Source organism: Bacillus sp. COPE52, assembly GCF_003355115.1.
GTDB lineage: Bacteria > Bacillota > Bacilli > Bacillales > Bacillaceae_G > Bacillus_A > Bacillus_A toyonensis.
This window is the reverse complement of the sequence record NZ_CP031292.1, coordinates 3,245,821-3,303,372: the sequence shown is the minus strand read 5'-3', so window position 1 is coordinate 3,303,372 and position 57,552 is coordinate 3,245,821. Positions and strand designations below refer to the sequence as shown.

The following is a 57,552-nucleotide window of genomic DNA, read 5'->3' as shown; positions in this document are numbered from 1 at the left end:
TTGCGCTATTGATTGCATGTTTTGCAGCTTTCTATTTTCTTGGATTTCGTCAAGGTATCGATAAAAAGGCTATTAAGAAGGTAACAGAAGATAGTTTATTACCAATCGGTTCTATTGTTGCGATTATTGGTGCTGGCGGCGGATTTAAGCAAATTCTTATCGATAGTGGCGTAGGTAATGCTATTGCTCAAATGTCTGAGCATTTAGCTCTATCTCCAATTGTATTAGCATTTATGGTAGCTGGATTAATTCGAATTGCGACAGGATCAGCGACAGTCGCATTAACAACAGCAGCGGGTATCGTTTCGCCAATCGTTGAAAATACGACAGGTGTGAATTTAGAATTACTCGTCATTGCAACAGGTGCAGGAGCACTTATGTTTTCACACGTAAACGATGCTGGTTTTTGGATGGTAAAAGAATACCTAGGGTTAACAGTGAAAGAAACATTTAAAACATGGACAGTATTAGAAACATTACTTTCATTTATTGCTTTTGGAGGAGTTTTATTACTCGATATGTTTGTTTAAAATAAGGATACTTTTATATGAATTTAGAAAGACAACTTTAGCACAAAACGTTATGAATAGATAAAATAAATGTATTTTTATGGTTTTTATATTATTAGGATACTATAGGGATTTTTGTTAGGAGGAAGAAATGGTGAGCACAAAATATATGATTGGTGTAGACATTGGGACGACTAGTACAAAATCGGTTCTATTTTCTACTGATGGGTCTGTTATTGCAAGTCATGGAATTGAATATCCTTTATATTCTCCTACACCTGAAATAGCAGAACAAGACCCAGAAGAAATTTTTCGTGCAGTAATAAATACGATTAAAGAAACTGTACAGTCAAGTAGTGTACAGCCGAATGATATTCTATGTGTCTCTTTTAGTTCGGCAATGCATAGTATCATTGTTGTAGATGAGAAGGGAAAACCGTTAACGAGATGTATCACTTGGGCAGATAATAGAAGTGCAAGCTGGGCAGAGAAAATAAAGAGTGATATGAATGGTCATGAAATTTATTTGCGTACTGGAACACCAATTCATCCGATGTCACCACTTTCGAAATTAGTTTGGTTACAGAATGAGCAGGCAGAATTGTTTGCAAAAAGTTATAAATTCATTTCTATTAAAGAATATGTGTTTTATAAGTTATATAAAGAATATGTAATTGATTATTCTATAGCATCAGCAACAGGAATGTTCAATTTGAAATCTTTAAAATGGGATGAGGAAGCTCTTCGTGTTGCAGGGATTTCAGATAAAAAGCTTTCTAAACTTGTTCCAACGACGCACAGCTTAATAGGATTAGATGAAGAACTTGCAAAAGAGATGAATGTACTTGATTCTACGCCCTTTGTAGTAGGAGCGAGTGATGGAGTGCTATCGAATTTAGGCGTAAATGCAATAGATCCTGGGGTTGTGGCTGTTACAATTGGTACAAGCGGTGCGATACGTGCTGTAACAAATTGTCCTGTGACAGATCCAAAAGGTAGAATTTTTTGTTATGCCTTAACTGAAGACCATTGGGTAATCGGTGGACCAGTTAATAACGGTGGTATGATTTTCAGATGGGCTCGTGATCAATTAGGCACTTCGGAGATTGAGCTTGCGAAGCGTTTAGGGAAAGATCCATATGAAGTGCTTACTGAAATAGCAGCAAAAGTAAATCCTGGATCTGACGGTTTATTATTTCATCCGTATTTAGCAGGGGAAAGAGCTCCTTTATGGAATGCGAATGCGCGAGGATCTTTTTTTGGACTCGGATTACATCATAAGAAAGAACATCTTATTCGTGCTGTATTAGAAGGAGTAATTTATAACTTATATACCGTTCTTCTCGCTTTAAAAGAGCTAATTGGCGAACCGAAAAAAATTCAAGCAACAGGCGGTTTTGCAAGGTCAGAACTTTGGAGACAGATGATGGCGGATATTTTTCATCAAGACGTATATGTTCCTGAAAGTTTCGAAAGCTCTTGCTTAGGAGCTGCAATCCTCGGTTTATATAGTTTAGGTGAAGTAGATACGTTACATGTAGTTTCTGAAATGGTAGGTGCGAATTTCCACCATGAACCAAACATTGAAAGTGTGGAAAAATATAAAGATTTAACACCAATCTATATTCGTCTGTCCCGTCACTTGGAAGAAGAATATGAAAGTATAGCAGCGTATCAAAAAAAGTGGGTTTAAAAGCTATTTACCAAGAAAATATGGTAACGTATAAAGAGGTACTCCGATTTTTTAGGATACTCTTTCAACATAAAATATTTTAAGAAGTATGATGAACGAAAAATATAGGGAGAGAGGGTTATGAAAATGAAGGATAACAAAGAGTTTATTGGATATGTTGGAACTTATACGAAAGAAAATAGTGAGGGAATATATAAGTTTACTTTAGACACAGAAGCAAAAAAAATTAGTAATGTAACACTTGCGGCTAAGCTGGATAACCCTACATATGTAACGATTAACCGAAATAATGAATATCTCTATTCCGTTGTTAAGGAAGGAGAATCTGGTGGTGTAGCTGCTTATTCAATTGATAGTAAAGCTGGAGAGTTAAAGGCAGAAAACAGACAAGTAGTAGAAGGGGCGTCTCCTTGTCATGTGAGCGTTGATAGTGGGAATCATACGGTAGTTACAGCAAATTACCATAAAGGAACGATTGAGTCTTTTGAAATAAATGAAGAAAATGGAACTGTAAATCCTGCTTCATCTATTATGGCGCATGAAGGTTCAGGTCCGAATAAAGAAAGACAAGAAAAACCACATGCACATTACGCGGGATATACTCCTGATGAAAAATATGTAGTGGGCGTTGATTTAGGGATAGATAAAATAATTACGTATGAAATAAAAGGTAGTGCATTAACAGAAGTGAATAGCTTATCTGTAAATCCAGGAAGTGGGCCGAGACATATTACTTTTCATCCGAATGGAAAGTATGCGTATGTGATGACTGAGCTGAGTTCAGAGGTTATCGTATTAACATATAATGCGGAAGAAGGGACCTTTACAGAATTACAGTATATTTCTACTATTCCAGCAGAGTTTGATGAAAATAGTCAAGGAAGTGCGATTCATATTTCTTCTGACGGCCGTTTTGTATATGCAGGTAATCGTGGACATAATAGTATCGCTGTTTATAGCGTAGATCAAAATTCAGGTGAGCTTACATTTATTGAACATACATCTACAGAAGGAAATTGGCCGAGAGACTTTGTATTAGATCCTACTGAAAAGTTTCTTGTTGCTACAAATGAAAAGTCACATAATCTTGTGCTATTTTCAAGAGATGAATCTACAGGAAAGTTAACACTTTTACAATCTGATGTTGCTGTGCCAGAGCCTGTTTGTGTTAAATTTTTAAATGTTTAAGTTGTGTTCGATATAATTTCATATACTCAGAAAACAGTAAAAAGCAAAGCGATATCGCTTTGCTTTTTACTGTTTCTTTTTCGGTCTACGTACTAATTCGCCGCCGCAGTTTGGACAAACGTTTTGTCTTTCTTCTGTACATGGTGCGCAAAATGTACATTCATATACACAAATGTAAGCTTCAGAATCTTGCTCGAGCGATTGATCGCAAATTTGACAGTTTGTTTTCATTTCTAGTGCCATACTAATTCTCCTTTTGTTTGAAAATTTATAATTTAATTATAATTCATTAGGTAGAATTAGTCTTTTTCAATTGAAAGGAAATCGAATGATAAAGTTGTGATTTGAAATGAAAGATGCCAATTTATTTTAAAATTGATTATTTTGTGCAGTTGGAATATTATGAAATAGTCAAAAGACAACAGGGGGTATACATTTTGACTAATCATAACGATCATTTAAAAGCAAACTGCGAAAAATGCTTCGGTCTATGTTGCGTGGCATTACCGTTCGCAGCATCGGTAGATTTTGCAGTGAATAAAGATGGTGGTAAACCATGTTCCAATTTACAATCAGATTTTAAATGTAGTATACATAAAAATCTTAGAGGAAAAGGTTATAAAGGTTGTACAGTATTTGAATGTTTCGGTGCTGGGCAGAAGATTTCTCAAGTTACGTTTAAAGGGATTGATTGGCGGAAAGATGCTAAGCATGCGAGAAAAATGTATGATGCTTTTCCGGTTATGCATCAGCTCCATGAAATGCTTTGGTATTTGAATGAGGCGATTCTATTAAAGGCGACGCAGCCAATTCATAAAGAACTAAGTAAAGCGATTGAAGAGACAGAGCGACTTTCGAATTTAAATGCGGACGAGTTAATGAAAGTAAATATTCCATTACACCGTGCAGAAGTAAATGTTTTACTTTTAGAAACGAGTGAGCTAGCTTGGAAGGAAATGAATGCGACGCGTAAGAAACGAATCATTCACCGCGGAGCAGATCTTATGGGAGCAAACCTGAAAAAGAAAAATTTACAAGGCGCGAATTTAAGGGGTGCTTATTTAATTGCAGCGAACTTAAATGGTGCAGACTTAAGAGGAGCAGATCTCATCGGAGCAGATTTAAGAGATGCAGATGTTCGCGGAGCAGACTTTACAAATAGTATTTTTCTTACGCAAGTTCAAATTAATGCGGCGAAAGGGGATAAACATACGAAATTGCCGGAATTGTTATCCCGTCCCGCGCATTGGAGTGCGTAAACAGTGAGTTTATACGAACAGGCAGAGACTAAGAATCTCTGCCTGTTTTTTTATTTCTTTTCAAAAGTAGTAATGAAAACGCTACATATAATAAGAATACCACCAATAAAAAAATTATTATTTAATGTCTCATTTAATAAGAGCCAGCCAAGTAATGATCCGACGATAGGTTGGAAGAAGAAAAATAAGGAACCGATGCTTGCATCCATTAGTTCTAATCCTTTATTCCAAAGGAAAAAGGCACCTGCCGTTGATATGACTCCTAAATATAATACGCCTAGTATTACGTACGTATTTACGGTTCCGATAGAGGCTGCTTGTAGTTCCCATATCATAAAAGGTGTAATAAAAAAGAGTGAAAAGAATATGGCGTACGTTGTAATAACTAAAGATGAAAACCGAGCTGAAGCAATTTTTACATAAATGGATAGTAAAGCCCACGTAATAGCGGCCCCCACTAATATGATGGTACCGATAAAATAGGAGCTAATTTCAATATCCCATCCGATTACGATAATGACACCGATTGTCGCTATTATAGTAGATAAAAGTCTACGAGCGGTTAGCTTTTCTTTTAAAATAATTGCTGCAAATATAACCATAAATGCAGGTGTTGCGGATGTTACTAAAGAGCCTGTATGGGCGTCGGATAATTTTGTTCCGATGAATTGACATGTGATTGAAATGAAATATCCGATAAATCCAATCCAAGCGAAGAGTAGCCAATCTTTTTTGCGAATGGTTACTTTTTTCTTTTGCTTTTTCTCTGCTATTTTCAAAATACCATACAAAACAACAAAAGCGATAATAAAGCGTAGCCAAACGAGTGTCAGTGGTGGAATAAAGTCGAGTACGTATTTGCTAACAACATACATACCGCCCCATATACTTGCTGCTAGTGATAAGCATATAGCACCTAAAATTGTTTGTTTCATTTGAAGTACCTCCGTCTATTTTTAGGGTATTATGAGTTCCCTAAGACGAGGCATAGTGTATTCGTTATATGAATGCCCGTCTTAGTTTATAGACGGCCTACAGGTTGATCGTTTTCGAATGAAGTGTTGTAGTACATGAGTGCATTCCTCCTTCATATTTTATAATGATATTATAACTTAATTTTCAGTTTATTTGGATGTTTATTGTTGTACGGAGTGGAATCTTTAGAGAATGGAAACGGTGGTTGTCTAAGAAAGCATAGTATATGGTAGAAAAACATATTTTTAAAATAAAAGAAACCAATTACATAACTGGTAAGTATATTAAGAGTAGGATGAAAAAGTAGATTAATAGAGAAAGTGGAGGAGATTGTTATAACTACAACTGTTATTTCTCATTTTTACAATGAAGAGTATTTATTACCATGGTGGCTTATGCATCATACGAAACTGTTTGATCATGGCATTTTAATTAATAAAGGTTCAACAGATCGTTCGGTTGAGATTTGTAAAAAATTCGCACCGCATTGGGAAGTGCGAGATTCTACAAATCCAGAGTTTGATGCATATGCGACAGATCATGAAGTGATGAGGGTAGAACAAGAAGTACAAGGTTGGAAAATCATTTTAAATACGACCGAGTTTCTTTGTGTGCAAGATAAAAACCAGTTTTGGAAATCACTAAATGAATTGGGAGGGAGGATGTATTGGCTGGAAGGGCTTATTATGGTTGATGATCCTAACTATAATTATCCGGACCTTAACTTTGGAATCCCTTTAATGAAACAGCGATTTCACGGTTATTTACCAGAAGATTGGCCGTTATGGAGAAGAGGTAGATTTATTCATAATCATGAACACGGAAGTTATACGGTTGGAAGACATTTATCAGCGCATGAATCTATGATCTATCCGCCTCTTGCTTGTATATTATGGTTTGGGTTTAGTCCGTGGAACGATGCGATGAGAAAGAGAAAGTTACAAATTGGTCCGACACTTTCTGAAGCTAGTAAGCATGGAGGAATGGGTACGCACCATATTATTACGCCGGAAAAATTAGAAGAATGGTATAAGGATTTAGCGAGAGGAGCGCAAGATTTACGTTTTAGTGCTGCATATCGGTATGTTTTTGTATAGATGATTCCCACCATAAAATTGTTTCTTCAATTCCTGTATTTAAATCGTATGTTGGTTTCCAGTTTACTTCAGTTGTTAAACGTTCCACATTCACGCCGACGAATAAAGGTTCATCTTTAGGAAAAGGGATAGCGCCTAGTTTAATTAAATTTTCTTTTCCTATTTTTTTAGCAATGATAGAAGCTAATTCTTTAATTTGTACAGAGTGACCAGAAGCGATATTGATTGTGCCTGTAACATTGCGTTCTAATACTGTTACGAGAGCATCAGCGACGTCGCTCACATGGAGGAAATCTCTTGATTGTTTTCCATGTGTACATAGTGCTTCCTCATTTTTTAATAAGGAAGTGATGATGTTAGAAACGAGCCGATTCCCTTGTTCGTGAGGTCCATACATATGAAAAATGCGGCCCCAACACATGCTGAGGCCTGTTTGCTCGGCGTACGTTTGTAGCCAGGAGTGTAGTGTGTTTTTACATAATGAATACGGGGTTTTATAGGAAAGTAAGGGTGAATCTTCAAATAGTACACCGTTAAACCATTCATATTCTGCGCCAGTACCTGCAACGACGACTCGCTTTCCACCGCATGTTGTGAAGTGTTGAATCAATGAGATGCTGGATGTAAGCCAATAGTAATTATTAATGGATACGTAGCATGCTGGCGGTACTGCTTCCCAAGCTAAATGAATGAGATAACTAGGTTTCATGTCGTAAATGAGTTTTTTTACCTCCTCATCGCAAAGTAAGTTTACTTTATGCCAATGGCAAGAAAGGTGAGAAGGCTTATTTGTATTGTAAGTGGCGTGCACTTCATAGCCCTTTTGAATAAGAGAATGTACAACGTATTTACCAATCCATCCACTACCGCCTGTTACAAGGATTTTTTTCATGGCTCAATTACCTCAACTTCTGGTATTGTTACTAAAAATTTGCCGCCCCATTCACGAATGAAAGAGCATTCTTTCATAATTTCATCTTTCAAATTCCAAGGAAGTATGAGAATGTAATCAGGTTTTGTACGTTTTATTTCTTCTGGAGATTTTATTGGAATGCGGGTTCCTGGTAAAAGGAGATTTTGTTTGTGAGGATTTTTATCTACTGTATACGCTAGAAATTCTTTACCTATCCCGCAATAATTCAAAAGGGTGTTTCCTTTAGCTGGAGCGCCGTAGCCGATAATTTGTTTGTTTAAAGCTTTCGCTTCAATAAAAAACTTTAAAATATTTATTTTCAATTGTTCCACTCGTTTAGAAAAAAGGAGATAGCAATCTAATGTATCTAGCCCGTGATCTACTTCTTTTTGGATTAAATTTGTAACATTGGAATGGATAGTTGATTGGGCGCTTAGATGTTTTATGAAAATACGCAATGAACCACCGTGCGTTGAGAGTTCTTCTACATCGACAATTTGTAAATGATGATGAGCTAAAATTTTTTGAAGGCTTATAAGTGAGAAATAGGAGAAGTGCTCATGGTAGATGGTATCAAACTGCTTAAAGGAGATGAGGTTTAATAAATGCGGGAATTCAATTGTTATCGTCCCATCTTGTTTTAATAACGTTTTTAAACCGGCGACAAAATCATGCAAGTTCGGAACGTGTGCTAATACGTTATTTGCGATAATTAAATCAGCTTGTGGTAATTTTTTTGCTAAGTCGTTACTGAAAAAGTTCACATTTGTAGGAATTCCTTTTTGAATTGCGATTGCTGCTACATTTTTTGCTGGCTCAATTCCTAACGTATTGATGTTTTCTTTAAGAAAGTATTGCAATAAATACCCATCGTTACTTGCGATTTCAATTACCTGCGAATTTTTCGTTAAATGGAATCGCTCAATTGCCATTTCTACGTATTGTTTGGCATGCTGTAGCCAACTTGAGGAATAAGAACTGAAGTATAAATAATCATGGAAAATATTATTAGGCGATTCAAATTCATCTAATTGCACAAGTAAACAAGAATTACAAACAAATGTGTGCAGCGGATAAAAAGGTTCCATTTTATATGAGTTTTTTGGGGCTATAAATGAGTTGGCGAGAGGGGAGACGCCTAAATCTAAAAACGTATTTGTTAGTAATGAGTGGCAAAAACGGCATTTTTTCTGTTCCATTTTATAGCCCCCTTATAAATTTTTGAATGCTTCGATTTGTTGTCGTGTGAACGATTCTATATTTTCACCGGATGCATGTTTTTCGTACCATTCAACGGTCCAAGCGATAGCAGTTTCTGTTGATAGCTTAGGAGTCCAGCCTAGTTTATTTACTGCTTTTGTACTATCGAGTGTTAAAATAGGTGATTCATAAGGAGTATTTATAGTGGGAGAAAGTATTGTTAATGGTTTATTCCATAATTTTATTACAGATTGAATGACATCATGGACGGTTCTGTTAGCCTCGTTAATTGGTCCGAAATTCCATGCTTCTGCATACTCTTTATGCTTCCAAAGTTTCTCAGCTAAAAGGATATATCCATGTAAAGGATCCAAAACGTGTTGCCACGGTCGGATAGCATTTTTGTTTCGAATACTTAAAGGATGGTCTTGTAAATATGCACGAATGATATCTGGGAATAAGCGATTTTCTGCCCAATCACCACCACCGATGACATTGCCTGCCCTTACTGAGGCGAGTGAAAGGGTGTTCGTGTGAAAAAAAGATTTTTGATACGATGTTGCAACTAATTCAGCACAAGCTTTACTAGCGCTGTATGGATCATAGCCCCCTAAACGGTCGGATTCTACAAATGCTCGATTACCGCTCCCATCATTCTCATAACATTTATCGCTTGTCACATTAATAATGAGACGTACGCTTTCGACGTACTTTGCTACTTCTAGTACGTGAACAGTACCTAAAACATTCGTTTTAAATGTTTCAATAGGATCTTTGTATGAAGTGGTGACGATTGGTTGAGCTGCTAAATGAAATATAATGTCGGGTTTATGTTGCCCAATGGCATGTAATAAAGAATCGTAATCTGTAATATCTCCTTTCATTGTTGTGCACTCTTTCGCTACGTTACATTGTTCAAAAAGGTTAGGGATGGATGGAGGATGAGAAGAATAGCCGATTACTTCTGCGCCTAAAGAAGTTAAAAAAAGGGTGAGCCAGGAGCCTTTAAAGCCAGTATGTCCTGTAATAAATACTTTTTTCTTATTCCAAAAAGATGATGAAGTCATATTACCAGACCTTCCATGGAGCGTTATTATTTTCCCATAACTCGACTAATTTATTCTTATCACGTAATGTATCCATTGGATGCCAAAAACCAGTATGTTGAAATGCTGCCAGTTCATTTTTGTTGACTAACTGAACTAAAGTTTCGGTTTCAAAAACAGACTTATCTCCACTAATGTAATTGAAAATATCATGATTTAAAATAAAAAATCCACCGTTAACCCATCCACCATCACCTAGTGGTTTCTCTTGAAAAGATGTTACAGACTGTTTATCTAATATGAGAGAACCAAATCTACCAGGAGGTTGTACGGCGGTAACAGTTGCCATTTTTCCATGTTTTTTATGAAATGCAATAAGTTCTTTTATATTTACGTTACTTAATCCATCGCCATAAGTGAGGCAGAAAGGTTCGTCTCCGACATAGTTTTGAATCTTTTTCACTCGTCCACCCGTTTCGGTATTAAGACCAGTATCGATTAATGTAACTTTCCATGGTTCTACACGATGAGAGTGGCTAGTAATTGTGTTATCGCTTAAATGTATTGTGAAATCGGACATGTGTAAGTTGTAATTTAGAAAGAACTCTTTAATTGCATATCCTTTATAGCCTAAGCAAATAATAAACTCAGTAATCCCGTAATGACTATACAAACTCATAATGTGCCATAGAATAGGTTTCGTTCCAATTTCAATCATAGGTTTTGGTTTTAAATGTGTTTCTTCCCCAATTCTTGTACCGTACCCACCAGCAAGAATAACAGCTTTCATTTTTTCCTCCTAAAATAAAAATTTATTATATATACAGTATTCATATTTTATGCAAATGAGATGGTTTTTGATTAAACGGATGAAATTGTGTGAGGTGATGGCAAGGCAGAAAACATTAAGGTTTGAACTTTGGAAATAATTCTTGATATTCAGGATTATTACGGAGGTCTTGTGTTACGTTACTAAGTTCTAAAAAACGGGTTTCCAATTCTTCAGGAGATTGACCGTAATGTGTTTGAAGTCCCATTTGAATACCCATTTTTGAAAGGGTAGGTGTAATTTGTAATTTTCTTGCCTTGGACTGTTCATTCCAAGGGCTAAAATAAAATTTTAAAATAAATGAAGGGTAGTCATAAACTATATTCCCGTGCCGTGAATAATGTCTACCAGGTAAATATGCACCATCTAGATGATTATGAATAAATCTCCAAGCACACCCGAGTTTAGGGTTATAAGGGAAGACACCGTGGTATCGTTGTTCTACTAATGGGATAGAATATCTTGGCTTTGAATAATTGTAAATATGACTATCTATCATTAAAATCATTCTAATCGCATACATATTTTGTCCTAGTGTATGAAGAGATGAGAAAAACTCTTCTTTATTATTACAACAAAAGAACTCTGTAGTATTTAAAACGATTTTCCAACCTGAAACTTCTCTTTCAATTTTCATCACTTCAATATCAGTATTAGTTGGATCAAACTCAAGAAATCTGGAGTCTCGCACTTCCCAGTGGGGTGCGAGTAGTTTACAAATCTCTACGGAACGATCAGTAGAACCTCTATTAATTAAAATACCGTGATCGAATATTTTTGTGTGATGCATAAGCCACCATGGGAGTAAATACTCTTCGTTATAAAAATGAGAAATGATAGTCCTTTTTATGTCAATCTCCTCCTATACAGGCAATCGTTATTAGTAGGATATGCTTTTAAATAAGAAAGGTTAAAAGGTGTGGGCTATATAGTGATTAGGTAATAGTTTAGTAATTTTATTGTATAGCCGTAAATTACGGGTGTAATAGTAGGTTGATCTTGTAAGTTTGTATAAATTGTGAACAACAAACCGTCACGTTTGACTGTACAGTTTATGTGTTGTATGATGGTAGTAATATAAACAAGGGGGGAAGATCGTTGGGAAGGTGTATCGAATCGGACAGTTGGCTCTCATGGCTCACGTGTCGAAACGAACGATTGATTATTATACGAATCTAGGTATCTTGAAAGCGGAGCGATCTCAATCTAATTATCGCTATTACGACGAAACAGCATTTGAGACATTACAATTTATTGAGAAGTGCAAAGAAATGCATATGCCGCTTTGTGAGATTAAAGAGAAAATCGAGGAGAATAAGAAGCTGCTCGGTATCAATGAACACGTTTCGAAACAAGTGAATGAAGTGACAGACCATATTCATCGATTAGAAGCAGAGTTAACAGAGTTAAAGCCGCTTTTAGATGGATTGACTGATTCACAACGTGAAAAAATATCGAAATCTTTATCATGTCAAACGACAGCTTTAATACAGACACTTGCTCTATTATTATAGAATAAGTGAAATCCGACCTCTTTAATTTTTGTATCGGGCTATGTTTTCTAACGAACAAATAAGAAAACATTATAGTATACAGGAGGTGGACACCTTAGTTTTTTAACTAAGGGGATTCATTGGAAATATTTAATTTAGTCATGGTTGCGATTTTAATCGCATTTACTGGATTTTTCGTAGCAGCAGAGTTTGCGATTGTAAAGATACGTTCAAGTCGTATTGATCAGCTTGTTGCGGAAGGAAAACGCGGTGCTTTAGCAGCGAAAAAAGTAACAACAAATTTAGATGAATATTTATCTGCTTGTCAATTAGGTATTACAGTTACAGCTATGGGATTAGGTTGGTTAGGTGAACCGACAATCGAAAAGTTATTACACCCGTTATTTGAGAAATGGAACTTAAATCCTTCTATTTCATCAGTATTAACATTTGGTCTTGCTTTTATGATTATGACGTATTTACACGTTGTAGTAGGGGAATTAGCTCCGAAAACGATGGCAATTCAAAAGGCTGAAAGGGTAACGTTATTATTGGCAGGTCCATTAATGATGTTCTATAAAGTAATGTATCCATTTATTTGGGTATTGAACGGTTCAGCTCGTATTATAACTGGTTTATTCGGTTTGAAACCAGCTTCTGAACATGAAGTAGCTCATACAGAAGAAGAATTGCGTCTTATTCTTTCAGATAGCTATGAAAGTGGCGAAATTAATCAAGCTGAATACAAGTATGTAAATAATATATTTGAATTTGATAATCGCATTGCAAAAGAGATTATGGTACCGCGAACAGAAATCATTGGTTTCTACCTGGAAGATTCAGTAGAAGAACACATGAAAGTAATCCAAAATGAGCGATACACACGTTATCCGATTTTTGGAGAAGATAAAGATGATATTATCGGTATGGTTAACGTAAAAGATTTCTTTATTCGATATATGACCGAAGATCAAAAAGATTTATCATCAATTCGCTCGTATATGCGTCCGATTATTGAAGTGATGGAAACGACTCCAATTCACGATTTATTACTCCAAATGCAGAAGAAGCGAATTCCGATGGCTGTTTTATATGATGAGTACGGAGGGACAGCTGGAATTGTAACGCTTGAAGACATCTTGGAGGAAATCGTCGGCGAAATTCGTGACGAATATGATGAAGATGAAGCGCCACCAATCCAACATGTGAATGAGCACCATAAAATTGTTGATGGAAAAGTGCTTATCTCAGAAGTGAAAGATTTATTTGGATTACACATCGAAGAAGATGATGTGGATACAATCGGTGGATGGATTATGATGCAAAATCATGAAATCGAAGAAGGACAACACGTTGAGGCAGAAGGTTATGAATTTAAAGTGTTAGAAAAAGACGCTTACCAAATTAAACGTGTTGAAATTCGTAAGATGGAACAAGAACAAGAAGAAGAGAAAGCAGCAACTGTGTAAGTTGCTGCTTTTCTTCTAAAGTACAAAAAAATGAGAACTTAGGAGCGGATATTTTGATTCAAGAAGCCTTACGTGTATATCGATTACAATTGTATGTGATCTTTAGTGGTTTACTACTTATGTGGACGATTACTCCGTTTGGAAAACAAGTGACAGGGTTTGGTATTGGATTAGCAGTAAGTGCCTATTGTCTTTGGTTATTAGCTCGCAGAGTGGAGAAGCTCGGAAAAAGTATCGTAATGAAGGAAAAGGCTCCTGGATTAGGAGTTTTAAACCGATTTGCAGCTGCTATTTTAGGAGCTATTATCATGTATGAAATTGAGCATGAAATGGAAATGTGGGCATTCGGTACAGGTATTTTAGGTGGTCACTTTTTAATGATTGCAAATTTAGCTTATGCAAATATTCAGTTAGTGAAAGAAGAAGAGAAGCAAAGGGAACATGCTTCGAAAAACATAGAGCTATGATGAAAGGGACCTAATTGGGTTCCTTTTTTAGTTTAGCGATATTATACAAGTAATCAAATTAACGACAAATATGATACGCTTCTTTTTTGCACTTTTCAATAGTATAAAAAATAATAAAAAATTTTTAAAAAACCCATCGATTTCTAAAGGTTATGTATGTTATTATGACAAAAGACTTTTTGAAAGAGGTGGATACCAATGTTACAAGCGTTACTTATTTTTGTGCTTCAAATTATATATGTTCCAGTATTAACAATCCGAACGATTTTGCTTGTAAAGAATCAAACAAGATCCGCTGCTGGTGTAGGATTGTTAGAAGGAGCTATTTACATTGTCAGTTTAGGGATTGTGTTTCAAGATTTATCAAATTGGATGAACATCGTTGCCTATGTCATCGGCTTTAGTGCGGGACTATTATTAGGCGGTTATATAGAGAATAAATTAGCAATTGGATATATTACGTATCAAGTTAGTTTACTAGACCGTTGTAATGAATTAGTAGATGAATTACGTCACTGTGGATTTGGCGTTACAGTATTTGAAGGTGAAGGAATTAATTCTATACGTTATCGCTTAGATATCGTTGCAAAGCGCTCTAGAGAGAAAGAACTTTTAGAAATTATTAATGAAATTGCACCGAAAGCGTTTATGTCTTCTTATGAAATCCGTTCGTTTAAAGGCGGATATTTAACGAAGGCGATGAAGAAGAGAGCGTTGTTGAAGAAGAAGAAAGACGATCATGCATCGTAAAAAGGGAATAGTGCGGCTTTAAAAGCATGGCATAATCACATATGTAAAAGAGAGGAATCGAATTAGATTCCTCTCTTTTTTATAAAAAGTATGTATCTGTTAATTTAAAAAACTAAATCGTATAATTGTTTTTTCTACTAACCCTCAAATTAATGATTAGCCATATAACTTGAATAAATATCGGTATGATAAACGCGATTAATAAAACAATAAGTGATATTGATTTAATTTCGGATGTTTGAGTAACACCAGCACCATCGACATCTCGTAGCCAAATAATAGCTGCCCACACTCCAAAAAGGATAATCCAAAATATGTTACCAATCCACCAAGAAATCCATCGTTTTTTCATGTTAGCACCCCTTACATTTACCCTCTGTTAAAAGTATATTTTCGTACGTTACATTTATAATGAAATAAATCTAAAATTAATTGTTTTTAACTGTATATCTAACTTGCTTAAAAGTTATCATCTCTCCATCTTTATTATCATCCTTAGTCTGCAAAAGTTGAACTTTTGGCTTGTAGTCTGTCCTATGAGCATCATTGATACCTGTAATATCAAGTTTGTAGGATTCACTATTCTTTATTTTTTGTTCCAATACTTTTTTATTAGCGACATAAATAAAAGTTACTTTATTTTCATCAATACCTTCCGTCTTAATTTCTAATTCATTATCTTTTGTTGTAATCGTTGGTGTTAATAATTTCATACTTCCGTTTCCGGTTTCTAAAGAATTTTCTGCTATAGTTGAACATCCTGATAATATGATTTCGATGAATAGAAGAACAATTAATTTCTTTTTCATAACATCCCCCAATTTCAAGTGATTTTTGATTTTGGCATTGCTAGACTGCTAGTGTGGAGCGTAAATGTTTAGCTAGTACTCATTTTAATTGTACCATAATATGTAAAATGTAACAGGGTGTACATCCAGTTTAAGAGAGATTGAAAAGTTTACTTATTGTTGTAAATCAGTATTTTTACAGTAGATATATATTTTCTTTCGAAAGCGGTGTTGTTAAAATCATTACGAATTGGATATCCAAATATATGATGAAATGTAGACAGGAGAAAGAACTTAATACGAAGTGAACTTATTTTTTATGGAAATTAAAATTGTTACATTTTAAAATAATAATATGGAATAGATGAATTGATTCACTTCGGAGGTAGTTACTTGAACATTAACGAGAAGGCAATTGAAATGTTTGAACAAAATGAATATGAGAAAGCAATGGAACTATTTCAACGAGCGGTACATGAATCTAGAGGTGTGCAATCTCTCAATAATCTTGCTTGGATGTACTTTTATGAGGAAGAGGATGATGCTAGAGCTCTTGAATTAATAAAAGAAGTTGTTAAGTTGAATCCTTCCTCATACTTTCCTTATAACATCTTAGGGGAAATTTACATAAAACAAAAAAAGTGGGAAGAAGCGAAAGAAGTATTACAAAAGTCTATTTCCATTCAACCATCCAATGAAGCATATCACAATGTAGCTGTAGCTCATTATAACCTTGGAGAGCTGGAAAAAGCTTCGGAATTTTTCTTGCGAGTTGCAGGGGATTCGGACTATATCATGTATAGCTATGTAAAATGTTTAATTGATTTAGGGAGAACGACAGAAGCGAAAGAGAAGTTAGATACTTTTAACAGGGAATCTGATGATCTTATAGGAGAAATTCATGTAGCAGATTTATATGTCGAGTTGAATTGCTATAAAGAAGCAATTGAATGGTTCGAAAGGGGATACAAGGAAGTTTGGAAAAGCCCCAATTGGATTGGTAGATTTGTTTATGCTCTATATAAAGCTAATAATTTCACGCGTATAAATGAAGTGATACGGGAATCTATCGAAGCGAAAACAGCAGAAATAGAAGATGTTCAGACTGAAGAAGTAGAAGAAAACTGGACAGAAAAAGATAAGAAAGAGTTAATTGAGGAATATACAGAAGAGAATAATTGTTATAAAAAAATGATAGAACGTATCAAATCTGGATATGTTCCAGGGTTAGAATTTGAAACTTATCATATAGGGGGTTGCTATTTATTTGGTTGTAAAAGACATAATCATCTTGAATATGAAGAATAAAAAGATTCGACTGTCAAACATGACGGTCGAATTTTTTTATTATAGGTCGCTTGTCTAAAGGTACCATCTCGACTGAAATTTGTTAAAGATGTTTCGTATCATTACATAGGTATATATCCTCCTTAGGTAATCCTTTTTTTATATTTAAAATATGTAGTGAAATAAAACCAATAAGTCCTATTCCGCCGAAAATAAGCCATGGTGTATACATTCCGTTTAAGTTGGATGTAAAAGATGTACCGGTATAATTACCGATGATAAAACCAAATGCGAGTGATAGTTGATAGAATCCGAAATAAGTAGCTGTATATGATTCGTTACTGTAATTTGCAATAGCAATATCAGCGTTAGGTAATACGAGTGTTTCACCAATTGTAAATAAAATTACACAAATAAATAACCAATATGGGTGCTGGAATAAAGGGATGAGTAAAAAGGAAATGCCCATTAATAAAATACCGTATTTAATAATCGACAGCGTGTTGTATTTGTGAAATAGTTTTCGAAATAACACCATAAATATAACGCCTGTTATTGCATTTATCGTAATAACGAGTGTAGCAAGCTGGTTGCTATTACTAATGTTTTTCATATGAAGTGGAAGTGCGACAGTAAGCTGAGTAAACATAATATAGAAGAAAATCATGATAAATGAAAACAGAAGAAAAGGCTTGTTTTGTAAGATAGCCTGTATTCCTAATGTAATAGTTGTGTTTTCAGTAGTGACTTGGAAGTGATTTTTAAGTAAGTAAAAGATAAAAGCGAATAACAGCATAAGTGATCCTGTTAGAAAGAAAGCATAGATGGGATCGAGTAAGAGTAAGAATCCTCCTGCAATTGGTCCAATTATTGCACCGCAATTAAAACTAAGGTTTAAATATGTAAATAAATTTTTTCTCATATGAGCTGGTTGTGAGCCGAATATGGCGCGAGCAGCAGGTTCGTAAAATGCGGTTCCGAAGCCAATAAGTGCAGAAGAAATAGAAATTGTATAGAAATCAGAGCATATTCCTAAAGCGATAAATCCGATTCCTCTTAAAAATAATCCGGCTATCATCATGATGATATAGCCTATTTTGTCAGCAATTAACCCTGAGAATAATGGGATAACTCGTGATGTGATTGTCATAACCGTCAATACTGTTCCTACTTGGACAGCAGAAAAATGAAGAAAGGTTAATAGATAAATAGCTAAAAATGCGTATACTGCAAAATACCCAAAAGACATAAAGAATGAAGAAATAAGCATGAAACGTATCGGTATTGAGAAACTTTTCATAGAACTCCTCCTAATATTGTAACCAGTAAAATTATTTAATGGTTAACTATTTTATATTATAATTATACATAAAGTCAGAAAAAAGTAAATTTTAAGAAGAAGGTGAATGGAATTGAATCAGAACGCACCACATGAATTAGAATATATTCGAGAATTTTTAAATACATGGAGAATACCAAACGATACGAGAGAAGCAATTGATTTGCTACAAACAGAAGAGGATATAATGCTCTTTATGAAAGAACATTTTCATGAAGAGGTTCCATTTCATACGATAGAGGAATTAAAAAGTTTTCGAGAAGATATTCGGGTGGCAATTGAAGGCGGAGAATCATTGCAAAAGTGGTTAGAGAAATACCCATTTCATGTACATGTAAAGGAAGATATGAAAAGTGTTACATATGAACCGGTGCAAGAAGAGAATGTGTATACAAAAGTATTGAGTATTGTGTTAACGGCGATTCAAGAAAAGTTGTGGGGAAAGTTAAAGGCCTGTCCAGATTGTCGTTGGGTATTTTATGATCATTCGCGAAATGGAAGTAAAAGATGGTGTGGTATGTATGCTGGAGAAGAAGGAGGAAGAGCATGCGGTACGATTGCAAAAGTGAAAAACTACCGGGCGAAGAGAAAAGGGCGATCTGGTTATGATATGTAATTAATATTAGAGAAAGCAAAATGGATGGGGAATGTAGAATATGAAAGGCACACAAATGCTAGCTATTAATAAAAAGTGTTGGGATACAGTTGCACCTTATTTTTTTCAAGTGGATTGTTTACCGAAATACGGACCGTATACGGCGTCTGAAGATGAGATTCATTTGTTCGATTCATTTAAAGATAAAAAGGTACTTAATATTGGATGTGGAAGTGGGCATTCGTTGTAATATATGGCGGAACAAGGGGCAGAGGAATTATGGGGGCTTGATCTTTCGAGTGCACAAATTGAAATAGCGAATAAGGCGTTAAAGGATTGGAATCCAAAGTTAATATGCGGAGCAATGGAAGAGGAAGGAAATATTCCGAAAGGGTATTTTGATATTGTATATTCCATTTATGCATTAGGTTGGACTTCGGATTTAAGAAAAACGTTGGAACTGATTTATTCATATGTAAAGCCAGGAGGAAGTTTTATTTTTAGTTGGGAGCACCCAGTATATTCAAACTTACAGTATGGTACAGAAGAAGTTGCTATAAAGTCTTCTTATCATGAGAAAATACCTATTACGTTTGAAACATTTAAAGGAGAAGAAGTACAAGAAACATTATATAAGAGGAAAATAAGCACATACATAAATGAGTTAAATAGAGCGGGATTTATAATTGAGAGAATAGAAGAGCCTGAACCGTCAAGTATATTAGATGAAGAAATAGCTGAACCTTCTACGAAATATTATTCTTTATATAAAGCTAGAATGGTGCCAACTACTTTATTGTGAAGGCAAGAAAATGTAAAATACAGCGCACACTTTTTTTAGTGTGCGCTGTATTTTGTTAAAGGTCAGTACTTATCTTTTTGGTTGAAAAATATGTTGGAAAAAGTATTTGTGATGTAAGTTATCTACAACTTTATTTGCTTGATATGTGCGGTGTTGTTCGAGTCGAAGTCTTTGCTCCATCATTTTTATTGCGTGATCAGATAAACGTAACATAATACATCTCTCCTTTTCTATAAATATAAGTCTCTAAAATGATATCGATTCCAGATTTTATAGTTAAGGAGGTATACTGTGTAACATAGGCAAAAAGCACCTTCCTCTCCCATTACGCTTACGAGGTTAGCTGTCGGACTCGGGAAGTGAGAGTATCCCTACTTAAAAAAGATTCGCCCCAAGTAGCATTGCTACAAAAATGGTTCCCCCGCTCCAAAATTTGGACTCAGCAAAAGGTATTATAAAGTAAAAGATAACATAAATAAACTAATGAGTCAAACTATTTTATGTTTTCTGTCTCTTTAGTTGTGTAAGAATCATACGATCGGTAATTGTTATATCGGTTACTTCAATGAAGCCGTGTTTTTTATATAATGCAATAGCAGGGGTATTCGCTTTACCTGTTTGTACAATATATGCCATGGAAGAAGGGGACATGTTAAATATATAACTTAAGAGTTTCGTTGCAATTCCTTTTTGAAAAAAATCAGGCGATACAACTAGTCGGTGAATATCAATTAGCTGTTCTTCTTGCATAAAAGAAATAAAGCCGACAAGTTTATTTTCAGAAAAATATCCATAGAATGTTTCACCGCAATTTTGAATATCGTTTACAGTATCATATAAACGGGGGATTGCAGTACTGTTTAAATAATCTGCTTCAACTTTATAAGATGGAATTTGAACTTGTAAAATGGATGATGCAACTTCAAAAGAAGTGGCATTTAACTTAAGAATCATAGATAGTGAAGCCTCCTTTGAATATGGTATATTAATATAATTAATTTTTGGGTAAGTTTGACAATGATTTTCTTTTTTGCATATAATATATGTATCTCCTTACATATATTACTCTTTCGTTTGTTTCTATAGTAGAATATGGTTAGTGTAAATGAATTTGTAATCTTATATAAGAGTTTTGCTACTCTTGTATTTGAGCATACAGACTATAATAGAAATGGAGGACTAAAGATGGGATGGATTATCACATTAATAGTTGGTGCTATTATAGGTGCAATTGCTAGTTCTATAACAGGTAAAAATTTCCCAGGCGGTATGTTCGGAAATATTATCGCAGGTTTATTAGGTGCTTCGTTAGGTGGTAGATTATTTGGATCTTTTGGGCCATCATTTGGTGGAATTCATGTCGTGCCAGCATTATTAGGAGCAATCGTATTAATTCTTATTGTATCATTTGTAGTGAAAGCTGCAAGGAAATAAAGATATAGATAATGATGAAAAGCCCTGAGTAAGGGCTTTTCATCATTCAAAGAGGTGGTTTCATTGGAAAAAGTAAATATAAGAAAAAGAGACAAGTTAAAAAAGTTTTTTAGGGAACAAAATTATTTAGCAGTGTTACTTGGATTTGCATTATTGTTCATTAACATATTATTGCTAACAAAAATTTCTTTCGTTTTTACTCCGTTTATCGTCTTTTTAAAAACAATATTCTTCCCGGTATTATTAGCCGGAGTGCTATTTTATATCTTGCACCCATTCGTTTCACTTTTAGAAAAGAAAGGTGTTTCAAGAATCGTATCGATAGCCTCGATATATTTAATAGTACTAGGATTATTTGTGTTTTTAGTTGTAACGGTTATCCCTATTATTAAAGATCAAATTGATGCATTAATAGATAACTTACCGTATTTCGGTCATGAAATCGAACGAGCAGCACGTAGATTTGGGGAAAGTAATTTACTTGGTAAAATTCAGGAGAATTTAAATATTGATGTAGCGAATATAGTAAAAGACTATACAGGTGATTTTACAAAGTCATTATCATCAGTGACTGGAAATGTAACTGGATTTTTAAGTACACTTACAGAAGTTGTTTTAACCTTTGTCATGGTTCCGTTTATATTGTTCTATCTATTAAAAGATGGTGAACAATTACCGAATCACTTTTTGAAGTTTATTTCAGAGCAAAGACAACCGGCAGCAATGAGAATACTAGATGATATGCATTATGCGATTAGTTCGTATATAAGAGGGCAAATTATCGTTAGCTTGTTTATCGGTATCATGCTATTAATTGGCTATCTTATTATTGGTATTAAATATGCGGTATTACTTGCTATTTTAGCGATGATTGTAAATATCGTTCCGTACGTAGGTCCAGTTATTGCAATAACTCCAGCGTTAATTATCGCATTTATTGACTCGCCAGGAATGGTTTTAAAGGTAATTATCGTTATGATGGTTGTGCAATTAGCAGAAGGTAAGTTTATCTCCCCGCAAGTAATGGGGAAAAAGCTAGATATCCATCCAATTACAATAATCTTTATCATTTTAACTGCCGGTAACTTATTCGGTATTATGGGGATAGTTTTAGCAATTCCAGGATATGCGATATTAAAAGTGTTAGTTACACATGGTTATAGATTTGTAAAATTGAATACGTAAAAAAAGAGCTAAAACAGAGAAAACTGTTTTAGCTCTTTTTTATTAATAATTGATTTGCGTATTGGCGTGCCCATTGATCAGCTTCTAATATAGCATCGAGTGAAGGATCTTTTACGTTATGATGAGCTTCAACTGTATTGTAAATTGTTTTTTCGATATCGAAAAATGCAATTTCATTTTTAAGAAATAGTGCATTTGCAATTTCGTTCGCTGCATTTAATACGGCTGGAGTTGTACCGCCAATTTTGCCACATTCAAATGCGTATTGTAGACAGGGGAACTTCTCTAAATTTGGTTTTTCAAAATGCAAACTACCAATTTCTAATAAATTTAATTTTTCATAGGATGAAGGTAGTCGAGTAGGGTAGTGAAACGCATATTGAATCGGCATTCTCATATCAGGAGCACCGAGTTGTGCCATGACTGATCCATCAATAAATTCCACTAAAGAGTGAATGATACTTTCTTTATGAATCATAACATCAATTTTTTCATAAGGAATATCGAACAGCCATTTAGCTTCCATCACTTCAAACCCTTTATTCATTAACGTGGCAGAATCTATCGTTAGTTTTGCTCCCATTAACCAGTTTGGGTGTTTTAAAGCATCCTTCGCTTGTAATGTTTTCATTTCTTCACGTGTTTTATCACGAAAAGCGCCGCCAGAAGCTGTGACAATTAACTTCTCAATCTCTTTATTATTTTCTCCGTTTAAACATTGGAAAATAGCTGAATGCTCACTATCGACTGGAATTAGGCGGCATCCGTTTTGTTTCGCTAGTCCAGTTACGATATGACCAGCGGCAACTAAAGTTTCTTTGTTAGCGATGGCGATATCTTTCTTCGCCTTTAATGCTTCAATTGTTGGGAGTAAACCTGAAACACCGACAACTGAACTTAATACAAGATTTGTATCAGGATGGGTAGATACTTCATTTAAACCATCAGTTCCATATGTAATTTTTGTATTTGTTGAAATACGAGAACGTAATGTGTCCGCTAATTCTTTTGTCGCTACGCTTACAATACGAGGCTGAAACGATTCCATTTGTTTTTCGAGAAGATCGATATTATAATTTGCGGTTAAACCGACGATTTTAAAATGTTCAGGATGAGCGGAAACGACATCTAATGCAGATGTGCCAATGGATCCTGTTGAACCTAAAATGGATATATATTTTACCATGAAAAAACCTCCAAAGTTGTTTCGATTACTTCTGCAAACCTATATATTATTAGACAATTAAGGTGGAAATTCCTGCTATATAAAACAGAAAATTAGGGTTTAATTGGAAAGGGAATGTGATAAACTGTAAAAAACGAAAAAGCAATGAAAGAGAAGAGTACATGTTCAAAACTTTTCAGAGAGCTGATATGTGGTGGAAATCAGTAAGGGATGAATATGGAATGGGCTCTGGAGCTTCTAACTGAAATGAGTAGGTAAAGACGGTTACTTCACGTTATCGAAGTATGAAGTGAGCTAATGATAGCTAATAAAGGTGGTACCGCGGGAGTCTCTCGTCCTTTTTAAGGATGAGAGACTCTTTTTGTTTTTTATTTTGAGAAAGGAGGAGTTAGTATGAGCGAAAAAATAATGTTAACAGGAATTAAACCAACGGGTTATCCGCATTTAGGAAATTATATTGGTGCAATTAAACCTGCATTGCAAATGTCAAAAAATAATGAAGGAAAAGCATTGTACTTTATAGCTGATTATCATGCGTTAAATGCAGTGCATGATCCAGAGAAGTTCAGTAGTTATACAAAAGAGGTAGCAGCTACATGGTTATCACTCGGACTTGGAGAAGATGTTATTTTCTATCGACAAACAGAAGTGCCAGAGATTTTGGAATTAGCTTGGATATTAGCTTGTCTAACTCCGAAAGGGCTTATGAATCGTGCCCATGCATATAAAGCGAAGGTAGAGCAAAATAAAGAAGCGGGATTAGAAATTGATGCAGGTGTGAATATGGGGTTATATACGTACCCGATTTTAATGGCGGCTGATATATTATTATTTCAAGCTACTCATGTACCTGTTGGAAAAGATCAAATTCAGCATATTGAAATCGCGCGTGATATTGCGACGTATTTTAATCATACATTTGGCATGACATTTACGCTTCCAGAGTATGTAGTGCAAGAAGAATGGGCAATTTTACCTGGTCTTGATGGAAGAAAAATGAGTAAAAGTTATGGGAATGTTATCCCGTTATTTGCAGAGCGAGAAAAACTACGAAAGCTTATTTTAAAAATAAAAACAGATTCTTCACTTCCAAATGAACCGAAAGAACTAGAAACGTTATTTACAATCTATAAAGAATTTGCGACAAAAGATGAAATTCAGTCAATGCGTGAAAAATATGAAACTGGAATCGGATGGGGTGATGTAAAAAAAGAGTTATTTCGCGTTGTAGATCGTGAGTTAGCAGGACCTCGGGAAAAATACGCAACGTATATGAATGAACCGCATTTACTATATGAAGCGTTAGAAAAAGGTGCTGAGAGGGCAGGGGCTATTGCGAAGGTGAATTTGGTGGAAATTAAAAAACGGATTGGATTTGAGAGGGAACGCTGAGCGTTCCCTTGTTTTTTCTATATGAATTTTAATTATTTATTCGTTATATCTACATGCAAAATGAGGAATTTGCATCGTCTTTCTAAATTTATTAATTGCACATTTTAAAAAGTATGTTAATATAGGGGTACTTATTAAAGGTGTTTAATAAGTGTGATTAAAGCCACTTATTAAAGAAGTTTAATAAGTGGGACTCATTTGATTACAAAGGAGATGATTCTATGAAAACGGAAAAAGAAAAGATGTTGGCGGGAGAAATGTATATTGCGGATGACGAAGAATTAGTGGCTGATAGGGTGGAGGCAAAACGTTTAACACGCCTTTATAACGAGGCAATGGAGACAGGAGATGAACAACGTTTTACGTTATTAAATCAGCTTTTAGGTTCTTCCGCTGATGGGAAAACCCACATTAATCCTGATTTTCGTTGTGATTACGGTTACAATATCCATGTTGGAAAGAGCTTTTTCGCAAATTTTAATTGTGTGATTTTAGATGTTTGTGAAGTTCGAATCGGTGATAATTGTATGTTTGCACCTGGTGTTCACATTTACACTGCTACGCATCCGTTGCATCCAGTAGAACGGAATTCTGGCAAAGAATATGGGAAACCTGTAAAGATTGGTAACAATGTTTGGGTTGGCGGGGGAGCTATAATTAACCCTGGTATTTCAATTGGAGACAATGCTGTAATTGCTTCAGGAGCAGTTGTGACAAAAGATGTACCTAGTAATGTAGTTGTTGGTGGTAACCCAGCCAAAGTTATGAAAATGATAGACTTATAGAAATCGTTTTTCACGGATGCTTGAATAAACTGGTGTCGTATCGTATAGACAATGTGAAAGGTGTTTCATATGAAGAAAAATAGTGCGGGCAATCATACAAAGACATTACTTGCCTATCGAAACGCTCTTTTTCTCTTATTTGCTTTGCCAGGTGTCGCGTTTGCTACATGGATTTCTAGAACAGCAGCGGCGCGAGATATTTTAGCAGTTTCAAATGCAGAAATGGGCTGGATTTTGTTCGGTTTATCTGTCGGTTCAATAATTGGTTTACTGAGTGCAAGTCATTTTATTGACTGTAAGGGAGCTAGAGACGTTATTATAGGCAGTATGTTTTTAATAATTGTTGGATTACTTTGTTTAGGTATTAATATTTATTTTGTTTCTAGCATAGGGACTTTTGGTAGCTTGCTAGTATTTGGAGTAGGATATGGGTTGGCAGAAGTCTCATTGAATGTAGAAGGCTCTTCAATAGAGCAGAAATTAGGAATGACACTTCTACCGAAATTCCACGGTTTTTTTAGCGTAGGAACTTTAGTAGGCGCGCTCAGTGGCACTGTCGCCGCCTCGCTTCACATCCCAATCCTGTATCAGTTTCTTGCGATTTCGGCCGTGTTTTTATTACTTGTATGTATGGTGTATCGTTATCTTCCGCACGGAACAGGAAAGAAAGAGAAATCGCAGAACAAAAAGCGAGCGAAGCGTACTTCCTTACGTATGGAAAAGAAGGTGCTTTTAATTGGTCTTTTTGTGTTTGGAATGGCATTTGCAGAAGGAAGTGCAAATGATTGGCTGCCTATCGTGATGGTAGATGGACATCAGCAAAGTGTAGTGACAGGTTCTATTATGTACACAATTTTTGTATTGGCAATGACGTTAGCTCGTATGTGTAGTAGTTATTTCCTTGATCGATTCGGTCGTGTCGCTGTCGTACGTGCTACTATTATGGTGGCGATTATAGGGATTTTAATCGTAATATTTGGGAGTAACTCGTATTTTCTAGCAGTTGGTGTAGTGCTGTGGGGGATTGGTGCGGCGTTAGGTTTCCCAATTGGTCTTTCTGCTGCTGGAGATGATCGTGAAAATGCGACTTCTAATGTTGCTGCAGTTTCTATCATCGGTTATACAGCTTTTTTAGTCGGACCGCCATTTTTAGGTATACTAGGGGAATCATTCGGAATACGTAATGCCTTGCTAGCTGTTTTATTATTTGTTCTCTTATCTGGAATTGTATCGTCTGTTACGAGAGAGAATAAATCGAGCTAAACAAGGAGTGCATGCAGTGGAAATATATCATCTCTATTGCTTTAGAAAATGATGTGTGATATATTGTCAACGCAACTTATTAAAAGTGTTTAATAAGTATGTTGATTAAGGTGGTGAGCGATTTGAGTGAACAATTTGTTACTCAAAAATCGATTAAAGAGACGATCCTTCGCGGCATTCGTACAGCTCTTCTAGAGCGAGGTAGTGCAACGAAAGTTGAACTTAGTAATACATTAGAAATCAGTTTTCCAACGATAAGTAAATTTATAGAAAATATGAAACAAGACGGTGAAGTCACTTTAGTCGGTTTAGATGATTCAAGTGGTGGAAGAAGAGCGAAACGATATGCTTATAATCCGGAATATATGTTAGGTTTAGCGATATTTTTAGAAAAAAATGAGACAAACTATACGATTTTTAACTGTTTAGGGGAAGTAAAAGAAAAAGGAAGTACTTCAAGTGTATTAATTGATACTGGCGTAAACCTATTATCTAAGCATATTGAAAGTCTTATCGCTACATTCCCGAAAATAAGCTCTATATCAATTGGTGTGCCCGGTTCGGTAGATAATGGTCGTATTTTTTATATACCTGGTTATGAAAAGTTCCAAAATTTTAATTTAAAAAGTCATTTGGAGAATCTGTTCTCTATACCTGTAGTAATAGAGAACGATATGAATGCCGCAGTGCTTGGTTATTATAAAAACACTGGAAACCATGACAATTCCTCTCTTGTATATTTGTATTCAGGTCAAAATGGTCCAGGTGCGGGTATTATGATAAATGGGGATGTAGTCCGAGGAAGTACATTTTTCTCGGGAGAGATATCTTTCGTTCCGCAGTATGATAATAAAAATTTCTTACAAGCTTTGAGAAGTGGAGATGAAGTGAGAGATTCGAATAATCCAGAGGAATATAATATAGATGCTATTACTCGATTAATTTCTACATGTATAGCTATTATTAATCCACATGCGTTTATTTTCTGTGATGATGAAGTGAATCAATTTGTAATAGATCAAATTGTAAAAAGTTGTCCACAGTACATTCCGGCGGAACATATTCCGAAAATAACAGTAAGCGATTGGAAAGAAGATTATTTATATGGATTAAAAAGCCTTGGACTTGATCTTATGATTACAAGAACAAGCAAAGAAAATTAAATATCAAATTGTTGGTTGAATACCATAAAAAGAAAAGGTGTCGATTATGAGAATTGAACATGTAGCAATTTGGGTGAATGATTTAGAAGGCATGCGTGATTTCTATAAACAGTACTTCAATGGTGAAGCGAATGTATTGTATCACAATCCGAAAAAAAAGTTTGAATCTCACTTTATAACTTTTGAAGGTGGTGCGCGTCTAGAACTTATGAGACAGGTAGGGATAGACGATGTAATAAAAAAACAAACAGTAGGATATGCGCATATGGCATTTTCTGTAGGTAGCAAAGAAAAAGTGGACCAATTAACGGATAGGTTAAGAGAAGCAGGATATACTCTGTTAAATGGCCCACGCACTACAGGAGATGGTTATTATGAAAGTGTAGTAAGTGATCCTGAAGGAAATCAGATCGAGATAACAATCTAACATTTTATTTACTAATAACGAATAAAAAATATAAAACTTTGTTGTTCCCCAAAATGTTTAAGAGAAAGCTATTATTTCTTCAGAAAGGGGGACATAACATTGAGTGAGTCAATTTTTATTTTCTGTATATATCCATTGCTTATTTGTATGTTTTCAATAGCTGTGACATATAAAATAGGTACATTTTACGTGATGCCAATGGTAACATTTCTTATTTTTCTTATGTTCAATGTTACATTGTACGATCCATCATTTTTCTTTTGGGTGGGCATGTATACTGTTTTTTCATTCATTATTTCTTATATAACTATTTTATTTGTAAAGGGATATAAAGCTGTAGAAAAAGAACGTTAAATCATCTAATTATTTTTTGGGGAAATAGGGATTTACGGTGAACGATAACAACCTCATTTCACGTTGTAATGACGAGAAATGAGGTTGTTATATTTTTATATAAAATATAAGGTACTTATTTTGTAATGTTTTTTAATTAGAGTGCTGAAACTCTTTAATAATCCGCTCAATGACTGGATGAAGAGTAATAGGCAACCTATCAAGCGGAAAAAAGCGTAATTCTTTTGACTCAGCTTGATCACATACAAGTTCACCGTGGAATTCTCGGCAAATATAAACAACGAGTACACCGTGTACTTGATCGCCGTTTGGATAGATTTGAAAAAAATCTGTTCCTGAGTATGTACGGAACAGTTCTGGATTTTTAATGATAAGCCCAGTTTCTTCAAATACTTCTCGTTTTAAAGCATCTTCTAACGTCTCATTATATTCTAAGGCACCACCAATAATACCCCAGCGGTTAAAGTCTGTTCGGAGCTGTAGTAATACTTCATTTTTCTCATTTAATATAATGGCGTGTGAGCCTATTAATATAAGTGGATGATTTCCTACTAGATTTCTTACGTCTTCAATATAACCCATAATTTTTCTCCTTGTATTTAATAATAGTTTGGGAGTTCTTTTAACATTTTTTCTGTTTTACGTGCTGTATAGGCTAAGTTATGATCATCTTTTGTTCTAAAAAATAATGTACGTAAAAAGGTTTTAATGTTGGCACATAAAATACAATACTCATTAAGCGAAAGGCGTTTTCTAATTTGAGGAAGCCTTTTTATTTTTTTATAAATAATTGAAATTAACTCATCTTGCTGGAAGTCATGATACAGCATGGATATTAATGGCGTAACAATACGCTCATCTTCGTTATTATGAAAAATATCAGATGGAATGAAGATTTTATTTAATAAACAATGAATGAGCTCTTCATACCACTCAAAAGTCGTATGTGAATTATGAACAATTTCAGTGAAAGCATCAGATACGTGGGCGATACAATGAGCCCATCCTTTATTTTCGATATATCCTCGAAAATCCATTTCTAAGTTTGTATATGTAATGAGTTTATTTTTTATCTCTTCAATATCCTCTTCTGTAAAAAAGTAGTGAGAGTTAGCGAATTGAAGTATTAACGCAATTAAAGAAACAGTGTAAGAACGTGTGAAAACCCCATCTGTATGTGGGGAGTAAATGTCACAATATAAATACTCATCACTTAAACATGTTTGCAACAGTAATTTCAGCTGATCGTCCATAAGGAATTCATGATGAATGAAATGCGCAAAACATTTATATATAAGTTGGTAACGAACGTAACTATCAGTCGTTCCGATGTACTGAAGCATGTTCAAAGTTAACTCATTTACATTTATATGATGCAGTTGCGTATAGTCATTTTGTTGTATAAGCTCTAACTGTTGTTGCAATGCTGTAATATCCAATGGAGAACCTCCTCCGCACTTTAAAGATGCGATCTTTTCTAGTATTCTATATATTCAAGGACAATCCTGCTCATGCAAGGAGAACCATTAGAAATTCGAGTATGACATAGATGAGGGAAGAATATGACGACAATAGAACAGTTAGAAAAACATTTTAAAATAAGAAGAAGTGCTTCTTCTATCATGATAAAAGAAAATAATGCAGAGGCTTTTACAGAAGAGCAATTAAAAGAGATCATGCAATATTGCGTTGCTGAGGCTGAAAAAGAGGGGGTAGAAAAATTACATTTTGAGATCTCTTCAAAAAGTCCAAATTATGATGTGTATAAGAAATGTTTTGAAACGTATTCATTTGAATATGTTACTGAAAACATGATTGTATTTAAGGATATATATGAAGTAGAAGATGTAGAAAGTGAAATTGATTTTAAGCTGATTGAAGAAGTAGGAGAGGATACTTTTTATTCTTTTTGGAACGAAATGACGGAAGAACAAGTCGACTATAATCAATTTGTACATATGATGGAACAAGAAATTGGTGAACAATGGAAAGAACATTGTTTAACAGCAGTTGCAAGCGAAGAGCCAATAGGAATTGTAATCCCGCATATTGAGAAAGGTACGTTAGAAGAAGGGAAACTTATGTATTTCGTAATGGCTCCAAATATGCGAAATAAAGGGTACGAAGCAGCATTCTTTACAGGTGCAATGTTTGTCTTAAAGGAAATAGGTGCATCTTATTATATTGGCGAGACAAATGTACAAAATGAGTGGATGAAGGATGTTTTTGGGAAGAATGGATGTCAGCTGCTTAGTTCTACTGAGCGATATGTGAGGAAGTTTTAGGAGGATGAAAGATGTAGTGATAGGGGGTTATGCAGAACAAGGTGTTGTACTTATAGAGCCTCAACAAAAAGTGAAAAAGGGGGACCGATTGGGATAAATAACTTTAAGTAGGGAATTTAAAAAATCCCCCTAGTGTAGTTTTGGAATAAAGTCATATTATTTATAAAAAAGTTGCAAGGTTGTTCCCCTTTGTATACAGGGGACAACTGATATACGTGAAAAACTAAATCGTAGTCATACATTGTTTACCAACTAATAATCTTTGAGGATAGTGGAAACATAAATGTTCGTTTTTGTTACATCGTAATCTGATAATGGGTGTTTTTTGACATATGAAAGATGAATTAAATTATAAAGTTTGTGAAGCATGTGAATTCCTTCAATTTGTCATAAAGGGATATATGGAAGGTTATAATCCTTATCAGTAGAAACTAAAAAAGATGGCTCTGGTAGAATACCAAAACCATCTCTTAAGTACTTAATTTTTTATGATTTTTATATTAAACTGTCTATCTTATAAAGTACAGTTCATAATTCATTAGCCGTTCCATTATTTACTTGTATATTTTTGAACAGATGCTAGTTCACTATCAATGAAAGTAAAAATACGTTCAATATTTTCTTTCGTTTCAAACATCACCGAACCATGAATAGCATTAGGGAAGATTTCAACCTTTGCATAATCTTTTCCTAATAAGTTATTGACTTTCAAAGCAAAATCAATTGATTGTTGCATCGGTATAATATCATCTCCACTCCCATGTTGTAACAGTATTTTTGGCATGTTTTTATGAATGTAACTAATAGGATTTGCTTGTTCAACTTGTTTTGTTAATTGATTGATTGGTCCACCAACAAATTGTGCTCCTGTACTACCTTCTGTATGATATGGAAATTCATTGCGCTTACTAATTGGAAAAGCGTCTTCATATTCATCGCTACGATCTACCACTTCATATAACCCGTTATCTCTGAGTATACTATTTACTTGTAGATCATACTCCAAACGAGAAAAATCAGAAACTGGATACCAAGCAACTACTGCTGAAACATCAGTTTGAATATCAATATTAGGGTCTTTTTCATTATCAAATAAATTTTCATTCTCAAAAACCGCTGTCATAAGGGCCATATATCCACCTGCTGAACCACCCCAAGTTATTATTCTATTCGAATCTAAATTAAATTTCGCAGCGTTCTTTTTAATAAAACGAATAGCCATTTTCACATCTTTTACTGGTTCTGGAAAAATCGCTTCGCCTATTAATCTATAATTAATAGAAACAACTGCATATCCTCTATTTAAACCTTCTAACATCGGATCAATCATATCTTGTTGTCTTTTATCACAAGCTACAAATCCTCCGCCATGTATAGAAAGAATTACAGGAAATGGACCATCTCCTTTTTCAGGTAACCAAATATCTAATTTTTGTGCTTCTGATTCAGCCCCATAAGAAATATCAAAATAACCGCTTCTATTTTCAGTACTTAGAATAGGACCATTTTTTCTCCACTGTCTATTTGTCATTTTTTATTCTTCTCCTTAGTCATTTTCTTTAAAAGAAAGAGTATTTTTATTTATATAATATAAACCTAATCCTATCGTGATTAGCACAACATAGATTAAAAGAATATTGCTATACAACGGTGCACTCGATGTTTCAAATCCAAATAAATTTGTTTTGTGTAAAAAACCTACCGATAATAATTTTCCAGTAATAGCAATCCAGATAGTAGAAGCGATCGATATGCTTAGATTAAAGAAACCTAACCCAGTTCCCACTTTTTCTATTGGAAGGGCACTAACAACAATTTTCATAAATGGTGTATATAATAGGCCCATCGCTCCCGAAAATAAACAAATCACAAGGGCTAGTACCGTTATATTAGTATCGATCAAAACTGCTCCAATTAATAAAGAGGCTCCCATTAGACCGATTGCAATCATTAGCGTTTTAGGTACTCCTAATTGAATCGTTATTTTTCCACTTATCCCCCCAATTATGGTCCCGACTACAAATGAAGGAAGCATAATTAATGAAACTGTACCAAGATTCACTTGATAAATACTTTGAGCTAAAAAACCAAATACAAAAGAAAAAGCTGCTTGGGAACCGAAAGTTAAGAATACAAGTAAAATTGCCAACAAATATTTTTTATTTTGAAAGAAATCAATTGTAATAAATGCATTCTTGTTTTTCATGATATAAAAAACAAACAATACTATACTAAACAGCGACAATAAAAGTAGTATTATATTTAAGTTATTAAAGTACAAGGTTAATAAAATTGTAATTAAACTTATTAAACTTATACCAGCTATATCTAATTTTCGTTCAGTTTTCTTTGAGTCCTCTGGTAAATTTTTAAGCAAAGACGGAACTAAAATCAAAGTTATGAGCGGTAATAGAAACAAAAACCTCCAACTAACATATGTCGAGAGAAAACCACCACATAAAACTCCTAGGGCCATTGATGCTTGTACACACGCTGTATTATAACCATAATATTTCACCTGAGTTTTCTCATCCAAGTATTTTGTAGCTATTATGATCAATAATGCTGAAGCACTAGTTCCACCAAAAGTTTGTAAAGCTCTTGAAATTACAACCATAATAAATGAATGACTAAAAGCAAACCCTAGTACACTACCAATACACAAGATAAGTACACCAAAAATAATTAACTTCCTAATACTAATAGGGTCTGACAAGGTTGCGTATATCATTGATGCAACCCCCATCACTAGCATAGCAATTGATACTTGGATGCTAATTGTAGATTCTGGTAAATTAAAATCTATTGCTAGTTGAGGCGAGATAATCATAAATGCTTGAATTAAAGTTGCTGAAGATAAAAAAATCACCATAATCATTGGCATTACTTTTTTTACGTTTCCACTATGTTGCATTATTCTTACCCCTTTCACAAATCAAAAAGTTTGTACGTTTTAAATTCCTGTCTTAAAATGTATCCGTTTTCAAAAAAGAGATAGAACTACTAGTTTTTCTAATTCTCTTAATCACCTTCTTTTGTAAGAGTTTTTATACCATTAAGTATAGTGGTATATGTTGTGGTATAATTTATTTTACTTGAATTATATTTTAATACAAAAAATTAATCAACAACAATTTTAAAACATTCACAACATTTTTCAGCTTGTTACGCTTTAAATACTCGATTTAAAACAATAGTAACCATATTTCACTATTCCAAGTTCAGACAAGAATTGCGATTAATTTATAACACGATATAATATTTATAGGGAGTGTTGTTAATGACAGGTGAAAATAAAAAAAAATTACCTCTTTATGTAGAGATTTATGATAAATTACTAAAACTAATTAATGAGGGAGTCTATCCGATTGGAAGTAAGCTGCCTACTGAAGCACAACTATCTAAGATGATGAATGTGAGTAGAATGACCTTAAGACAGGCACTGAGCTTATTACAAGAGGACGGTTATATCGAAACGATACATGGACAAGGAAATTTTATAAAACAAAATGTAGATATAAAAAGTATTGGATTAGAAAAAATAGATAATATTGTTTTTCAATGCTGTACAGAAGCTATTGATGATATCGATGCTTATTTTCAAGTTGATTTTGCAGATGATTATGATTATATTAAAAAAATTTTCAATCGCGATGTAGCAGTGATTATTGGATTTAACAGATGGTACAAATGTAAAAATAGAATAGTGGCACTTGCTTTTACCATATTTCCAAGTGAAACAGCTTCTAATTACCAAATGAATCTTAACGATCAACAAAGCCTACTAAAAATACTTGAAGAAGATATTTATAAGTTAGTACATTCATCAACAATAGAAATAAAATTCACAAAATTGGTTCCTTCTTCTTCGGACTATGAACTTCATTCAAATAATAATTTATTCGTGTTATTAGTTGAAAGTATGTATGACTTAATGGGAAATGTGGTAGTTCAAAATAAGTTTTATATTCCAACCGAATATAGTTCGATTAAAATTAATCGAATAAACAAATAAAATGCTTATGTGAGGTTGAAAATTTTATTATTCATCAGTCAGATGTATGTAATAAAATTTCAATTAAGTGATGAAACTACCGACGAAAGAGGAAGAGAAACTTAATATAAAACAAATAATGTTTTGTACAACATCCGATATTTAGGTTACAGCCGATAAATATGGATTTGGCGAAAACGATATTACATACACCATTTTACTTATTAAGTTTTTAAGCGAAAAGGTGAAATGGGCGATATAGGAAGATGTCGGGAGTGGAATGCTCCAGAAGACGTATCCTATGTAAATTTGCCAATTCATAAAAAGCTAAGTTGGACGCTTGAATCGGTTGGTTTCGGAAATTACGAAACGCAGTATGTATACTGGGACGAAGATAATCAACTATATGCACTTTGGGTTTGTAGACATAAAAACAAAGTGTACTATCCTGTTTCTTCATGGAAAATGAATTATTACCTTAAACAGATAATAAATGGGTTAGAGTTTTATTCGCATCCAGATCGCGGAACAGTTATATATATATGAAGGTTTAGGTAATGAACAAATCGCATACGTATTTCGAGGGAATCCGTGTATAAATTATGAACAAATAAAAGAACTTTTTGCGTGTTTGTAAGATAAAAAGAAAAATCGAAACGACAAAGTATGTTTTCCTATAATACAATAGAGAAGGATTAGACTATACGAAGAAAGCGTTGGTGAAAGAATGGAGCAGCAAGAAAATTGGCTACAAGCAACTGTAGAACGAAATGAAGATAATATGTTACATATAAAGTGGGAAAATAATATAGAAGAAGTACGCATTTATTGGAGTACTTCACCAGATTATATTGAAGAAAATGGAGAATTACTTGTAACTGTAAACGGGGAATCATCATGCACTATTGAAAACCCGAGTGAAAATGAACGCCCATATTTTAGACTAGTAGGAAATAATGGACAAGCAGTGACAGTAGCTGAGCGTAGATTGCCACTACAAGGAGCGTTTAACTTCCGTGATATGGGAGGATATGAAACGACTGAAGGCCGTAAAGTAAAATGGGGCAAATTGTACCGTTCTGAAGAATTAGCGGGACTAACAGAGTGGGATATTGCGTATTTACAGAAATCTGGATTAAAGTTAATCTGTGATTATCGTACAGACTTTGAAGTGAAGCATAAGCCAAATCCAGAGATTACAGGTGCTCGTCAAGTATGCTTACCAGTTATGCAAGACTTGGCGAAAGACTTAAATATAAATGAGTTTTTCCAAGTTGGTGACCTTTCTCTGTTGGGGAAACCAGGTGAATATCTTGTGAAAATGAACCAAGATTTTGTAAGTGGTAACGAGGCGTTCGTGAGCTTCTTACAACTTGCACAAAATCCGGAAAACTTACCATTAGTAAACCACTGTACAGCTGGAAAAGACCGTACTGGATTTGGATCAGCATTATTACTACTTCTATTAGGTGTGCCAGAAAAAACAGTAATGGAAGATTATTTACTAAGTAACGGTTTCCGTGAAAAATTAAATGAAAAAATGATGGCCTTTTTAGGTGCAAAACTACAAAACGATGAGAGTAGAGCGATATTAGGTGCAATGTTTGAAGCACGCGCCGAATATTTACAAGCTGCGATTGATGGAATCCATAAGCAATACGGATCAGTTGAAGTATACGCTGAAAAAGCTCTTGGCTTTACGAAAGAGTCGTTAGAGGAAATGAAAGTATTATTGTTAGAAGAAAAATAAGAAGAAGGGAGGCTGATTTGGATTAGCCTCCTTTTATTATTGTTGCTATAATTTTGTTTATGAGGATGTTGTGCACCGAGGAGAAAATGGATGAAAAGAACTTACGAATCGGGGGATAAAATGATCCATACACGTTTAAAAGCAGAGGAGTTAAGGGAAAGTTTAACAACAATATTAAGTCAAGAATATAAGGAATTAGCTGTGCAGGATTTAAAGGTGATTGGAACGGGAGTGCAAAATATTGTTTTTCGCGGAGATTCAGGAAAGGGACCTTTAGCATTTCGAGTGCCGTGGGAAAGAGAAGTAGAAAATATAAATGAAGATTTATTTAATAGTCGGATTTCGTTGCAAAAGGAAGCAGAGCTTTCTAAGTATTGTCATTCAAAAAGTATTCCAGTACCAAGTATACACAGATTGCATCTTTCTGCCGAACTTGATTTTTTAATATCGGATTATGTGGCTACGGATCATATGCCAATTTCGGCATACGAAATAGGGAAGTTAGTCAGCAAGCTTCATAGTATGCCAATTGAAGGTTTACATTACGAGCAGAATATTAAAGAGCCAATTAGTAAGTATATAGCGGAACGCATTGTGAAACGAGTAGAAGGTTTTAATACAATTACGAATTGTGGTATTAAACTTCCAGATGCACAAACAATTGAACATATTCTTAGTACAGCTAATCATGTAAAGTGTTTATTACATATGGACATTCGACCAGCCAATTTAATTGGGTATAATGGAGAAGTTAAAGCAATAGTTGATTGGGATAACGCTTTAATTGGTCATCCGTTATTGGAGCTTATGAGAATAGCTGAAACAAATGAGGTTAGTTGGGATGAATTTAAAGATGGATATAAGAATGATAGTATCTTTAATGCTACCCCTCATATTGTTAATTTATTTTATAGACTAGATACAGCGGTCATGCTAGCAAATTTATTTATAGCACATTTGAAAATAAAGGATAAAGGTGTATTCTATAAAGAGCGAGTCAAAGCACTTTATAATGAAATATATATAAGTTTATAATGAAGCTATGAAAATGAAGTTTTGAAAATAGGAATTGAGGAGAACATCATGAAATACAAAGTTATATTATTCGACGTAGACGATACATTATTAGATTTCCCTGAAACGGAAAGAAACGCATTACATAACGCGTTTGTACAGTTTGGCATGCCTACAGGGTATAATGATTATCTTGCAAGTTATAAAGAGATTAGTAATGGGTTATGGAGAGATTTAGAGAATAAAATGATTACGCTAAGTGAATTAGCGGTAGATCGATTTAGACAATTATTTGCGCTTCATCATATAGAAGTAGATGCGCAGCAATTTAGTGATGTATACCTTGAAAACTTAGGGAAAGAAGTACATCTTATTGAAGGTGCAGTGCAATTATGTGAAAATCTACAAGATTGCAAGCTAGGTATTATTACGAATGGATATACGAAGGTGCAACAATCGAGAATTGGAAATTCGCCTTTACGTAACTTCTTTGAACATATTATTATTTCTGAAGAAGTGGGGCATCAAAAACCAGCACGTGAGATTTTTGATTATGCGTTTGAAAAGTTTGGGATTACGGATAAATCAAGTGTACTAATGGTTGGAGATTCGCTAACTTCTGATATGAAAGGCGGAGAAGATTACGGCATTGATACGTGTTGGTATAATCCGAGTTTGAAAGAAAATATGACAGGTGTTAAGCCGACTTATGAAGTGGAGAGTCTGCTACAAATTTTAGAAATTGGGGAAGTGGCGGAAGAAAAGGTAGCTTCATTTTAATTGTGCTGATATTTGTCGAAAAATCGATATATTGAAAAAATCGTTGATATATTGTAAGTTACGATAGATATATTAGAAAAATCGCTCATATAAGTTCATATACTAAGATATAGAATAAAAAATAGCGCTACTATACAAGGTCATTCACGTGTTATAATGCGTGAATTAAATATACGTATATAAATAGTTTCTCAGAGTAATGCGATGTCATGTATGATTAGTGTAACAACTAGAGGTGAATAAAGGATGTTAACGTTTTTATTTGAGTTAGACAAAAGTCTCCCGCAGAAGGATGAGTCACGGTATGATGCTTATTCAAAGGGTTTTATCGAAGGAGATGTAACGATTTGCGCGAGTGAAAGAGTACTTTTTCAAAAGTCATGCATGAAGGTTGCAGAGCTCGGCATTTATTTAGGACAGTGGATGGAACAAGTTCAATACGGGCAGAACGTACATATGAATTATGAAACGGCTGACCGTGATGAGATAACTCTTGGTTTTTCCTATGAAGAGGAAAATCAGTGGAGAATTTATTCCAGTTGGCAACAATTTGAACTTCAGGAACGTATATCTACTACAGCATTAATAGAGAGCGTTGGGCGTTATTTATATGAGCTAAATAAAAAACTGCGTGCGATAGAATATCCTGTGACGTTTGATCAGTACTTAAGAGGAGAGCGAATGATGCAGCTTTCTTACAAACGACCGTGTGATAGTAAAGCGGATACGATATCAATAGAAGTTTATAATGAAAGCAAACAAGTAGGCGTAGTACGGGGCTACTATAAAAATAAGTTGATGAGAGTACTAGACTTCATTCCAAAAATCGGTAGTAATATCATTTATGAAATAAAGGATAGTAAGGATAATATTCGCGTCATTGCAAAGGATGTAAGTAGGCAGCGCCAAAGAAAGATTTTAGTAACGTACAAAGATAATAATGATGCAGAGCATGAAATACTTGTATGTGACGGAAAGTTATTAGACGCAAATTTCTTATTTACCTTTACATATAAGAGAGAAGAATATGTTGTTCACAAAACTTCAATTGGGCTTGGAAAGTTATTACGAAAGGGCTATGTAATCGCAGATTGGAATATTCGTCTTGAGGAAGATATGTATTACATCGAGATGAATGTGTATGATGATGATTATATAGAGGATCAATACTTACTGTTAGGCGTATTTCATGCAGTTTTATATGGATAATCAATGAGAAATACCGTCATTCTTTTTGGAAAGAATGATGGTATTTTTTTATGTGATTCTGGTGACAGGATGCCTTTAATCAATCCTCAAAAATAAAAATCTCATCAATCTTACTATGAAGTGCTCTCGCTATATCGTGAGCAAGTTGTAAGGAAGGATTGTACTTTCCTTTTTCAAGATGGCTAATTGTTTCACGGCGTACACCAACGCTCTTTGCTAAATCTTCTTGTGTCATATGTAGCTTGGCGCGGTATTCTTTTATTTTCGTTACGAACGCCATGGTACATCTTCCATTTCATCAACTGGTTTATCGTAAAAGAACATAGAGAAACCGAACGTAAGAATAAGTGTAGCGAAAATAACAGCAATATCAATCTCTTGTAAAGTAGGGTTTGGAAATAACATTTCAATAAACAGAATGATAGTGGTAGTTAGTAATGTAACGATAAATGCATTGCGGCACGATTTATTGACAATTTGTTCAAACAGTTCATCGTGTTGAACCGTTCTATACGATGTGAAGAAGGAGAAGAAACAGAACATAGTAAAAAATCCTTTTTCATAAAAAAATCCGAGAAAACCGAAGAAACCGAGAAATCCTAAATATTTAATCCAAGTTGTTTTCATAAATATATCCTCCTTATCATGTTAGAAATAAATCACATTATGTTATAAATATATCACGTATAGAAATGTATGGTAATAATAGTTTTCCAATTCTTTTCATAATAATAGTAAAAAGAGGAAATATACTGCGAAATAAAGAGGATAATATTGTAAAATGATTGTAAGGAAGGGGAGGAAGGAATGCTAACTTGGATCATGATTGTTGTATTACTTGTAGTGATTACTGTAATTGCGACGGTGTTAATTGGGAGAAATGGTGATGCGAATTATAGTAAAGCGACAAAAGGAAATATTAAACGTCTTACGATGATTTATATTATATTAGCCGTCGTTTTAATTGTTGGATTAGGGGTGTACATTTATTTTAAAGGTTAAATAAACTGAAAAATGTAAAAATCTCAAAATAGAAGTATGCTATAATATCAATATAGTTATTTGGTAATTAAGGAAAGGATTGGATGTAATGATTGAAATTACGAATGTGTCAAAAAGTTATAATGGGTCTACCTATGCAGTAAAAGATTTAAGTTTATCTGTGCCTAGCGGAGAAATCTTTGGGTTTTTAGGACCGAATGGTGCTGGTAAATCAACGACAATTAAGATGATTACTGGTATTCATGGGGTGGACAAAGGGACTATTACGATTAACGGCAAAAATATTATGGAAGAGCCGATGGAAGCGAAGAAGACGTTTGGTTATGTTCCTGATAGCCCAGATATGTTTTTACGATTAAAGGGAATTGAATATTTAAACTTTATGGCAGATATGTATGAAGTGCCGAAAGAAGTACGCCAAGAACGAATAGAGTCTTTAGCGAAGAAATTTGACCTTTATAATGCTTTATCTGATCAAATTCAAAGTTATTCACACGGTATGAGACAAAAGATTGTTATTATTGGTGTGCTCGTGCATGAGCCAGATGTATGGATTTTAGATGAACCGTTAACAGGGCTTGATCCGAAATCTGCCTATATTTTAAAAGAAATGATGAGAGAGCATGCGGATAAAGGAAAGATTGTATTTTTCTCTACACACGTATTAGAAGTAGCGGAAAAAATATGTGACCGGGTTGCTATTATTAATAAGGGGAATTTGCAGTTTAAAGGAAATTTAAATGAAATGAGAGATCATTTTAAATCCAATGAATCACTTGAAAAAATGTTCTTGGAGATGACGGGCAATGAGTAAAATTTGGACGTTAACGAAAGTATTATTGAAATTAAATTATGCAGATTTCATAACAGATAAGAAGAAGCGATGGGCATATGTATTTTCATTTGCAGCTATTTTATTTGTTGGTTTTTTAATATTTGGTTCGATGACGCACGGAATGTATGAAGGTATGAAACAATTAGGGCAAGACCCAGGAATGATTATCGCAATGGGACTTGCGATTGCGAGTATATGGGTATTTTTAATGAGTATTACGAACATTTTAACTGTATTTTACTACAGCAATGATATTGAAATGTTATTGCCGTTACCATTAAAACCAGCGCAAATTATTTCGGCAAAATTTTTAACGGTATTAATTACACAATACGTAATGAGTTCATTCATTTTATTACCCATCTTCATTACGTACGGTTTAAAAAGTGGCGCATTTATTACATATTACATATATATGATTTTTATTTACTTACTTTTCCCAATCGTGCCGTTAGTATTAGCTTCGTTACTGATGACAGTAATCATGAGGTATACAAATATAGCAAAAAATAAAGATCGAGGAAATATATTTATTGGAATCGTAAGTATACTATTTATTGTAGGAATTAACGTATTTATGCAGTGGAGAAATAAAAGTGCGTTTTCTGGAGACGGGGCTGCGGAATATCTTGTAAATAATCAATCTTCTCTTATAGTACAAATGACAAATTATTTTCCAACTACATATTTTGGAGCAGTGGCATTAGTAGAAAGTGCAAATTGGAAGGGACCTTTATATGTAATGATCTTTGCCCTTATTTCATTTGTCTTCTTTGTGTTGTTTTATTACATTGCAGAGCGTACATATTTAAAAGGGGTTATTGGACTTTCAACGAGTACAGCAAAAAAAGAGGTCATTTCAGCAGAAGGTTTACAGAAATCAACCGTACAAAGTTCACATTTGAAAGCGTATGTGAAAAAAGAATTTAAAACGTTATTCCGTACACCACAATTTTTCTTAAATTGTATCGTACAAACTTTCGTTATGCCGATTATGTTGTTCTTTATTTTATTTGTACAAGATGGGAATTTAGAGTTTATTACAGAGTATATTAACAATCCAGAGACAACGGGGTTTGCAATCGGTGTTGGTCTTTGTGCATCGTTATTTTTGATGGGTAGTAACGTCATTGCAACGACGTCATTTTCACGTGATGGAAGCTCATGGTTTGTGAATCGATATTTACCAGTAAAAGCTTCGGATATCTTTTTTGCGAAAGCGATCACTGCTTGGTTAATTAATGTGATTATTTTAGCAGTATTTGGTATTACGATGGCAGTTGTAGCTGGAATTTCTCCAGTCTTCATGATACTGTGGTTTTTACTAAGTGCGAACGGGTTGTTATTAATTCATTTAATTGGAACACGCTGGGACGCACAAACTGCAGATATTCATTGGGATACAGAGCAGAAATTATTTAAAAGTCGATATACAACTTTGTGGAATTTTTTAGCTAATATTTTAATAGCTTTAATTATTGTAGCCGGAGTAAGTGTATTATACTTCTTCCTTCAAGTCGGACTTTGGGTTATGTTTATCGTTTTATTTGCAATGTTTACGATTGTAAATTATATCTTTATTAAAATTTTAAAATTAGGTGCAGAACGTATATTGTCAAATATTAATTAAGAAGGTAGATCCTCTGTATTCGTGCAGGGGATTTATCCATAGATGGAGGAGAAAAGGTGAAGAAAATAGCAATTGTAACAGGGGCAACTCGTTTGAATGGAATTGGTGCAGCTGTATGCAAGGTGCTTGCTCAAAAAGGGATAGACATTTTTTTCACATACTGGTCTCAGTATGATAAAGCGATGCCATGGGGAATGAATGATCAAGAGCCCTTTTTGTTGAAGAAGGAGATTGAAAGTTACGGTGTTCGATGTGAAATGGCAGAAATCAATTTATCACAGTCTTATTCACCAAATCGTTTGTTTTATATGGTATCAGAACGATTAGGTGATCCATCTATTTTAATTAATAATGCAGCGTATGCTACTCATACAAGAATTGAGGAATTAAATGTAGAACAGTTAGATAAACATTATACAGTGAATGTTCGGGCAACTATGTTATTAAGTTCATTATTTATAAAACATTATGCATACAAGAAGAGTGGAAGTATTATTAATCTTACTTCAGGGCAGTCATTAGATCCAATGCCAGATGAACTAGCATATGTGGCAACGAAAGGAGCAATTGAAGCATTTACAAAATCAGTAGCACCAGTTGCGATGGAGAAGGGGATTACCGTTAATGCCGTTGATCCAGGACCGACGAATACGGGGTGGATTACAGAGGAATTAGAACATTATTTAGTATGGAAATTCCCGCAAGGTAGAGTTGGAGAATCATTGGATGCTGCGCGCCTAATATCTTTTTTAGTAAGTGAAGAAGCGAAATGGATTACTGGGCAAGTCATTCATTCGAATGGTGGTTTCTCATAAAAATATTATGTTAACAATCGTTGAGAAACAAAAAAATTAAGATATTTATATTTTTTTGTATAAATAAAATGTCAAGAAAGAGAAAAATTTGATAGGAGAGTATATTGTCATATGAGGATAGTAATTCTTGATGTGACAATATACTCTTTTTCTTTTACAGCAGAGAGGAAAAATGAAGTAGAAGAAACTCGAATATTCAAATCGGTTTATCAGTTTTTGTACGTATTATTATGAAGATTACTGTCGGAAAGATGGTGATTCGTATGAAAAGGGATTTTTTAAGGGGAAATAGAATCGTAAAGGGGAGGATAAATTAAGTAAACATAGGGGGATTTATATGAAAATGAAAAAGGTCGCTATCGCATCGATAACAATTGGTACAATGCTTACTATGGCAGCTTGTAGTCCATCAGCAGATAAAGAGGCAGAAAAGAAAGAGCAAGTAACAGCACAAAATGAAGGAGAAACAAAAACGACAAGTACAGATGAAGCGTCAAAAACAACGAAAGATACTGAAAAAGAAACAAATACTTCTTCAAATGAAAAAACAGATAAGGATGCAAAAAATACAAAAGAATCATCTGGAACAGAAAATAACGGCAAAACGACAAAAGAAAAAGAAACGACAGGAAAAACGAATGAGCAAACTACAAGTGGCAAAGCAACCGATCAAACTACTAGCGGGAAAACGACAGACCAAACGACAAGTGGAAAGACTACTAAAGATCCGAAGAAAAGTGTTGCTGTGAAAACGAACGTAAAAGAAGTCGTTACATTAATTGAAAGCTTAGACAAGCAATTAGCTACTAACCCTAAATTAGAAACAGTGAATAAACTTGGAAAACAAATTAATGAGAAGTGGGATGTCATTGAAAAAGAGTTAGAAGCATCACATCCGACGGATTCTAAAACAATCGGTCAAAGTATGTATCCGTTAATTGTAGGCGCGGAAAAAGAAAAGATCGATATTACGAAAATGAAGTCGTTAACGTCGAAAACGAAAAAAGATTTAAATCAGTTATTGACGAAGTTATCGTAGTATGAAAAAGCCTACTTGTGTGAGTAGGCTTTTTACGTTGTTGTAATTGTATAAAGTGGGAACATATTTATTTTTTATTTTCAATTACGATACGAAATGAACCGTATGCTTGTTGACTGACATAATGATCTTCACTAACTTTATAGGGAAATGGGAATGCGACTAGTTGAAAATTACTTTCCTGTTCCACTGTAGGTAGTGTGAAAGTAAAAGTTTGTCTCGTTTCTGGTGCCACTGTAGTATAAGCGACGTTTTTATTATGGAATAATTCAACTTGTTCCCAATCTTTAAAGGCCACGATTGCATAAGGTATTTCATCTTTTGTTTCATTTCCGTTAGATAGAGTTAATGTTTCACCTTCCTTTTCAGAAAATACCGTTTGTAATTTCTCTTCATTGCTCGTAACAAATAATGGCTCATAAAGACCATCTTTTAAAATAGTATTTGGCTGTATAGGGGTAGACTTTAATGTTTCACTTTCTTTATGAGGATGATGTATTGAATATCGCATACTTAAAATCTCTTCTAGTATAGACGCTTTATGTAAGTCATTATCTTTTAACTTATATTCAGGTTTTTTAATAATTAAAAAGGCTAATTCGCTTGCGTTAGGAGAAGTGTGTAAAGAGATTTTCGTAGTAATCGAACTATTTGGTTTCATATCGAAAGAGTAGTGTGATAGTTCATTTATAGTATTTTCTATTTTAAAAGGTTTTTGTACGTAATCTTCTAGAACAATTAATCCATACTTTCGGTCTTCGTCAATATTATGTATAAAGGATAACGATACGTTAATTGTATTATTCTCACTAGTAATTTCACTACCGTTGTTAATATGTTGGCCTTGATTATCCTTCAAGCCGTATGAAATAGTATTGGTTTGTTTCTCTCTCTTATTTTCTTTGGAAGGTGTATAAGGTTGTATAATTGAAGCATGGAACAAAACATACATTGTAAAGAAAGAAATAAGTAAAAAAACGATAATGATATATATATTTTTCATAAATAACACCTCAATATATTTAAAATATAAGAGAAAAAAGATATGCAAGATGCATATCTTTTTTCTCTTTCTTACCAGGAAGCTTTTGTTTCGTGATTCACATCATTATAACCATTTAATTTATAGGTATGATTACCAATAGCGTAATCATCTCCATAATAAACGCTTGTGTTGGTCGCTGTAGCACTTACATAAGATGATTTTTTTGCATTATTACTTTTCGTATTCACTAATGAGCCATCGCCATTGAAAGTCCTTGCTTTTGCATAAATATAGTCTTCGGTCGTAGTTGATTTCGATTTAGCAACTGCATATGGGTTACCAAAAAAGGGAGTATAGACGCTAATGTTAGAATCATTCTTAGGTGCAGCTGCAACAGTCAAACTAGAAACATTGGATGTTTTTGCTGATTGAATTGTATCAAAGTCAACTAAAACAAGCTGCTTGTCTGCAGCACCCACCTCTGAGGCACTTGCGTTATTAGTAAAACCAAAACCTAAAACCGCTAACCCTAAAGTTGTCACCGCTAAAGATTTTTTCATATTCACTAATTTTCCCACCTTTTTTAATTTTTGAGTTCGAACTCAACTCATACAATATACGAAAAATTCGAAACTCTCAACAACCTATCCGATACTTAACTTTTCTTTTACTTTTGATTTAACATATCTTCATTTTAATAATTTGAATATAGCTTTAACTGCTTAGCGAACATGGAAATAGGGTTACCAATATGAAATTCATGTAAATGTAGATTTACACTTATAGAAGAGCACATGAATGAAAAGTAGGGTGGTAATGAAAGAGAGTTAGAAGAATGTAATACAAAACAATCGGATTATGTATTCATTAATTGTAGCGGCGGAAAAAGAAAAGATAGTAAAGGAGAGTATTAACGGTAAAAACGAAACACGGTATAAATCAATCATGTACGAAGCAATTCTACGTTTGTATGTAGGATTACTTCGTTTGTAAAGTTTAAAGCTGTTATTGTATTCCCTATGTTATTTTTAAATTTTTGTGGGAAACCTATCTGAAAAAGGATGGTGGCAAGAATGACAATTGATCGAGTGTGTACAATAGGACCAGCAAGTAATAATAAAGAAACGTTAGTGCAGTTAATAAAGAATGGTATGAAAATTGTTCGGCTAAATTTATCACATGGCACGCATGAAAGTCATAAAGACATCATTCGTTTAGTGAAATCTTTAGATGACTCTATTAAAATTTTAGGTGATGTGCAAGGTCCTAAAATAAGATTAGGTGAAATGAAGGAAGATCAAATTACACTTAAGGCCGGGGATTCTTTTCTTTTACATACGCAACCAGTCATAGGGAGTAATACAGAAGCAAGTGTGGATTATGTAGGTATTGCGAATGATGTGAAAGTAGACAGTAGAATTTTGATTAATGATGGAGAGGTTGAATTAATTGTTGAAAAGGTAAGTAAGGAAAAAATAGAAACAAAGATCAAAACAGGTGGTAATATCTCATCTCATAAGGGGGTGAATTTACCAGGTGCGACAGTTAGTTTACCGGCTATTACAGAGAAAGATAAAAAAGACATTCAATTTCTTTTAGAAGAGGATGTTAATTTTATCGCGTGTTCTTTCGTACGAAAACCTAGTCATATAAAGGAAATACGAAATTTTATACAAGAGCATAAAGAAACGTCCCCAAGTTTAATTGCAAAAATAGAAACGATGGAAGCAATCGAGAATTTTCAAGATATATGTAAAGAAGCAGATGGAATTATGATTGCAAGGGGGGATTTAGGAGTGGAATTGCCGTATCAAATTATTCCGCTTTTACAAAAAATGATGATTCGTGAATGTAATCGAACGAATACATATGTTATTACAGCAACACAAATGCTTCAATCTATGGTAGATCATTCTATTCCTACAAGGGCAGAGGTCACCGATGTTTTTCAAGCTGTACTAGACGGGACGAATGCAGTGATGCTTTCTGCTGAAAGTGCATCAGGAGAGCATCCAATCGAAAGTGTGAGAACACTACGTCTCGTTTCGGAATTTGCGGAGCACGTTAAAAAAGATGGTCCTTTTGCGATGAAAGATGTACTGGAATGGCTGCATAAGTCTCTTTAATACATGTAGCTTGGTAAGTGATGAATAAAAAAAAGAGGGCGGATATGCATCCCCCTCGAGTTTTTAACGAATATTACTCTTGCTCTTCTTGCTCATCCAAAATCTTATCAAAAGCAGCCGATACTTTATCAAACTCTTCATCATTTTCAATGTATGAAAACTCATTATCTTCTTCTACTTTTAAAAAGAAGATATCAATGTCTTCCTCAGTTTCTGTTTGAATGTCTTCTACGAAGGCAACTGCAATATATTCTGCGCCTTCGACATCCATCGCTCCAAGTACTTCTACTTCCTGATCCTCGTTATTCTCATCACTAAGAGTAAACACTTCGCCAACTTCAATATCAGACATATTCATTCTCCTCCTGTTCGACTCTAAAAAATAGAGCGTTCAAACTGCATACATACTAACATATCTTTCCATGAAAAATCAATTTCATACATAAGAAAAATCAAATTCTACTTCTTTAGTATGAGTATCCAGCAATAAGGAGGAATATTTTTTGAGTGCTATATTACTAAATCCATTCAACAATTGTATCCATAGTCTGTCTTGTTTTATCACGCTTTGGCTCTTCTTTACGGTAACCAAAGGCAGCCATAACGGATACTTCAAAATTATCGTCTTTTACAATGCCTTCTTGACGAAGTAAAGAATCTACTTTCTCTTTATCAAATCCTTCTATTGGACAAGAGTCAATACCAATTTGAGCTGCACTCGTCATCATATTACCTAAAGCGATATAAGATTGTTTTGATGCCCAATCAAATACAGCACGGTCGGATTGTAATAAGTTAAAATCTGATTCCTGGAACTTTTTGAAGAATTCATATCTAATTTTTTGAGTGTCTTCAGGTAATCCAATAATATCGTTCATCATATATTTAATATAATCTGCATCATAATGCATATCTTTAATGTTTCTTGAAAGAACAATGACAAAGTGACTTGCTGTTGCAAGTTGCCCACCAGCACCCCATGAATATGGTTGTAGTTTTTCTCTTACTTCTTTATTTTGTACGATAACAAATTTCCAAGGTTCATATCCAAAAGAAGAAGGAGATAATCTGCCTGTTTCTAAAATGAAATTAAAATCCTCTTCTGAAATTTGTTGCATAGGATCGAACGCTTTACATGCATGTCTGAAATGAAAAGCCTCCATAATTTTTTCTTTTGTCATTTGGTTTGTATTTGTCATAAAAGTTCCTCTTTTCATTAATTTATTTTGTAAGTAAATTATATTTTTAAAGTAACATGGAAACAAGTACGCACATTTATGTGGTATAGTATCAAAAAAGATACTAATGTTAAGGGAAGGGATTTATTATGGATTGTTCAAACGAAAATAATATAAATTACCCATTTTTAAATAAATATTCTTGTCCAGTGGAAGCGATGGTTGAGGTCATTGGAGGGAAATGGAAAGGGGTTATTTTGTATCATTTATTAGATGGTACAAAGAGGTTTAATGAATTAAAAAAATTAAAACCTAATATCACACAAAGAATGTTAACACTGCAGCTTAGAGAACTTGAAGCAGATGGCATCATACATCGCGAAGTGTACCGCGAAGTACCTCCAAAAGTAGAATATTCGTTAACTGAGCTTGGTGAATCACTTCGTCCAATGATTCTATTAATGATGGAATGGGCAACTCATAATATGGAGAAAGTTTTGGAAAGTAGAAATACACAAAATAAAAGTTAAGAGTTGAAATGGATATAGGAGAGATATGTGAAATAGTTGTAGAAATAAAAGGTGTTTCCATATGTGGAAACACCTTTTATCCCGCATTAACGGGCAGTAAGCCCTCCACCTCAAAATTCAGTGGAAGCAAAGAAGTTAGGTGGGGATCGGGCTGCCCGTAAAAGCCCGATTGGTGAAGGCTAATAATCAGTGGGGGATGAACAAAACCCCCACTGATTAAAGTTTCACTTTATTTCTATGTTTTTTACTTTTTAACTTCAACTGCTGAAGTTGCAAAGTCACTCAAGTTTGCAGTTTTACCATACCAATCAGCGTGTCTAAAAAAAACACCTTTTCCATATCCTTCAGTTGAAGTACGTTCCCATAGCGTTGTTGAATAGCTAGCAGTAGGAGCTGCTGTACGTACAGAAACAATTTGATTTTGCCAACTAGCAGACAAGTTTTTATAACCGCTACTTAGAGAAAAATACTCGCTACCTGTACGTTTATAGAAGTCTGTACTACCAGGTCCGCTCCCTCCAACACCAAGGGGAGTGATTGTATGATTCAACCTTTGTTTATCTTTTTCAATAAAAGACTCTAAACTTTCTTTGTTCGAAAATCCATAAGATAACCAGTCTCCATTTTGATTTTGTTTCGGTAGAACTAAAGTTATTTTTACGTCTTCCTTTGATGGAGCACCCAATTTGTGAAACGAATCTACAGCCTTTTCATCTACAGTTACATATTCGAAAGAGGCAATCGTATAATCCTTTTCGGTACTAGCTAATACTGATCCCAATCCTACAGTTAATGATGAAGCAGCTAACATTGCACCTACTACCAACTTTTTAAGCATGAATCCATCTCCTTTAAACTTAGATTTTTTTGTGTAACTAAAATGTATGTTAATTTGAGTTTATTGTAAATATTTAGAATTTTATAAAAAAAAATCGGAATATTCTTTCATTAATCCAAAGTAAGGAATTCGCTTTTCTATTAAAAAAGGATCTACTTAAAAAGTAAATCCTTTTTGGATATTAGCAATAAGGCTAGAGTGTGCTACTGATTTTGCTCTTTGCCGATTCACCTCAAAACTTTACTGAAGCAAAGGAGTTAGCGGGAGGCGTGCTACTTGTGAAAAAGACTTTGGTGTGTGCTAATATAGACAACACCATCGGTAATAAAAATTTCGATTTATCCTACTATGAGTTAAAAACTTCATTTTTAGTAGTGGAAGTAGCGTCTAATAAAAGGAAGATTGCTGCTATAATATGTAGAATGATTGCTATATAAGGATGAAAGGCAACTAGAGTAGTGATAATACCGATATAATGAACGTACGTATCCATGCCTTCTTTTTTAGCTAATAAAAAAGTAGTGAAGTAGTAAAGGTATCTCATATTGGTTAACAAGACTTGGAAATAAATAATAACAAGGAAGTAATAAAAGGTGAGAGATTCCTGTAGTCCACTTTAGTGCTTGGATGTAGGTTTTCAAAGTAAATCCTCCTAAAACAATCTATATCTATATATTACTAAAAATAATAGGTAATTGGATATTATATATTTGTAGTTTTGAGTAGATTATAATCATTTTATGTAAACTAATTATAGGTTATCTATAAAATAGAAAAACCACCCAAACGAGGGTGGTTTTTATTATAAATAATTACTTAAAGAAGCAAGAGGAACCTTCACCTCACTACCTTCTTTCATATTTCTTAGCATAACGGTTTCTGCACTAAGTTCCTCTTCACCAATAATAAGTACATAAGGGATGTTCTCTTTATTGGCATAATTAAGGGCGCGTTTTAGTTTGCGTCCTGCTAGTTCAAGTTCAATTTTCAATGAAGTAGTGGATCGTAATTGCTGGGCAATTTGCAAGCATTGTAATTCTGTCCCGAGTGGGATAATAAATAAGTTCGCTGTAGAGGATTTTGTTTCTTTTTGTGAGAGTGCTGTATAAATAACGTCTAAACCGAATGAAATACCGACTGTTGGATAATTCATATTATCACCACGGAATGCTCCGATAATATTATCGTAACGACCACCACTACCGATGCTGGATGTAATCGAGCCGTCTTTTAGAAAGATTTCATATACGGTACCTGTGTACATTGTGAGTCCTCGTGCTAGAAACGGATTGAATATAGCATTCTCGTTTATTCCAAGAGCAATTAAATATTGCTGTAATTGTTGTAATTCGTTTATTCCATCGGTAACGAGTTGATTATTGAAAGCTTCTTTAAAGTCAGCAATTGTAAGCTTTAGACAAGATAATACGGTATTACATATCGTATCAGCCATTTCTTCAGTAATTCCGCGCCCCAATATATCTTTCCGTACACCATCAATCCCAATCTTTTCAATTTTGTCTAATGATAATATTACGTCACTCATTAATTCAGTAGGGATGTTAATCGCCTGAAGAATACCGTTTAATAATTTTCGGTTATTATATTGGATCGTTACTTCTAAGTTTAACGTTCGGAACAGTTCAAACGCCATGCTCATAAGTTCAGCTTCTGCCATGACAGACTCAACACCGACTATATCAACGTCGCATTGTATAAACTCACGAAATCTCCCTTGTTTAATCGGACCATCTCGAAATACTTTCCCAATTTCATACCGTTTAAAAGGTAGACGAATATTTGGATTCATCGCCACGACTTTTGCGAATGGAATTGTTAAATCGTAACGTAAAGCAAGCTCACGTTTTCCTTGATCTTGAAGTGTATATATTTCCTTTAAAATTTCATCACCACCGCCATACTTGTAAGACATAAGTTCATACATATTTAACGTAGGTGTCTCTAACGGTTTACAGCCATAACGTTCAAACGTATCTTCACACGCTCTTTTAATTTTATTTCGCAGCACTTGCTCCTCTGGTAAATAGTCCTTTGTTCCTTTTACATTTTTCATTTCCACTGTAATCACTCCTTTTTTAAATTAAAAAAAGCTATGCGGGTATAAAAATACCCACATAGCTTTATGAACGCTTCGTGGGTAAACAGGAAAAGCCCTGTACCCACGAAGAAAAAATTTTCTTCGGATACACGGCGTTACGTATGATGATGAAGTTGGAAAGAAGTATTAAAATTTCGCATTACAAATCTCTCCTTAACATAAGTTTTTCCAAATTATATCAGATGATTTTTGAAATATCAATATTTTCAGTTTTGAAAAATGCGTGAAGTTATGTAGGAGAAATGGAAAAGGGTGTATAATAAAAGAAAACTTAATAATATGAAATAACCTTTTAAGGAGAAGCACATGAAAAAAGATAAAACGAATGCGATGCGAATATTAGATAAAGAAAAAATTGAATATTCGATGATGTCATATGATCCAGACGATGGGAAAATTGATGGCGTGTCAGTAGCCGAGAAAATTGGACGAGAAGTAAGAGAAGTATATAAAACCTTAGTCGCTCAAGGGAATAGTAAAAATTATCATGTGTTTATCATTCCGGTAGATGAGGAACTGAATTTAAAAGCAGCGGCAAAAGCAGTTGGTGAAAAGAAAATTGAAATGATTCCAGTAAAAGATATTACGAAAGTGTCAGGGTATATTCGCGGCGGTTGTTCACCAGTCGGAATGAAGAAGTTATTTTCTACATGTATCGATGAAAGTGCTCAATCGCTTGAAACGATCATTGTAAGCGGCGGAAAAATTGGTATACAAATTGAGCTGAAAGTGGAAGATTTGGCGAAAGTAACGAGAGCGCAGTTTGGTGAGATAACGAAGTAAATATACATAGGGGAAGAAGTTCTAAATATTATGGAACTTCTTTTTATTTTAGATAGATGTTTCTTAACGGTTGTTGTAGGATGATCTAATTAATTATACGAATTATGTTTTTTACGGTATAAAACATCAAAAAAAAGATTTTTTAGTATAAAACACTTTAAAGGCGAACATTTTTATGATTAAATAAAATAATGTTCATATTTATATTGCGTCTACACTAATAGTTTGTTATATTATCCATATAATAATTTTGAATAACATCACTCGTATATACTCGGTAATATGGTCCGAGCGTTTCTACCTAGTTCCCAATGAAAGAACTGGACTACGGGTTAAAGTATTCGGTCGGTTTGTGTATGGAGCCGCTACCGTTCTATAATGTAGCATTGACCTCGTCTTTTGCTTCATTAACTTTGACTATCGTAGTTCTAGAAAGTAGAGATTCTTCTACAATTTCTAGAACTTTTTTCTTTGGGCGAAAACATCGAGTATATGAAACAACAAGAGAAAGAGGAGAGATTATTTATGAAGAACAATATGTTACAAAAATGTGCTGCCCTAGTAACTACTATTGCATTGTCATCCTCAATACTTGCGGGATGTAATGCGAGTCCAAAACAAGTTGTTGAGGCAAAAAGCAACGAAAAGCCTATCTTAATTCAAGGTCCAATGCCGATAGAAGCAGAAAAATTTGCGAAAAGGTTAAAAAATGTGAAAGAAGAAAAGTCTGGAACATTTGTATTTTATAAAGGAACTGTCGACAATTATCCTGTAATCGTTGCGAAAACAGGTAAAGGAATGGAAAATACAGCAGCCGCTACAGCAGTGGCTATTGAAAAATATAAGCCTATAGCGATTATTAACCAAGGAACATCGGGTGGCCATGATCCTAATTTAAACGTATTTGATATTGTGTTAGGAAAACAAGTTGCAAATATAGGTTCATTAAAAACCACAAATATGGATGAGAATCAAGGGATTGAGCCAACAAAATGGATATCTATGGATTTAATGGCTTCTGAAGGAAGTGCAGGAGAAGATCCAAATGCTGAGAAAATCCGATACTACGAGGGAGATAAGGATTTACTTGCAGCAGCTAATGCAGTGAAAGATACATATACAAAAGGTAAAGTGGTTGAGGGTACGATAGGTTCAGCAGACGTTTGGAATAATGAAGTTGATAGAATTAAGTGGTTCCATACAAAATACGGTACATCTGTAGAAGAAATGGAAGGCGCTGCTGCAGCGCAAATCGCAAAAGCTTATGACGTACCATTTTTAGGAATTAGAGTATTATCTAACAATAAAACAAACGGCGGAAAATACAATCCAAATACAGCAGCGGCAAATCAAGAATATGTATATGAAGTAGTTAAAAAGTATATAGCTTCGATGCCAAATAAATAGAAGTAGTTGTATGCTCAACATAAATGTCAATTAGCTCCAAAAGTTTCCGAGACAGATAGATTTACCTTAGGAATGATAGTTGAAAAAGAAAAGCTTGTTTCTTATTGAAAAATATAAGAAATGAGCTTTTTTATTTAGAAAAAATTGAGTAATTAGTTTATAGCGTTAATATATAACATTGAATATCGTAATAATATAATGGAGGTGAATGTAAAATGGCTTTTACTACAGGTCCTATTGAAAACTTGGGAAATCAACCTGCTAATGCAAATAGAGTTAGGGTGAAAATCCTTAACCGTACTGCTGGCCCGCTTACTGGAGTAGCTAGAGTTTTTAGACTTGACGGTTCAATAGTATTAATTGAACAGGTGAATTTCAATGTGAATTCTAATGCTTCTACTATTGAAACTCTAAGTTTAGTTCATCCTGCTTTTGGACAAGCATTAGAATATGAAGTTCAAATTGTTCCTAATCAACCTGGTGGACTATATAGTGTTTATGGAATAACAGCTGAAAGTGTTATCATTACTGCACAACGTGTTATCAATGCAGAATTAACACAGTTTCTTTAATAAAAATAGATTGGTGCCTACATGGTATCCAATCTATTTTTGTACTTATTTTTCAGAGAAAGAAGAGTTTTACACAAAAAATAAAGACAGTTATGGAAAAAGGAAGAGCCGAGCTATCATCTCGATTTGTACGATTGCTGTCCTAGACTCTATCTGTTTTATTGCACGGTTTTCTTTGAAAAATTTATTAAATATGCATAATTGCATAAAAAAATTGAAATTTATAAGTTAACATTAAACTACTTTTTAATTGTAAAGAATAGTTTAATAATCTTTACTAGGGAAGGATATTCCTTGTGAAAAGTGAATTTGTTTGAAAAGTAGATAAACCAAAAGTATGGAAATGATACAGACTGAATAGGGTTTTGTATTAAATAAAAAGAGAAGGGGAATGGAGTTTTAAACGTTTTCGTAGTTTTAGGGAGAACATTTTTAGTAAATGACTTCAAATTATATTTTAAAGGGGAAATGGGTATATGAAGTTTCGAAATACAAAGCTTGCTATGGTTACACTATCTTCATTCTTTATTTTAGGTTCTGCATCTCTATCATTCACAGATACTATACATGGTGAAGTAGCTTCTGTATCACCACAAGAGATGACTGTAAAAAGCTATGACGATACATATTATAATAATGCAATAGGAAAAACGGGTTTGGAACTAAAGAAGGAACTTCATAATATTATTGATGATCATACAAAGTTATCATACAGTGCGGTTTGGGAAGCGCTAAGAGATACGGATGAAGATCCAAATAATAAAAACAATGTAATACTCTTATATACTGGGCGTTCGCAAGGGAAACTTACGAATGGTTCAGGAGTTAATAACTGGAACCGAGAGCATGTTTGGGCAAAATCTCATGGTGATTTTGGAACGGCTGCAGGACCTGGAACAGATCTGCATCATTTAAGAGCGACGGATGTATCTGTAAATAGTTCACGTGGAAATCTGGATTTTGATAATGGTGGTGTGAATCATTTGGAAGCGACAGAATGTAAATATGATAGTGATTCTTGGGAACCTCGTGATAGCGTAAAAGGAGACATCGCTAGAATGCTGTTTTACATGGCTGTTCGTTACGAAGGGGATAGAGGTGAAATAGATTTGGAACTAAATGAAAAGGTGAATAACAATAAAGATCCGTACATGGGGAAACTCTCTGTATTACTAAAATGGAATGAACAAGATCCGGTCGATGATTTAGAGCGAAAGCGTAATGAAATAATTTTTACAAAATATCAACATAATCGCAATCCTTTTATTGATCATCCGGAATGGGTAAATAAAATTTGGAACTAAGATTTGTAAAGGTATTATATTTTGTAAGAAGGGATTGATCATAATGATCAATCCCTTCTTACATCTATACTAGAATCAATAATTTTCATAGGATTGGAGAGGAAAATAGAATAGATGTTTTTGTATCATCAAGTTAAGTATATTGTAAACCTTTTAGTACGGTCCCCACTCAATATTCACTCCAATAATAAGAAAAATAAGTCCAATGATAAACCAAATGAATGCAAGAGGAGCCATAAATCGAATCCATTTTCCGTAAGAAATGCCGCTAGCTGCGAGAACGCCCATTAAAACACCGGAAGTTGGATTTAAGCAGTTCACTACACCTTCGCCGAGCATAACAGCTTGTACTGTAACTTGGCGTGTAATGTGCATGAAATCAGCTAATGGAGCTAATATCGGAATGAAAATAACAGATTCTCCTGTCCCGGATGAAATGAGGAAATGTAATGCGGCACTACTTACATAC

General features: G+C 34.2%; 61 protein-coding genes, 3 pseudogenes, 2 riboswitches and 1 other annotated feature (2 of these 67 cut by a window edge). Of the genes and pseudogenes, 38 read left to right on the top strand and 26 right to left on the bottom strand.

Annotation, left to right across the window (positions count from 1 at the left end):
• The 3 genes from gntP to DPQ31_RS16605 form a co-directional block, all read left to right on the top strand.
• On the top strand, positions 1–530 hold the 3' end of the coding sequence (gntP, locus tag DPQ31_RS16615) for a gluconate permease GntP (RefSeq protein ID WP_208730742.1). The gene continues 796 nt to the left of window position 1, outside the view; 530 of the gene's 1,326 nt are visible here — the last part of the coding sequence; the start codon falls outside the window, past its left edge; the stop codon is at positions 528–530.
• 130 nt (positions 531–660) lie between these two features.
• Complete coding sequence (gene gntK, locus DPQ31_RS16610; RefSeq protein ID WP_208730741.1) at positions 661–2,202, top strand: gluconokinase; 1,542 nt, start codon at positions 661–663, stop codon at positions 2,200–2,202.
• Positions 2,203–2,322: 120 nt separating this feature from the next.
• Positions 2,323–3,390 (top strand): lactonase family protein, encoded by a 1,068-nt coding sequence (locus tag DPQ31_RS16605; protein WP_208730740.1) that lies wholly within the window; start codon positions 2,323–2,325, stop codon positions 3,388–3,390.
• A 66-nt stretch (positions 3,391–3,456) separates the two neighbouring features.
• Here DPQ31_RS16605 and DPQ31_RS16600 read toward each other — a convergent pair whose 3' ends face one another.
• Positions 3,457–3,633, bottom strand: coding sequence for a DUF1272 domain-containing protein (locus DPQ31_RS16600; protein ID WP_001162791.1), 177 nt, complete (start codon positions 3,631–3,633; stop codon positions 3,457–3,459).
• Between the two features lie 194 nt (positions 3,634–3,827).
• On the opposite strand from DPQ31_RS16600, the gene DPQ31_RS16595 reads away from it, so the two are divergent.
• Positions 3,828–4,649, top strand: coding sequence for a pentapeptide repeat-containing protein (locus DPQ31_RS16595; protein WP_208730739.1), 822 nt, complete (start codon positions 3,828–3,830; stop codon positions 4,647–4,649).
• 50 nt (positions 4,650–4,699) lie between these two features.
• On the opposite strand, the gene DPQ31_RS16590 is transcribed toward DPQ31_RS16595, so the two are convergent.
• Positions 4,700–5,584 carry a DMT family transporter gene (locus DPQ31_RS16590; RefSeq protein ID WP_097959652.1) on the bottom strand — a complete coding sequence of 295 codons (885 nt, stop codon included), beginning with the start codon at positions 5,582–5,584 and terminating at the stop codon, positions 4,700–4,702.
• Positions 5,585–5,944: 360 nt separating this feature from the next.
• Here DPQ31_RS16590 and DPQ31_RS16585 point away from each other — a divergent pair, with 360 nt between their 5' ends.
• Entirely contained in the window at positions 5,945–6,721 is a 777-nt protein-coding gene (locus tag DPQ31_RS16585; protein ID WP_087970350.1) for a glycosyltransferase family 2 protein, read from the top strand.
• On the opposite strand, the gene DPQ31_RS16580 is transcribed toward DPQ31_RS16585, so the two are convergent.
• The 5 genes from DPQ31_RS16580 to DPQ31_RS16560 all read right to left on the bottom strand — a co-directional run bounded on the left by DPQ31_RS16580 (position 6,690) and on the right by DPQ31_RS16560 (position 11,499).
• Positions 6,690–7,613 (bottom strand): NAD-dependent epimerase/dehydratase family protein, encoded by a 924-nt coding sequence (locus DPQ31_RS16580; RefSeq protein WP_208730738.1) that lies wholly within the window; start codon positions 7,611–7,613, stop codon positions 6,690–6,692. The two genes, DPQ31_RS16585 and DPQ31_RS16580, sit on opposite strands and share 32 nt — an antisense overlap.
• Positions 7,610–8,833 carry a class I SAM-dependent methyltransferase gene (locus DPQ31_RS16575; RefSeq protein WP_208730737.1) on the bottom strand — a complete coding sequence of 408 codons (1,224 nt, stop codon included), beginning with the start codon at positions 8,831–8,833 and terminating at the stop codon, positions 7,610–7,612. Before DPQ31_RS16575 ends, DPQ31_RS16580 begins: the two co-directional genes overlap by 4 nt.
• A gap of 12 nt (positions 8,834–8,845) precedes the next feature.
• On the bottom strand, positions 8,846–9,901 hold the full coding sequence (gene rfbG, locus DPQ31_RS16570; protein WP_070173527.1) for a CDP-glucose 4,6-dehydratase: 1,056 nt from the start codon (positions 9,899–9,901) through the stop codon (positions 8,846–8,848).
• Position 9,902: 1 nt separating this feature from the next.
• Positions 9,903–10,670 carry a glucose-1-phosphate cytidylyltransferase gene (rfbF, locus tag DPQ31_RS16565; protein WP_208730736.1) on the bottom strand — a complete coding sequence of 256 codons (768 nt, stop codon included), beginning with the start codon at positions 10,668–10,670 and terminating at the stop codon, positions 9,903–9,905.
• Between the two features lie 115 nt (positions 10,671–10,785).
• Positions 10,786–11,499 (bottom strand): glycosyltransferase family protein, encoded by a 714-nt coding sequence (locus DPQ31_RS16560; protein WP_261797458.1) that lies wholly within the window; start codon positions 11,497–11,499, stop codon positions 10,786–10,788.
• Between the two features lie 343 nt (positions 11,500–11,842).
• Here DPQ31_RS16560 and DPQ31_RS16555 point away from each other — a divergent pair, with 343 nt between their 5' ends.
• The 4 genes from DPQ31_RS16555 to DPQ31_RS16540 all read left to right on the top strand — a co-directional run bounded on the left by DPQ31_RS16555 (position 11,843) and on the right by DPQ31_RS16540 (position 14,888).
• Positions 11,843–12,223, top strand: a complete 381-nt coding sequence (locus DPQ31_RS16555; RefSeq protein WP_002039109.1) for a MerR family transcriptional regulator — start codon at positions 11,843–11,845, stop codon at positions 12,221–12,223.
• A gap of 119 nt (positions 12,224–12,342) precedes the next feature.
• The gene (locus DPQ31_RS16550) at positions 12,343–13,671 is read left to right on the top strand and encodes a hemolysin family protein (protein ID WP_087970353.1); all 1,329 of its coding nucleotides are present in this window, start codon (positions 12,343–12,345) and stop codon (positions 13,669–13,671) included.
• A 53-nt stretch (positions 13,672–13,724) separates the two neighbouring features.
• A complete protein-coding gene (locus tag DPQ31_RS16545; protein WP_023522542.1) occupies positions 13,725–14,138 on the top strand; it encodes an ATP synthase subunit I in 414 nt (137 codons plus the stop codon).
• A 198-nt stretch (positions 14,139–14,336) separates the two neighbouring features.
• Positions 14,337–14,888 (top strand): DUF2179 domain-containing protein, encoded by a 552-nt coding sequence (locus DPQ31_RS16540; RefSeq protein WP_000938448.1) that lies wholly within the window; start codon positions 14,337–14,339, stop codon positions 14,886–14,888.
• A gap of 112 nt (positions 14,889–15,000) precedes the next feature.
• Here the strand turns inward: DPQ31_RS16540 and DPQ31_RS16535 are convergent, their stop codons facing one another.
• Entirely contained in the window at positions 15,001–15,240 is a 240-nt protein-coding gene (locus DPQ31_RS16535; protein WP_000747675.1) for a DUF3923 family protein, read from the bottom strand.
• Between the two features lie 76 nt (positions 15,241–15,316).
• Positions 15,317–15,697, bottom strand: coding sequence for a hypothetical protein (locus tag DPQ31_RS16530; RefSeq protein ID WP_208730735.1), 381 nt, complete (start codon positions 15,695–15,697; stop codon positions 15,317–15,319).
• Between the two features lie 372 nt (positions 15,698–16,069).
• Between DPQ31_RS16530 and DPQ31_RS16525 the strand changes: the two genes are divergently transcribed.
• Positions 16,070–16,984 carry a tetratricopeptide repeat protein gene (locus tag DPQ31_RS16525; RefSeq protein ID WP_098912567.1) on the top strand — a complete coding sequence of 305 codons (915 nt, stop codon included), beginning with the start codon at positions 16,070–16,072 and terminating at the stop codon, positions 16,982–16,984.
• Positions 16,985–17,066: 82 nt separating this feature from the next.
• Here DPQ31_RS16525 and DPQ31_RS16520 read toward each other — a convergent pair whose 3' ends face one another.
• The gene (locus DPQ31_RS16520; protein WP_208730734.1) at positions 17,067–18,263 is read right to left on the bottom strand and encodes an MDR family MFS transporter; all 1,197 of its coding nucleotides are present in this window, start codon (positions 18,261–18,263) and stop codon (positions 17,067–17,069) included.
• Positions 18,264–18,375: 112 nt separating this feature from the next.
• Between DPQ31_RS16520 and DPQ31_RS16515 the strand changes: the two genes are divergently transcribed.
• Together DPQ31_RS16515 and DPQ31_RS16510 are read left to right on the top strand one after the other, a co-directional pair.
• The gene (locus DPQ31_RS16515; protein ID WP_141554762.1) at positions 18,376–18,918 is read left to right on the top strand and encodes a CGNR zinc finger domain-containing protein; all 543 of its coding nucleotides are present in this window, start codon (positions 18,376–18,378) and stop codon (positions 18,916–18,918) included.
• 40 nt (positions 18,919–18,958) lie between these two features.
• A pseudogene (locus tag DPQ31_RS16510) lies at positions 18,959–19,758 on the top strand (class I SAM-dependent methyltransferase).
• Between the two features lie 253 nt (positions 19,759–20,011).
• Positions 20,012–20,154: riboswitch (cyclic di-AMP (ydaO/yuaA leader) on the bottom strand.
• A gap of 43 nt (positions 20,155–20,197) precedes the next feature.
• Here the strand turns inward: DPQ31_RS16510 and DPQ31_RS16505 are convergent.
• Positions 20,198–20,653 (bottom strand): GNAT family N-acetyltransferase, encoded by a 456-nt coding sequence (locus tag DPQ31_RS16505; RefSeq protein WP_208730733.1) that lies wholly within the window; start codon positions 20,651–20,653, stop codon positions 20,198–20,200.
• A 231-nt stretch (positions 20,654–20,884) separates the two neighbouring features.
• Here DPQ31_RS16505 and DPQ31_RS16500 point away from each other — a divergent pair, with 231 nt between their 5' ends.
• The gene (locus tag DPQ31_RS16500) at positions 20,885–21,133 is read left to right on the top strand and encodes a GlsB/YeaQ/YmgE family stress response membrane protein (RefSeq protein WP_000539733.1); all 249 of its coding nucleotides are present in this window, start codon (positions 20,885–20,887) and stop codon (positions 21,131–21,133) included.
• A gap of 63 nt (positions 21,134–21,196) precedes the next feature.
• Positions 21,197–22,318 (top strand): AI-2E family transporter, encoded by a 1,122-nt coding sequence (locus DPQ31_RS16495; RefSeq protein WP_208730732.1) that lies wholly within the window; start codon positions 21,197–21,199, stop codon positions 22,316–22,318.
• 28 nt (positions 22,319–22,346) lie between these two features.
• Here the strand turns inward: DPQ31_RS16495 and DPQ31_RS16490 are convergent, their stop codons facing one another.
• On the bottom strand, positions 22,347–23,504 hold the full coding sequence (locus DPQ31_RS16490; protein WP_208730731.1) for a 1-deoxy-D-xylulose-5-phosphate reductoisomerase: 1,158 nt from the start codon (positions 23,502–23,504) through the stop codon (positions 22,347–22,349).
• A 135-nt stretch (positions 23,505–23,639) separates the two neighbouring features.
• Positions 23,640–23,847: a binding site (T-box leader), on the top strand.
• A gap of 50 nt (positions 23,848–23,897) precedes the next feature.
• Between DPQ31_RS16490 and DPQ31_RS16485 the strand changes: the two genes are divergently transcribed.
• The 6 genes from DPQ31_RS16485 to DPQ31_RS16460 all read left to right on the top strand — a co-directional run bounded on the left by DPQ31_RS16485 (position 23,898) and on the right by DPQ31_RS16460 (position 28,888).
• Positions 23,898–24,896: a tryptophan--tRNA ligase gene (locus DPQ31_RS16485; RefSeq protein WP_208730730.1), complete on the top strand. Its 999-nt coding sequence runs from the start codon at positions 23,898–23,900 to the stop codon at positions 24,894–24,896.
• Between the two features lie 221 nt (positions 24,897–25,117).
• Complete coding sequence (locus DPQ31_RS16480) at positions 25,118–25,681, top strand: maltose O-acetyltransferase (protein ID WP_000845607.1); 564 nt, start codon at positions 25,118–25,120, stop codon at positions 25,679–25,681.
• Between the two features lie 69 nt (positions 25,682–25,750).
• Positions 25,751–26,944, top strand: coding sequence for an MFS transporter (locus tag DPQ31_RS16475; RefSeq protein ID WP_097959662.1), 1,194 nt, complete (start codon positions 25,751–25,753; stop codon positions 26,942–26,944).
• Between the two features lie 122 nt (positions 26,945–27,066).
• Entirely contained in the window at positions 27,067–28,107 is a 1,041-nt protein-coding gene (locus DPQ31_RS16470; RefSeq protein WP_016108816.1) for an ROK family transcriptional regulator, read from the top strand.
• A 46-nt stretch (positions 28,108–28,153) separates the two neighbouring features.
• Positions 28,154–28,534 carry a VOC family protein gene (locus tag DPQ31_RS16465; protein WP_097959663.1) on the top strand — a complete coding sequence of 127 codons (381 nt, stop codon included), beginning with the start codon at positions 28,154–28,156 and terminating at the stop codon, positions 28,532–28,534.
• Between the two features lie 99 nt (positions 28,535–28,633).
• Positions 28,634–28,888 carry a YbeF family protein gene (locus tag DPQ31_RS16460; protein ID WP_000004286.1) on the top strand — a complete coding sequence of 85 codons (255 nt, stop codon included), beginning with the start codon at positions 28,634–28,636 and terminating at the stop codon, positions 28,886–28,888.
• Positions 28,889–29,020: 132 nt separating this feature from the next.
• Here DPQ31_RS16460 and DPQ31_RS16455 read toward each other — a convergent pair whose 3' ends face one another.
• Positions 29,021–29,470, bottom strand: coding sequence for an NUDIX hydrolase (locus DPQ31_RS16455; protein WP_097959664.1), 450 nt, complete (start codon positions 29,468–29,470; stop codon positions 29,021–29,023).
• Positions 29,471–29,487: 17 nt separating this feature from the next.
• Entirely contained in the window at positions 29,488–30,327 is an 840-nt protein-coding gene (locus DPQ31_RS16450) for a DUF2785 domain-containing protein (protein WP_000355436.1), read from the bottom strand.
• 123 nt (positions 30,328–30,450) lie between these two features.
• Here DPQ31_RS16450 and DPQ31_RS16445 point away from each other — a divergent pair, with 123 nt between their 5' ends.
• Positions 30,451–31,173 (top strand): N-acetyltransferase, encoded by a 723-nt coding sequence (locus DPQ31_RS16445; RefSeq protein ID WP_070173518.1) that lies wholly within the window; start codon positions 30,451–30,453, stop codon positions 31,171–31,173.
• 550 nt (positions 31,174–31,723) lie between these two features.
• Here DPQ31_RS16445 and DPQ31_RS16440 read toward each other — a convergent pair.
• Together DPQ31_RS16440 and DPQ31_RS16435 are read right to left on the bottom strand one after the other, a co-directional pair.
• Positions 31,724–32,704 (bottom strand): alpha/beta hydrolase, encoded by a 981-nt coding sequence (locus DPQ31_RS16440; protein WP_097959665.1) that lies wholly within the window; start codon positions 32,702–32,704, stop codon positions 31,724–31,726.
• Between the two features lie 15 nt (positions 32,705–32,719).
• Complete coding sequence (locus DPQ31_RS16435) at positions 32,720–34,087, bottom strand: MFS transporter (protein WP_208730729.1); 1,368 nt, start codon at positions 34,085–34,087, stop codon at positions 32,720–32,722.
• Positions 34,088–34,453: 366 nt separating this feature from the next.
• Here DPQ31_RS16435 and DPQ31_RS16430 point away from each other — a divergent pair, with 366 nt between their 5' ends.
• From DPQ31_RS16430 to DPQ31_RS16405, 6 genes and pseudogenes are all read left to right on the top strand, one after another.
• A complete protein-coding gene (locus tag DPQ31_RS16430) occupies positions 34,454–35,188 on the top strand; it encodes a GntR family transcriptional regulator (protein WP_000145471.1) in 735 nt (244 codons plus the stop codon).
• A gap of 137 nt (positions 35,189–35,325) precedes the next feature.
• Positions 35,326–35,804 (top strand): annotated as a pseudogene (locus DPQ31_RS16425) (hypothetical protein); the annotation flags it as partial.
• 90 nt (positions 35,805–35,894) lie between these two features.
• Positions 35,895–36,917, top strand: a complete 1,023-nt coding sequence (locus DPQ31_RS16420; RefSeq protein ID WP_098109513.1) for a tyrosine-protein phosphatase — start codon at positions 35,895–35,897, stop codon at positions 36,915–36,917.
• A 90-nt stretch (positions 36,918–37,007) separates the two neighbouring features.
• Positions 37,008–37,952 carry a phosphotransferase family protein gene (locus DPQ31_RS16415; RefSeq protein WP_208730728.1) on the top strand — a complete coding sequence of 315 codons (945 nt, stop codon included), beginning with the start codon at positions 37,008–37,010 and terminating at the stop codon, positions 37,950–37,952.
• Positions 37,953–38,000: 48 nt separating this feature from the next.
• Positions 38,001–38,711, top strand: coding sequence for a YjjG family noncanonical pyrimidine nucleotidase (locus DPQ31_RS16410; protein ID WP_000875936.1), 711 nt, complete (start codon positions 38,001–38,003; stop codon positions 38,709–38,711).
• Between the two features lie 246 nt (positions 38,712–38,957).
• Entirely contained in the window at positions 38,958–39,920 is a 963-nt protein-coding gene (locus DPQ31_RS16405) for a tubby C-terminal domain-like protein (RefSeq protein ID WP_208730727.1), read from the top strand.
• Between the two features lie 79 nt (positions 39,921–39,999).
• On the opposite strand, the gene DPQ31_RS16400 is transcribed toward DPQ31_RS16405, so the two are convergent.
• Both DPQ31_RS16400 and DPQ31_RS16395 read right to left on the bottom strand, forming a co-directional pair.
• Positions 40,000–40,200, bottom strand: coding sequence for a helix-turn-helix transcriptional regulator (locus DPQ31_RS16400; protein ID WP_000896289.1), 201 nt, complete (start codon positions 40,198–40,200; stop codon positions 40,000–40,002).
• Positions 40,188–40,547, bottom strand: a complete 360-nt coding sequence (locus DPQ31_RS16395; RefSeq protein WP_087970369.1) for a DUF3796 domain-containing protein — start codon at positions 40,545–40,547, stop codon at positions 40,188–40,190. Before DPQ31_RS16395 ends, DPQ31_RS16400 begins: the two co-directional genes overlap by 13 nt.
• A 180-nt stretch (positions 40,548–40,727) precedes the next feature.
• On the opposite strand from DPQ31_RS16395, the gene DPQ31_RS16390 reads away from it, so the two are divergent.
• The 5 genes from DPQ31_RS16390 (at position 40,728) to DPQ31_RS16370 (ending at position 45,241) form a co-directional block, all read left to right on the top strand.
• The gene (locus tag DPQ31_RS16390) at positions 40,728–40,922 is read left to right on the top strand and encodes a hypothetical protein (RefSeq protein ID WP_000958861.1); all 195 of its coding nucleotides are present in this window, start codon (positions 40,728–40,730) and stop codon (positions 40,920–40,922) included.
• An 88-nt stretch (positions 40,923–41,010) separates the two neighbouring features.
• The gene (locus tag DPQ31_RS16385; protein WP_000570205.1) at positions 41,011–41,736 is read left to right on the top strand and encodes an ABC transporter ATP-binding protein; all 726 of its coding nucleotides are present in this window, start codon (positions 41,011–41,013) and stop codon (positions 41,734–41,736) included.
• A complete protein-coding gene (locus tag DPQ31_RS16380) occupies positions 41,729–43,387 on the top strand; it encodes a putative ABC transporter permease subunit (RefSeq protein WP_208730726.1) in 1,659 nt (552 codons plus the stop codon). Before DPQ31_RS16385 ends, DPQ31_RS16380 begins: the two co-directional genes overlap by 8 nt.
• 56 nt (positions 43,388–43,443) lie before the next feature.
• Positions 43,444–44,202: an SDR family oxidoreductase gene (locus DPQ31_RS16375; protein WP_000716978.1), complete on the top strand. Its 759-nt coding sequence runs from the start codon at positions 43,444–43,446 to the stop codon at positions 44,200–44,202.
• A 337-nt stretch (positions 44,203–44,539) separates the two neighbouring features.
• The gene (locus DPQ31_RS16370) at positions 44,540–45,241 is read left to right on the top strand and encodes a hypothetical protein (RefSeq protein WP_208730725.1); all 702 of its coding nucleotides are present in this window, start codon (positions 44,540–44,542) and stop codon (positions 45,239–45,241) included.
• Between the two features lie 67 nt (positions 45,242–45,308).
• On the opposite strand, the gene DPQ31_RS16365 is transcribed toward DPQ31_RS16370, so the two are convergent.
• Positions 45,309–46,244, bottom strand: a complete 936-nt coding sequence (locus DPQ31_RS16365) for a hypothetical protein (protein ID WP_087970370.1) — start codon at positions 46,242–46,244, stop codon at positions 45,309–45,311.
• Between the two features lie 71 nt (positions 46,245–46,315).
• Positions 46,316–46,792, bottom strand: coding sequence for a XoxI protein (locus tag DPQ31_RS16360; RefSeq protein WP_208730724.1), 477 nt, complete (start codon positions 46,790–46,792; stop codon positions 46,316–46,318).
• 507 nt (positions 46,793–47,299) lie between these two features.
• On the opposite strand from DPQ31_RS16360, the gene DPQ31_RS16355 reads away from it, so the two are divergent.
• Positions 47,300–48,352 (top strand): pyruvate kinase, encoded by a 1,053-nt coding sequence (locus DPQ31_RS16355; RefSeq protein WP_087970371.1) that lies wholly within the window; start codon positions 47,300–47,302, stop codon positions 48,350–48,352.
• 73 nt (positions 48,353–48,425) lie between these two features.
• Here the strand turns inward: DPQ31_RS16355 and DPQ31_RS16350 are convergent, their stop codons facing one another.
• Positions 48,426–48,710 (bottom strand): DUF1292 domain-containing protein, encoded by a 285-nt coding sequence (locus DPQ31_RS16350; RefSeq protein ID WP_002039126.1) that lies wholly within the window; start codon positions 48,708–48,710, stop codon positions 48,426–48,428.
• A 160-nt stretch (positions 48,711–48,870) separates the two neighbouring features.
• Entirely contained in the window at positions 48,871–49,551 is a 681-nt protein-coding gene (locus DPQ31_RS16345; protein ID WP_087970372.1) for an NAD(P)H-dependent oxidoreductase, read from the bottom strand.
• Positions 49,552–49,679: 128 nt separating this feature from the next.
• Between DPQ31_RS16345 and DPQ31_RS16340 the strand changes: the two genes are divergently transcribed.
• Positions 49,680–50,060, top strand: a complete 381-nt coding sequence (locus tag DPQ31_RS16340) for a winged helix-turn-helix transcriptional regulator (protein ID WP_098812084.1) — start codon at positions 49,680–49,682, stop codon at positions 50,058–50,060.
• 244 nt (positions 50,061–50,304) lie between these two features.
• Here the strand turns inward: DPQ31_RS16340 and DPQ31_RS16335 are convergent, their stop codons facing one another.
• From DPQ31_RS16335 to DPQ31_RS16325, 3 genes and pseudogenes are all read right to left on the bottom strand, one after another.
• The gene (locus DPQ31_RS16335) at positions 50,305–50,898 is read right to left on the bottom strand and encodes a hypothetical protein (RefSeq protein ID WP_087970374.1); all 594 of its coding nucleotides are present in this window, start codon (positions 50,896–50,898) and stop codon (positions 50,305–50,307) included.
• A gap of 346 nt (positions 50,899–51,244) precedes the next feature.
• Positions 51,245–51,539 (bottom strand): annotated as a pseudogene (locus DPQ31_RS16330) (hypothetical protein).
• Between the two features lie 161 nt (positions 51,540–51,700).
• Positions 51,701–52,978: a histidine--tRNA ligase gene (locus DPQ31_RS16325; protein ID WP_208730722.1), complete on the bottom strand. Its 1,278-nt coding sequence runs from the start codon at positions 52,976–52,978 to the stop codon at positions 51,701–51,703.
• 345 nt (positions 52,979–53,323) lie between these two features.
• Between DPQ31_RS16325 and ybaK the strand changes: the two genes are divergently transcribed.
• The 4 genes from ybaK (at position 53,324) to DPQ31_RS16305 (ending at position 57,083) form a co-directional block, all read left to right on the top strand.
• Complete coding sequence (gene ybaK / locus DPQ31_RS16320; RefSeq protein ID WP_208730721.1) at positions 53,324–53,800, top strand: Cys-tRNA(Pro) deacylase; 477 nt, start codon at positions 53,324–53,326, stop codon at positions 53,798–53,800.
• 244 nt (positions 53,801–54,044) lie between these two features.
• Positions 54,045–54,148, top strand: a riboswitch (purine riboswitch).
• A 177-nt stretch (positions 54,149–54,325) separates the two neighbouring features.
• The gene (locus DPQ31_RS16315) at positions 54,326–55,207 is read left to right on the top strand and encodes a 5'-methylthioadenosine/S-adenosylhomocysteine nucleosidase (protein WP_199631706.1); all 882 of its coding nucleotides are present in this window, start codon (positions 54,326–54,328) and stop codon (positions 55,205–55,207) included.
• A gap of 215 nt (positions 55,208–55,422) precedes the next feature.
• Positions 55,423–55,779 (top strand): ATPase, encoded by a 357-nt coding sequence (locus DPQ31_RS16310; protein ID WP_097959882.1) that lies wholly within the window; start codon positions 55,423–55,425, stop codon positions 55,777–55,779.
• 476 nt (positions 55,780–56,255) lie between these two features.
• A complete protein-coding gene (locus DPQ31_RS16305; RefSeq protein ID WP_208730720.1) occupies positions 56,256–57,083 on the top strand; it encodes an endonuclease I family protein in 828 nt (275 codons plus the stop codon).
• Between the two features lie 153 nt (positions 57,084–57,236).
• Here the strand turns inward: DPQ31_RS16305 and DPQ31_RS16300 are convergent, their stop codons facing one another.
• Positions 57,237–57,552: the 3' end of a YfcC family protein gene (locus tag DPQ31_RS16300; RefSeq protein WP_208730719.1), read on the bottom strand. It continues 1,115 nt past the right edge of the window; the window shows 316 of its 1,431 coding nt (coding positions 1,116–1,431); its start codon lies off the right edge, out of view — the gene reads right to left on this strand; the stop codon is at positions 57,237–57,239.

Excerpts from the sequence above, each read along its gene's own strand:
- gntK (WP_208730741.1), top strand. The coding sequence starts at position 661 with ATGGTGAGCACAAAATATATGATTGGTGTAGACATTGGGACGACTAGT.
- DPQ31_RS16605 (WP_208730740.1), top strand. The coding sequence starts at position 2,323 with ATGAAAATGAAGGATAACAAAGAGTTTATTGGATATGTTGGAACTTAT.
- DPQ31_RS16600 (WP_001162791.1), bottom strand. The coding sequence starts at position 3,633 with ATGGCACTAGAAATGAAAACAAACTGTCAAATTTGCGATCAATCGCTC.
- DPQ31_RS16590 (WP_097959652.1), bottom strand. The coding sequence starts at position 5,584 with ATGAAACAAACAATTTTAGGTGCTATATGCTTATCACTAGCAGCAAGT.
- DPQ31_RS16580 (WP_208730738.1), bottom strand. The coding sequence starts at position 7,613 with ATGAAAAAAATCCTTGTAACAGGCGGTAGTGGATGGATTGGTAAATAC.
- DPQ31_RS16575 (WP_208730737.1), bottom strand. The coding sequence starts at position 8,833 with ATGGAACAGAAAAAATGCCGTTTTTGCCACTCATTACTAACAAATACG.
- rfbG (WP_070173527.1), bottom strand. The coding sequence starts at position 9,901 with ATGACTTCATCATCTTTTTGGAATAAGAAAAAAGTATTTATTACAGGA.
- rfbF (WP_208730736.1), bottom strand. The coding sequence starts at position 10,670 with ATGAAAGCTGTTATTCTTGCTGGTGGGTACGGTACAAGAATTGGGGAA.
- DPQ31_RS16560 (WP_261797458.1), bottom strand. The coding sequence starts at position 11,499 with ATGCATCACACAAAAATATTCGATCACGGTATTTTAATTAATAGAGGT.
- DPQ31_RS16555 (WP_002039109.1), top strand. The coding sequence starts at position 11,843 with ATGGCTCACGTGTCGAAACGAACGATTGATTATTATACGAATCTAGGT.
- DPQ31_RS16540 (WP_000938448.1), top strand. The coding sequence starts at position 14,337 with ATGTTACAAGCGTTACTTATTTTTGTGCTTCAAATTATATATGTTCCA.
- DPQ31_RS16535 (WP_000747675.1), bottom strand. The coding sequence starts at position 15,240 with ATGAAAAAACGATGGATTTCTTGGTGGATTGGTAACATATTTTGGATT.
- DPQ31_RS16530 (WP_208730735.1), bottom strand. The coding sequence starts at position 15,697 with ATGAAAAAGAAATTAATTGTTCTTCTATTCATCGAAATCATATTATCA.
- DPQ31_RS16520 (WP_208730734.1), bottom strand. The coding sequence starts at position 18,263 with ATGAAAAGTTTCTCAATACCGATACGTTTCATGCTTATTTCTTCATTC.
- DPQ31_RS16505 (WP_208730733.1), bottom strand. The coding sequence starts at position 20,653 with ATGATTCTTAAGTTAAATGCCACTTCTTTTGAAGTTGCATCATCCATT.
- DPQ31_RS16500 (WP_000539733.1), top strand. The coding sequence starts at position 20,885 with ATGGGATGGATTATCACATTAATAGTTGGTGCTATTATAGGTGCAATT.
- DPQ31_RS16490 (WP_208730731.1), bottom strand. The coding sequence starts at position 23,504 with ATGGTAAAATATATATCCATTTTAGGTTCAACAGGATCCATTGGCACA.
- DPQ31_RS16485 (WP_208730730.1), top strand. The coding sequence starts at position 23,898 with ATGAGCGAAAAAATAATGTTAACAGGAATTAAACCAACGGGTTATCCG.
- DPQ31_RS16480 (WP_000845607.1), top strand. The coding sequence starts at position 25,118 with ATGAAAACGGAAAAAGAAAAGATGTTGGCGGGAGAAATGTATATTGCG.
- DPQ31_RS16475 (WP_097959662.1), top strand. The coding sequence starts at position 25,751 with ATGAAGAAAAATAGTGCGGGCAATCATACAAAGACATTACTTGCCTAT.
- DPQ31_RS16465 (WP_097959663.1), top strand. The coding sequence starts at position 28,154 with ATGAGAATTGAACATGTAGCAATTTGGGTGAATGATTTAGAAGGCATG.
- DPQ31_RS16455 (WP_097959664.1), bottom strand. The coding sequence starts at position 29,470 with ATGGGTTATATTGAAGACGTAAGAAATCTAGTAGGAAATCATCCACTT.
- DPQ31_RS16445 (WP_070173518.1), top strand. The coding sequence starts at position 30,451 with ATGACGACAATAGAACAGTTAGAAAAACATTTTAAAATAAGAAGAAGT.
- DPQ31_RS16440 (WP_097959665.1), bottom strand. The coding sequence starts at position 32,704 with ATGACAAATAGACAGTGGAGAAAAAATGGTCCTATTCTAAGTACTGAA.
- DPQ31_RS16435 (WP_208730729.1), bottom strand. The coding sequence starts at position 34,087 with ATGCAACATAGTGGAAACGTAAAAAAAGTAATGCCAATGATTATGGTG.
- DPQ31_RS16430 (WP_000145471.1), top strand. The coding sequence starts at position 34,454 with ATGACAGGTGAAAATAAAAAAAAATTACCTCTTTATGTAGAGATTTAT.
- DPQ31_RS16420 (WP_098109513.1), top strand. The coding sequence starts at position 35,895 with ATGGAGCAGCAAGAAAATTGGCTACAAGCAACTGTAGAACGAAATGAA.
- DPQ31_RS16415 (WP_208730728.1), top strand. The coding sequence starts at position 37,008 with ATGAAAAGAACTTACGAATCGGGGGATAAAATGATCCATACACGTTTA.
- DPQ31_RS16410 (WP_000875936.1), top strand. The coding sequence starts at position 38,001 with ATGAAATACAAAGTTATATTATTCGACGTAGACGATACATTATTAGAT.
- DPQ31_RS16405 (WP_208730727.1), top strand. The coding sequence starts at position 38,958 with ATGTTAACGTTTTTATTTGAGTTAGACAAAAGTCTCCCGCAGAAGGAT.
- DPQ31_RS16400 (WP_000896289.1), bottom strand. The coding sequence starts at position 40,200 with ATGGCGTTCGTAACGAAAATAAAAGAATACCGCGCCAAGCTACATATG.
- DPQ31_RS16395 (WP_087970369.1), bottom strand. The coding sequence starts at position 40,547 with ATGAAAACAACTTGGATTAAATATTTAGGATTTCTCGGTTTCTTCGGT.
- DPQ31_RS16390 (WP_000958861.1), top strand. The coding sequence starts at position 40,728 with ATGCTAACTTGGATCATGATTGTTGTATTACTTGTAGTGATTACTGTA.
- DPQ31_RS16385 (WP_000570205.1), top strand. The coding sequence starts at position 41,011 with ATGATTGAAATTACGAATGTGTCAAAAAGTTATAATGGGTCTACCTAT.
- DPQ31_RS16380 (WP_208730726.1), top strand. The coding sequence starts at position 41,729 with ATGAGTAAAATTTGGACGTTAACGAAAGTATTATTGAAATTAAATTAT.
- DPQ31_RS16370 (WP_208730725.1), top strand. The coding sequence starts at position 44,540 with ATGAAAATGAAAAAGGTCGCTATCGCATCGATAACAATTGGTACAATG.
- DPQ31_RS16365 (WP_087970370.1), bottom strand. The coding sequence starts at position 46,244 with ATGAAAAATATATATATCATTATCGTTTTTTTACTTATTTCTTTCTTT.
- DPQ31_RS16355 (WP_087970371.1), top strand. The coding sequence starts at position 47,300 with ATGACAATTGATCGAGTGTGTACAATAGGACCAGCAAGTAATAATAAA.
- DPQ31_RS16350 (WP_002039126.1), bottom strand. The coding sequence starts at position 48,710 with ATGAATATGTCTGATATTGAAGTTGGCGAAGTGTTTACTCTTAGTGAT.
- DPQ31_RS16345 (WP_087970372.1), bottom strand. The coding sequence starts at position 49,551 with ATGACAAATACAAACCAAATGACAAAAGAAAAAATTATGGAGGCTTTT.
- DPQ31_RS16340 (WP_098812084.1), top strand. The coding sequence starts at position 49,680 with ATGGATTGTTCAAACGAAAATAATATAAATTACCCATTTTTAAATAAA.
- DPQ31_RS16335 (WP_087970374.1), bottom strand. The coding sequence starts at position 50,898 with ATGCTTAAAAAGTTGGTAGTAGGTGCAATGTTAGCTGCTTCATCATTA.
- ybaK (WP_208730721.1), top strand. The coding sequence starts at position 53,324 with ATGAAAAAAGATAAAACGAATGCGATGCGAATATTAGATAAAGAAAAA.
- DPQ31_RS16315 (WP_199631706.1), top strand. The coding sequence starts at position 54,326 with ATGAAGAACAATATGTTACAAAAATGTGCTGCCCTAGTAACTACTATT.
- DPQ31_RS16310 (WP_097959882.1), top strand. The coding sequence starts at position 55,423 with ATGGCTTTTACTACAGGTCCTATTGAAAACTTGGGAAATCAACCTGCT.
- DPQ31_RS16305 (WP_208730720.1), top strand. The coding sequence starts at position 56,256 with ATGAAGTTTCGAAATACAAAGCTTGCTATGGTTACACTATCTTCATTC.